This window comes from Sphingomonas changbaiensis NBRC 104936, from assembly GCF_000974765.1.
Taxonomy (GTDB): domain Bacteria; phylum Pseudomonadota; class Alphaproteobacteria; order Sphingomonadales; family Sphingomonadaceae; genus Sphingomonas_B; species Sphingomonas_B changbaiensis.
The window spans coordinates 1-56,068 of the sequence record NZ_BBWU01000053.1; the positions used below are offsets into that span (position 1 = coordinate 1).

General features: G+C 64.8%; 53 protein-coding genes and 1 pseudogene (1 of these 54 cut by a window edge). 25 read left to right on the plus strand and 29 right to left on the minus strand.

Annotation, left to right across the window (positions count from 1 at the left end; translation table 11 throughout):
* Positions 1-62 precede the first annotated feature (62 nt).
* The 8 genes from SCH01S_RS15320 to dmeF form a co-directional block, all read right to left on the minus strand.
* Positions 63-1,070 carry a fumarylacetoacetate hydrolase family protein gene (locus tag SCH01S_RS15320; RefSeq protein WP_046349715.1) on the minus strand — a complete coding sequence of 336 codons (1,008 nt, stop codon included), beginning with the start codon at positions 1,068-1,070 and terminating at the stop codon, positions 63-65.
* A 110-nt stretch (positions 1,071-1,180) separates the two neighbouring features.
* On the minus strand, positions 1,181-1,540 hold the full coding sequence (locus SCH01S_RS15325) for a cupin domain-containing protein (protein WP_046349716.1): 360 nt from the start codon (positions 1,538-1,540) through the stop codon (positions 1,181-1,183).
* Entirely contained in the window at positions 1,537-2,844 is a 1,308-nt protein-coding gene (hmgA, locus tag SCH01S_RS15330; protein WP_046349717.1) for a homogentisate 1,2-dioxygenase, read from the minus strand. Before hmgA ends, SCH01S_RS15325 begins: the two co-directional genes overlap by 4 nt.
* A gap of 91 nt (positions 2,845-2,935) precedes the next feature.
* A complete protein-coding gene (gene hppD / locus SCH01S_RS15335; RefSeq protein ID WP_046349718.1) occupies positions 2,936-3,985 on the minus strand; it encodes a 4-hydroxyphenylpyruvate dioxygenase in 1,050 nt (349 codons plus the stop codon).
* Between the two features lie 43 nt (positions 3,986-4,028).
* Positions 4,029-4,463: a MarR family winged helix-turn-helix transcriptional regulator gene (locus tag SCH01S_RS15340; RefSeq protein WP_046349719.1), complete on the minus strand. Its 435-nt coding sequence runs from the start codon at positions 4,461-4,463 to the stop codon at positions 4,029-4,031.
* 19 nt (positions 4,464-4,482) lie between these two features.
* Entirely contained in the window at positions 4,483-4,932 is a 450-nt protein-coding gene (locus SCH01S_RS15345; RefSeq protein ID WP_052733982.1) for a response regulator, read from the minus strand.
* Between the two features lie 58 nt (positions 4,933-4,990).
* Positions 4,991-6,382 carry an MATE family efflux transporter gene (locus SCH01S_RS15350; protein WP_046349720.1) on the minus strand — a complete coding sequence of 464 codons (1,392 nt, stop codon included), beginning with the start codon at positions 6,380-6,382 and terminating at the stop codon, positions 4,991-4,993.
* Positions 6,383-6,455: 73 nt separating this feature from the next.
* Positions 6,456-7,370, minus strand: coding sequence for a CDF family Co(II)/Ni(II) efflux transporter DmeF (gene dmeF / locus SCH01S_RS15355; protein WP_046349721.1), 915 nt, complete (start codon positions 7,368-7,370; stop codon positions 6,456-6,458).
* A gap of 122 nt (positions 7,371-7,492) precedes the next feature.
* Between dmeF and SCH01S_RS15360 the strand changes: the two genes are divergently transcribed.
* The 7 genes from SCH01S_RS15360 (at position 7,493) to SCH01S_RS15390 (ending at position 16,428) form a co-directional block, all read left to right on the plus strand.
* Positions 7,493-8,533, plus strand: coding sequence for an AI-2E family transporter (locus SCH01S_RS15360; protein ID WP_046349722.1), 1,041 nt, complete (start codon positions 7,493-7,495; stop codon positions 8,531-8,533).
* Between the two features lie 116 nt (positions 8,534-8,649).
* Entirely contained in the window at positions 8,650-8,961 is a 312-nt protein-coding gene (locus SCH01S_RS15365; RefSeq protein ID WP_046349723.1) for a PepSY domain-containing protein, read from the plus strand.
* Positions 8,961-9,632, plus strand: a complete 672-nt coding sequence (locus SCH01S_RS15370; protein WP_046349724.1) for a response regulator transcription factor — start codon at positions 8,961-8,963, stop codon at positions 9,630-9,632. Before SCH01S_RS15365 ends, SCH01S_RS15370 begins: the two co-directional genes overlap by 1 nt.
* A 4-nt stretch (positions 9,633-9,636) precedes the next feature.
* Complete coding sequence (locus tag SCH01S_RS15375) at positions 9,637-10,971, plus strand: HAMP domain-containing sensor histidine kinase (protein ID WP_046349725.1); 1,335 nt, start codon at positions 9,637-9,639, stop codon at positions 10,969-10,971.
* Entirely contained in the window at positions 10,968-12,308 is a 1,341-nt protein-coding gene (locus tag SCH01S_RS15380) for a TolC family protein (RefSeq protein ID WP_046349726.1), read from the plus strand. Before SCH01S_RS15375 ends, SCH01S_RS15380 begins: the two co-directional genes overlap by 4 nt.
* Positions 12,296-13,324 carry an efflux RND transporter periplasmic adaptor subunit gene (locus SCH01S_RS15385; protein WP_046349727.1) on the plus strand — a complete coding sequence of 343 codons (1,029 nt, stop codon included), beginning with the start codon at positions 12,296-12,298 and terminating at the stop codon, positions 13,322-13,324. The genes SCH01S_RS15380 and SCH01S_RS15385 overlap by 13 nt, the downstream gene beginning before the upstream one ends.
* Positions 13,321-16,428, plus strand: a complete 3,108-nt coding sequence (locus tag SCH01S_RS15390) for an efflux RND transporter permease subunit (protein ID WP_046349728.1) — start codon at positions 13,321-13,323, stop codon at positions 16,426-16,428. Before SCH01S_RS15385 ends, SCH01S_RS15390 begins: the two co-directional genes overlap by 4 nt.
* On the opposite strand, the gene SCH01S_RS15395 is transcribed toward SCH01S_RS15390, so the two are convergent.
* The gene (locus tag SCH01S_RS15395; RefSeq protein WP_046349758.1) at positions 16,425-17,114 is read right to left on the minus strand and encodes a protein-L-isoaspartate(D-aspartate) O-methyltransferase; all 690 of its coding nucleotides are present in this window, start codon (positions 17,112-17,114) and stop codon (positions 16,425-16,427) included. The genes SCH01S_RS15390 and SCH01S_RS15395 overlap by 4 nt on opposite strands.
* Positions 17,115-17,244: 130 nt before the next feature.
* Positions 17,245-18,249, minus strand: a complete 1,005-nt coding sequence (locus tag SCH01S_RS15400) for a YncE family protein (protein WP_046349729.1) — start codon at positions 18,247-18,249, stop codon at positions 17,245-17,247.
* Between the two features lie 160 nt (positions 18,250-18,409).
* On the opposite strand from SCH01S_RS15400, the gene SCH01S_RS15405 reads away from it, so the two are divergent.
* Positions 18,410-19,420: a sulfotransferase gene (locus SCH01S_RS15405; RefSeq protein ID WP_052733985.1), complete on the plus strand. Its 1,011-nt coding sequence runs from the start codon at positions 18,410-18,412 to the stop codon at positions 19,418-19,420.
* Here the strand turns inward: SCH01S_RS15405 and SCH01S_RS15410 are convergent.
* The 3 genes from SCH01S_RS15410 to SCH01S_RS15420 form a co-directional block, all read right to left on the minus strand.
* Complete coding sequence (locus tag SCH01S_RS15410) at positions 19,391-20,578, minus strand: CDP-glycerol glycerophosphotransferase family protein (RefSeq protein ID WP_046349730.1); 1,188 nt, start codon at positions 20,576-20,578, stop codon at positions 19,391-19,393. The genes SCH01S_RS15405 and SCH01S_RS15410 overlap by 30 nt on opposite strands.
* A 30-nt stretch (positions 20,579-20,608) precedes the next feature.
* Positions 20,609-21,403 carry a nucleotidyltransferase family protein gene (locus tag SCH01S_RS15415; RefSeq protein WP_046349731.1) on the minus strand — a complete coding sequence of 265 codons (795 nt, stop codon included), beginning with the start codon at positions 21,401-21,403 and terminating at the stop codon, positions 20,609-20,611.
* Positions 21,404-21,486: 83 nt separating this feature from the next.
* Positions 21,487-22,140, minus strand: coding sequence for an HAD family hydrolase (locus SCH01S_RS15420; RefSeq protein WP_052733986.1), 654 nt, complete (start codon positions 22,138-22,140; stop codon positions 21,487-21,489).
* A 285-nt stretch (positions 22,141-22,425) separates the two neighbouring features.
* On the opposite strand from SCH01S_RS15420, the gene SCH01S_RS15425 reads away from it, so the two are divergent.
* Positions 22,426-24,189, plus strand: a complete 1,764-nt coding sequence (locus SCH01S_RS15425; RefSeq protein WP_169746409.1) for an adenylate/guanylate cyclase domain-containing protein — start codon at positions 22,426-22,428, stop codon at positions 24,187-24,189.
* On the opposite strand, the gene SCH01S_RS17305 is transcribed toward SCH01S_RS15425, so the two are convergent.
* From SCH01S_RS17305 to SCH01S_RS15440, 3 genes are all read right to left on the minus strand, one after another.
* Complete coding sequence (locus SCH01S_RS17305) at positions 24,172-25,218, minus strand: PEPxxWA-CTERM sorting domain-containing protein (protein ID WP_046349733.1); 1,047 nt, start codon at positions 25,216-25,218, stop codon at positions 24,172-24,174. The two genes, SCH01S_RS15425 and SCH01S_RS17305, sit on opposite strands and share 18 nt — an antisense overlap.
* A gap of 133 nt (positions 25,219-25,351) precedes the next feature.
* Positions 25,352-27,199 (minus strand): tetratricopeptide repeat protein, encoded by a 1,848-nt coding sequence (locus SCH01S_RS15960; RefSeq protein WP_157033021.1) that lies wholly within the window; start codon positions 27,197-27,199, stop codon positions 25,352-25,354.
* Positions 27,200-27,370: 171 nt separating this feature from the next.
* Complete coding sequence (locus SCH01S_RS15440; RefSeq protein WP_217995443.1) at positions 27,371-28,027, minus strand: chemotaxis protein CheB; 657 nt, start codon at positions 28,025-28,027, stop codon at positions 27,371-27,373.
* A gap of 70 nt (positions 28,028-28,097) precedes the next feature.
* On the opposite strand from SCH01S_RS15440, the gene SCH01S_RS15445 reads away from it, so the two are divergent.
* The 5 genes from SCH01S_RS15445 to SCH01S_RS15465 all read left to right on the plus strand — a co-directional run bounded on the left by SCH01S_RS15445 (position 28,098) and on the right by SCH01S_RS15465 (position 34,717).
* A complete protein-coding gene (locus tag SCH01S_RS15445) occupies positions 28,098-28,808 on the plus strand; it encodes a Crp/Fnr family transcriptional regulator (protein ID WP_052733992.1) in 711 nt (236 codons plus the stop codon).
* Positions 28,809-28,870: 62 nt separating this feature from the next.
* A complete protein-coding gene (locus SCH01S_RS15450; RefSeq protein ID WP_046349735.1) occupies positions 28,871-29,881 on the plus strand; it encodes a chemotaxis protein CheB in 1,011 nt (336 codons plus the stop codon).
* Between the two features lie 67 nt (positions 29,882-29,948).
* Positions 29,949-33,545 (plus strand): CheR family methyltransferase, encoded by a 3,597-nt coding sequence (locus SCH01S_RS15455; protein WP_217995444.1) that lies wholly within the window; start codon positions 29,949-29,951, stop codon positions 33,543-33,545.
* A 1-nt stretch (position 33,546) separates the two neighbouring features.
* The gene (locus tag SCH01S_RS15460) at positions 33,547-33,921 is read left to right on the plus strand and encodes a response regulator (RefSeq protein ID WP_046349736.1); all 375 of its coding nucleotides are present in this window, start codon (positions 33,547-33,549) and stop codon (positions 33,919-33,921) included.
* A gap of 118 nt (positions 33,922-34,039) precedes the next feature.
* A complete protein-coding gene (locus SCH01S_RS15465) occupies positions 34,040-34,717 on the plus strand; it encodes an SURF1 family protein (protein ID WP_046349764.1) in 678 nt (225 codons plus the stop codon).
* On the opposite strand, the gene cyoD is transcribed toward SCH01S_RS15465, so the two are convergent.
* From cyoD to cyoA, 4 genes are read right to left on the minus strand one after another with little or no spacing between them, the layout of a single operon-like run.
* The gene (gene cyoD, locus SCH01S_RS15470; RefSeq protein ID WP_046349737.1) at positions 34,714-35,127 is read right to left on the minus strand and encodes a cytochrome o ubiquinol oxidase subunit IV; all 414 of its coding nucleotides are present in this window, start codon (positions 35,125-35,127) and stop codon (positions 34,714-34,716) included. The two genes, SCH01S_RS15465 and cyoD, sit on opposite strands and share 4 nt — an antisense overlap.
* Positions 35,124-35,819 carry a cytochrome (ubi)quinol oxidase subunit III gene (locus SCH01S_RS15475; protein ID WP_052733988.1) on the minus strand — a complete coding sequence of 232 codons (696 nt, stop codon included), beginning with the start codon at positions 35,817-35,819 and terminating at the stop codon, positions 35,124-35,126. The genes cyoD and SCH01S_RS15475 overlap by 4 nt, the downstream gene beginning before the upstream one ends.
* Positions 35,816-37,831 (minus strand): cbb3-type cytochrome c oxidase subunit I, encoded by a 2,016-nt coding sequence (locus tag SCH01S_RS15480; protein ID WP_046349738.1) that lies wholly within the window; start codon positions 37,829-37,831, stop codon positions 35,816-35,818. Before SCH01S_RS15480 ends, SCH01S_RS15475 begins: the two co-directional genes overlap by 4 nt.
* Before the next feature lie 3 nt (positions 37,832-37,834).
* Positions 37,835-38,761, minus strand: coding sequence for a ubiquinol oxidase subunit II (gene cyoA / locus SCH01S_RS15485; protein WP_084689620.1), 927 nt, complete (start codon positions 38,759-38,761; stop codon positions 37,835-37,837).
* Positions 38,762-39,429: 668 nt separating this feature from the next.
* Between cyoA and SCH01S_RS15490 the strand changes: the two genes are divergently transcribed.
* The 3 genes from SCH01S_RS15490 to SCH01S_RS15965 all read left to right on the plus strand — a co-directional run bounded on the left by SCH01S_RS15490 (position 39,430) and on the right by SCH01S_RS15965 (position 41,958).
* Positions 39,430-40,077, plus strand: a complete 648-nt coding sequence (locus SCH01S_RS15490; RefSeq protein ID WP_046349739.1) for a hypothetical protein — start codon at positions 39,430-39,432, stop codon at positions 40,075-40,077.
* 85 nt (positions 40,078-40,162) lie between these two features.
* Positions 40,163-41,485, plus strand: a complete 1,323-nt coding sequence (locus SCH01S_RS15495) for a site-specific DNA-methyltransferase (RefSeq protein WP_046349740.1) — start codon at positions 40,163-40,165, stop codon at positions 41,483-41,485.
* 2 nt (positions 41,486-41,487) lie between these two features.
* Positions 41,488-41,958, plus strand: a complete 471-nt coding sequence (locus SCH01S_RS15965; protein WP_157033022.1) for a DUF5681 domain-containing protein — start codon at positions 41,488-41,490, stop codon at positions 41,956-41,958.
* Positions 41,959-41,991: 33 nt separating this feature from the next.
* Here the strand turns inward: SCH01S_RS15965 and SCH01S_RS15505 are convergent, their stop codons facing one another.
* Complete coding sequence (locus SCH01S_RS15505) at positions 41,992-42,744, minus strand: restriction endonuclease (protein ID WP_052733990.1); 753 nt, start codon at positions 42,742-42,744, stop codon at positions 41,992-41,994.
* Positions 42,745-43,034: 290 nt separating this feature from the next.
* On the opposite strand from SCH01S_RS15505, the gene SCH01S_RS15510 reads away from it, so the two are divergent.
* Positions 43,035-43,238 (plus strand): helix-turn-helix transcriptional regulator, encoded by a 204-nt coding sequence (locus SCH01S_RS15510; protein ID WP_245612297.1) that lies wholly within the window; start codon positions 43,035-43,037, stop codon positions 43,236-43,238.
* A 274-nt stretch (positions 43,239-43,512) separates the two neighbouring features.
* Here SCH01S_RS15510 and SCH01S_RS15515 read toward each other — a convergent pair whose 3' ends face one another.
* Positions 43,513-43,821, minus strand: a complete 309-nt coding sequence (locus SCH01S_RS15515; RefSeq protein ID WP_046349742.1) for a hypothetical protein — start codon at positions 43,819-43,821, stop codon at positions 43,513-43,515.
* Between the two features lie 348 nt (positions 43,822-44,169).
* Positions 44,170-44,724: a type 1 glutamine amidotransferase domain-containing protein gene (locus SCH01S_RS15520; protein ID WP_046349743.1), complete on the minus strand. Its 555-nt coding sequence runs from the start codon at positions 44,722-44,724 to the stop codon at positions 44,170-44,172.
* A gap of 162 nt (positions 44,725-44,886) precedes the next feature.
* Here SCH01S_RS15520 and SCH01S_RS15525 point away from each other — a divergent pair, with 162 nt between their 5' ends.
* The 3 genes from SCH01S_RS15525 (at position 44,887) to SCH01S_RS16255 (ending at position 47,168) form a co-directional block, all read left to right on the plus strand.
* Positions 44,887-45,099: a hypothetical protein gene (locus tag SCH01S_RS15525; protein ID WP_245612298.1), complete on the plus strand. Its 213-nt coding sequence runs from the start codon at positions 44,887-44,889 to the stop codon at positions 45,097-45,099.
* A 1,209-nt stretch (positions 45,100-46,308) separates the two neighbouring features.
* On the plus strand, positions 46,309-46,515 hold the full coding sequence (locus SCH01S_RS15530; RefSeq protein ID WP_046349744.1) for a cold-shock protein: 207 nt from the start codon (positions 46,309-46,311) through the stop codon (positions 46,513-46,515).
* 320 nt (positions 46,516-46,835) lie between these two features.
* Positions 46,836-47,168: a DUF6481 family protein gene (locus tag SCH01S_RS16255; protein WP_084689622.1), complete on the plus strand. Its 333-nt coding sequence runs from the start codon at positions 46,836-46,838 to the stop codon at positions 47,166-47,168.
* A 29-nt stretch (positions 47,169-47,197) separates the two neighbouring features.
* On the opposite strand, the gene SCH01S_RS15535 is transcribed toward SCH01S_RS16255, so the two are convergent.
* The 4 genes from SCH01S_RS15535 to SCH01S_RS15555 form a co-directional block, all read right to left on the minus strand.
* Positions 47,198-47,902 carry a spermidine synthase family protein gene (locus tag SCH01S_RS15535; RefSeq protein ID WP_046349745.1) on the minus strand — a complete coding sequence of 235 codons (705 nt, stop codon included), beginning with the start codon at positions 47,900-47,902 and terminating at the stop codon, positions 47,198-47,200.
* Positions 47,903-48,104: 202 nt separating this feature from the next.
* A complete protein-coding gene (locus SCH01S_RS15540) occupies positions 48,105-48,323 on the minus strand; it encodes a hypothetical protein (protein ID WP_046349746.1) in 219 nt (72 codons plus the stop codon).
* A gap of 988 nt (positions 48,324-49,311) precedes the next feature.
* The gene (locus tag SCH01S_RS15550; protein ID WP_084689623.1) at positions 49,312-50,910 is read right to left on the minus strand and encodes a PAS domain-containing hybrid sensor histidine kinase/response regulator family protein; all 1,599 of its coding nucleotides are present in this window, start codon (positions 50,908-50,910) and stop codon (positions 49,312-49,314) included.
* 466 nt (positions 50,911-51,376) lie between these two features.
* Positions 51,377-51,577, minus strand: a complete 201-nt coding sequence (locus SCH01S_RS15555; RefSeq protein ID WP_046349748.1) for a hypothetical protein — start codon at positions 51,575-51,577, stop codon at positions 51,377-51,379.
* 529 nt (positions 51,578-52,106) lie between these two features.
* On the opposite strand from SCH01S_RS15555, the pseudogene SCH01S_RS16675 reads away from it, so the two are divergent.
* The 3 genes and pseudogenes from SCH01S_RS16675 to SCH01S_RS15570 all read left to right on the plus strand — a co-directional run.
* Positions 52,107-52,220, plus strand: a pseudogene (locus SCH01S_RS16675) (DUF188 domain-containing protein); the annotation flags it as partial.
* Between the two features lie 130 nt (positions 52,221-52,350).
* Complete coding sequence (locus SCH01S_RS15565) at positions 52,351-52,611, plus strand: hypothetical protein (protein WP_046349750.1); 261 nt, start codon at positions 52,351-52,353, stop codon at positions 52,609-52,611.
* A 701-nt stretch (positions 52,612-53,312) separates the two neighbouring features.
* Entirely contained in the window at positions 53,313-54,344 is a 1,032-nt protein-coding gene (locus SCH01S_RS15570; RefSeq protein WP_084689624.1) for an alpha/beta fold hydrolase, read from the plus strand.
* Between the two features lie 239 nt (positions 54,345-54,583).
* Here the strand turns inward: SCH01S_RS15570 and SCH01S_RS15575 are convergent, their stop codons facing one another.
* Entirely contained in the window at positions 54,584-54,961 is a 378-nt protein-coding gene (locus tag SCH01S_RS15575; protein WP_052733991.1) for a reverse transcriptase-like protein, read from the minus strand.
* A 16-nt stretch (positions 54,962-54,977) separates the two neighbouring features.
* Complete coding sequence (locus SCH01S_RS15580) at positions 54,978-55,235, minus strand: hypothetical protein (RefSeq protein ID WP_046349752.1); 258 nt, start codon at positions 55,233-55,235, stop codon at positions 54,978-54,980.
* A 321-nt stretch (positions 55,236-55,556) separates the two neighbouring features.
* On the opposite strand from SCH01S_RS15580, the gene SCH01S_RS15585 reads away from it, so the two are divergent.
* Positions 55,557-56,068, plus strand: partial view of a hypothetical protein gene (locus SCH01S_RS15585; RefSeq protein ID WP_217995445.1) — the beginning only. 631 nt of this gene lie beyond the right edge of the window; the window shows 512 of its 1,143 coding nt (coding positions 1-512); it begins with the start codon at positions 55,557-55,559; its stop codon lies off the right edge, out of view.

Consider the following 56,068-nt stretch of genomic DNA (forward strand, 5'->3'; position numbering starts at 1 on the left):
CGTCATGCGGAGCGGATTGTCAGGCCCTCCCCCGGCCCCTCCCGCAAGCGGGAGGGGAGAAGTCATGCGCTCACCACTTCCTGCTCGATCGCGCCGAAGATGCTGTGCCCGGCCTCGTCCTTCATCTCGATCCGCACCCGGTCGCCGTGGCGCAGGAACGGAGTCTTCGGCGCGCCCGACTGGATTGTCTCGATCATCCGGATTTCGGCGATGCAGCTATAGCCGAGCCCACCTTCGGCGACCGGCTTGCCGGGGCCGTCGTCGGTGCCCTTATTGGAGACAGTGCCCGATCCCACGATTGAGCCGGCGACGATGCTGCGCGTTTTCGCAACGTGCGCGATCAGGGTGCCGAAATCGAAGGTCATGTCGTCACCCGCATTGGCCCGGCCGAACGGATCGCCATTCAGCTCGACCAGCAGCGGCCGGTGCAGCTTGCCGCCCTGCCAGTCGGCGCCAAGCTCGTCGGGCGTCACCAGCACCGGCGACAGCGTCGAGGCGGGCTTGGACTGAAGAAAGCCGAAGCCCTTGGCGAGCTCGCCGGGAATGAGGTTCCGCAGCGACACGTCGTTGACGAGCCCGATCAGGAGGATTGCATTAAGCGCCTGCTCGCGCGTCGCACCCTGCGCCACGTCGCCGGTCACGACGCAGACTTCGCCTTCCATGTCGCAGCCCCAGGCTTCGTCCTTCAGCGGGATCGGATCGCGGGGGCTCAGGAAGCTGTCGGACGCGCCCTGATACATCAGCGGGTCGGTCCAGAAGCTCGCCGGCATCTCCGCCCCGCGCGCTTTCCGGACCAGCTCGACATGGTTCACATAGGCGGAGCCGTCCGCCCATTGGTAGGCGCGGGGCAGGGGGGCAGCGGCGTCGCGCTCATGGAAGCGCTCCCGCGGGATCGCCTCATGCTCCAGGTCGGTCGCCAACAGCTCCAGCTTCGGCGCGGCATGCTCCCAATCGTCGAGCGCGGCCTGCAGCGTCGGCGCGATGTGCGCGGCATCGGCGTACCAGTGCAGGTCGCGCGAGACGACGACGAGACGACCGTCGCGGCCCTGCTTCAAAGACGCAAGTTTCATCTGGGCTCCTAAACTCGGTTTGGCCTGAGCTTGTCGAAGGCCTCCCTTCCTTCTTTCAGCGCCGAAAGGAAAGGGAGGGCTTCGACAAGCTCAGCCCAAACCGGAAGGACTCAGATCGTGACGCCATGCGGCGCCGTGAACTCCGACTCCACCGCATCCCCCGTGTTCACCACCTCCGATGGCTCGAAGATCAGCACCTCGGCCTCTTCGTCGCTTGCCGTGCGGTGCTCGACCCCGCGCGGCACGACCAGCATTTCGCCGGGGCCGAGCGTCACGATCCGCTCGCGGAACTCGATGCGGAACGCGCCTTTCCAGCAGAGGAACGTCTCTTCCGCATCGGCGTGGCTGTGCCAGGGGAACACACCCTTGGTCTTGACCAGGCGGATGTCCTGCCCGTTCGCCTGGGCGACGATCTTCGGTCGCCAATGCTCGGCGAAGGCCGCGAATTTCTCGTCCAGCGCGACTTTCATGCGATCCGCGCCTTCGGGAATCCCTGCCAGCAGGCGTCATAGTCCGGCTGGGCATGGTCGACCGCGTGGGCGGTGAGGCGATAGGGCCAGCAGCTTTCGACCATGAACGCCATCGTGCCGTCGATCTTGTGCGGCTTCAGCTCCACCTCGCTCGCGCCCCGCCAACTCGCCACGTCGGGGCCGTGGCCGGACATCATGTTGTGCAGGGAAAGGCCGCCGGGACGGAAGCCTTCCGCCTTGGCATCATAAGCGCCGGCGATCAGCCCCATCGCTTCGGACATCACGTTGCGGTGGAACCAGGGCGGGCGGAATGTGTCCTCCGCGACCATCCAGCGCGGCGGGAAGATCACGAAATCGGCATTGGCGCGGCCCGGCACGTCGCTGGGCGAGGTCAGCACGGTGAAGATCGACGGATCGGGATGGTCGAAGCTGACCGTGTTCATCGTATTGAACCGCGACAGATCGTAGCGGCAGGGCGCGAGATTGCCGTGCCAGGCAACCACGTCGAGCGGCGAATGATCGAGCGTTGTCGTCCAGAGGCTGCCCAGATATTTCTGAACGAGCTCGAAGGGCTCGTCGCGGTCCTCGAACCAGGCGACCGGCGTCTCGAAATCGCGCGGGTTGGCGAGGCCGTTGGCGCCGATCGGCCCCAGCTCCGGCAGGCGGAACATCGCGCCATGATTCTCGGCGATATAGCCGCGCGCGCTTCCGTCCGGCAGCAAGGCGCGGAAGCGGACGCCGCGAGGGATCAGCGCGATCTGGCCGGGCGCGATCTCGATCCGGCCCATCTCGGTCAGCAGCTCGAGCCGGCCCTGCTGGGGGATGAAGATCATCTCGCCATCGGCATTGACGAAGGCGCGTGCCTCCATGTCGCGGTCGGTCGCATACATGTGCACCGCGACGCCCTCCAGGTCGGCGGGATCGCGGTTGGCGAGCATCGTCGTGATGCCGTCGATCAGGTCGGTGCCGGCCGGGCTGTCGGCGATCGGGTCCCAACGCAGCCGGTTGGGCGGCAGCGGCGCGTCGACCGTGCCGGGCGCGAAGCGGGTGGCGCCGTGGTAGCGGACATAGGCGGGATGCTCGGCAGATGGCCGGAGACGATAGAGCCAGGACCGCCGATTCTCGTGCCGCGGCGCAGTAAACGCGGTGCCGGAGAGCTGCTCGGCATAGAGGCCGAACGGCGGCTTCTGGGGCGAGTTGCGACCGATCGGGAGCGCGCCGGGGACGGCCTCGGTCGCGAAGTGGTTGGCGAAGCCGGGGATGTAGGGGGCCGTGGCGGCGGTGATCTGGCTCTGCAAGTTCATACAAACTCCGTTCGCTTCGAGCGAAGTCGAGAAGCGCAAGCTCCGGGCCGAACGTTTCTCGACTTCGCTCGAAACGAACGGGTTTGGGCGTTCACTCCGCCGGCTCGTCCACCTTGATCACGCCGCGCCGGATCTGGTCCAGCTCGATGCTTTCAAACAGCGCCTGGAAATTGCCGTTGCCGAAGCCTTCATTGCCCTTGCGCTGGATGATCTCGAAAAAGATCGGGCCGAACATGTTTTCAGTGAAGATCTGCAGCAGGATGCCTTCGTCGCCGACCTTGCCGTCGATCAGGATGCGGTTCTTCTTGAGCCGTTCCAGATCCTCGCCATGCCCGGGCACACGCTTGTCGACCAGCTCGTAATAGGTCTCGATCGTGTCCTGCAGCTTCACGCCGCGCGCCCGCAGCCGCTCGACCGTGTCGTAGATGTCAGGCGTGGTGAGGGCCAGGTGCTGGATGCCTTCGCCCTTATATTCGCGGATGAATTCCTCGATCTGGCTCTTGTCGTCCTGGCTTTCATTGAGCGGGATACGGATCGCCTTGTCGGGCGCGATCATCGCCTGGCTGAACAGCCCGGTCGCCTGGCCCTTGATGTCGAAATATTTCTGCTCCTCGAAGCCGAACAGCTCGCGGTAGAATTCGGACCAGACGCGCATTTGGCCGCGCTTCACATTGTGGGTCAGGTGGTCGAGCAGGTCCAGGCCGACATTGTTCCGCGCCTCGGCTTCGCGCCAGCCGGGAAACTCGGCCCAGCTCTCGTAGAGGTCGTGGCCGTCCTGGATGAAATAGAGGTACGAGCCGCCGATGCCCATAATGACGGTGTCGTCCTCGTCGGTCGGCTTGGCGCCGTGCGCGAGCGCCCATGTCATCGCGGCTGCGGGGTCGGCGACGCGGAACGCCATCGCGCTGGCCGACGGGCCGTGCTCGCCACGGAACGCGGCCACGCGGCCGGCTTCGTCGCGGTTCAGCATCAGGTTGATGCGGCCCTGTTTGTAGCGGGTGATGTTCTTGCGCGGGTGCCGGTGCGACGCGACGAAGCCGAGCTGCTCGAACTGGGCCGCCATCGCGTCCGGATCGGGCGAGGTGAACTCGACGAATTCGAATCCGTTCAGGCCCAGCGGATTGTCGGCGCTCATCGTCATTGCTCCTGGAATCGGGAGCCCAGATAGTAACAGCCGTTACGAATCAGCGCAACGCGTGAGAGGCCGATTTGAGCTTGGCGAGCGTCAATTTGAGCTGCGCGACCTCGCGGGTTCCAAGCTCTTCCAGCAGCGTCTGTTCCAGTTCGAGCGCCTTGGGCGCGATCTGCGCGTAGAGGGCGCGGCCGTCGTCGCTGAGCGCCAGCGCGTGGCTGCGCTTGTCGCTGCCATGGGGCACGCGCGTGACGAGGCCGCGCGTGACCAGCGCCTGGGCGGCGCGGCTGACCGTCATCTTGTCCATCTCGGTGCGCGCGACCAGCGCCTGCTGCGTCACGCCGTCCTGCTCGGCGAGCACGGCGATCAGCCGCCATTCGGGCACGCGCAGCCCGAACAGCACTTCGTAGGTACGCGCGATCGCGCTGCTCACCGCGTTCGACGTGACCGAGAGCTGGTAGGGCAGAAACTCGTCGAGGCGCAGCATGACGCGCCTTATGACGAAACTATTCGGCTGCGCGCAATGCCACCGCGGCCGCGACGGCAGCCACGTCCTCGCGGTCAAGCCGCGCCTGGCGATGGGCGGCGTCTTTCACCAGCCGAATCAGTTTGTCCCGTTCGCGCACGGCGTTGGCCTTGTTGAAGCACGCCGTAGCCCCCATCAGCAGCGCCTGCGCCCTAACTTCTTCACCGCGCACGGTGTAGCTCGACAGCATGATCACCGGCGTCTGCCGCTTGGCGCGAATCTCTTCGAGATAGTCGAGGCCGCTCCGGCCCGGCATCTCGATGTCCAATGTGATGACGTCGACCAGGTTTTCGTCGAGCATGCGATCGGCCGCATCGGCGCTGGCCGCGAGACCGGCGATGCGGATTTCGGGGTCGCTCTCCAGCACCTGCCGCATCATCGCGCGGATGGTGACCGAATCGTCGACGACAAGGACACGAACCAGACGCATGATCAAACCAGCCGAAACATCTGATTTGCCGATACTCTTGCGATCCTTACCGAGACGTTCACGCCGGTTGCGGTAAGAGCGTTAACCGCTCGCGCCTCAGCCACCGGCCGATCATCAGCACCGACACGATCGCGAGCCCCGCGGCCAGCCCGACCCAGATGCCGAATCCCTGCCAGCCGAGCCCGAAGCCGAGCCACACGGCCGTGCCCATGCCGACAATCCAATAGCCGAAGGCCGCAAAGATCATCGGCACGGTCGTATCCTGCAGGCCGCGCAGCATGCCGGCGCCGACCGACTGGGCGCCGTCGAACACCTGGAACACCGCCGCGACCGACAGGAATGAGACGGCGAGCGGCACGACGGCGCGGTTCTGCGGGATGGCTTCGTCGAGGAAGATGCCGACCAGCGCGTGCGGCACCGTGAACATCACGATCGCCATCCCGGCCATGAACGCCGTGCCCATCGCGAACGCGGTCCAACCGGCGCGGGCGATGCCGGTCCGGTCGCCGCGGCCATAGGCGAGGCCGACGCGCACCGTCACCGCCTGCGAAAGCCCAAGCGGCACCATGAAGGTCAGCGACGCAATCTGGATCGCGATCGCGTGCGCAGCCAGCGACGTCGCGCCGATCAGGCCCATCAGGAACACCGCCGCGTTGAACACGGTAACTTCCAGGCCCAGCGTCAGCGCGATCGGCAGCCCCAGCCGCCACACCTCCCGATAGCGCGGCCAGTCCGTGCGCCAGAAGCGGCCGAACAGCCGATAGCGACGAAAGCGGCGATGGTGCGTCACGACGACGGCCATGCCCAGGAACATTAGCGTTTGCGTGATCGTGCTGCCGAGCCCGGCGCCGAACAGGCCGAGGCGCGGCAATCCCCAGGCGCCGAAGATCAGCCCATAGTTCAACAGCGCATTCGAGATCACGCCGGCGACGCTCACCAGCGTCGCCCAGGCGGGCAGCTCGAGCGCGGCGACAAAGGCGCGCAGCACCAGATAGGCGAGCGCGGGCAGATAGCCGAACATCAGCGGCCGGACGAAACGCGCCGCGTCTGCGGCCAGGACCGGATCCTGCCCCAAAAGGCGCAGGATCGGCTCCGCATGCCACAGGATCAGCCAGACGGGGATCGCGATCGTGATCGCCGCCCAGATCGCCTGGCGGACGGTGCGGCGAGTCTCGCGCACGCTGTGCCGGCGCGCGCCCAGCTGCTTCGCCATGATCGGCGACGCCGCCATCACCAGGCCCATGCCGAAGATCAGGAAGGCAATGTAAAGGTTGATGCCGATCGATGAGGCCGCAAGCTCGCGCGCGCCGAGCCAGCCGAGCAGCACGACGTCAGTGGCGTTGATCGCCGACTGCGCCAGGTTCGTCAGGATAAGCGGCCCCGCCAGCTGCGCGGTGGCGGCAGCTTCATCGCGCCACGGATGGGCTTTCGAGGCGGCAGGGGCGTGCATGGCGAGCCGGCCGCCATAGTCGAATCGGGAGGGGAAAGGCACCCTCTCCGTGCCGCTCCGCCCCGGGGCCGGATTATTCCGCCGGATGCGTCTGCACGGTCAGGTGGGCGACCCCTCTCAAGCCCTGCAGCCGCTCGCGGATGCCGGCGGCGCAGGCCGGCTCCGCCACATCGACGATGACCGCAAGCGCGGCGGGCCCGACGCGCCAGACGTGCAGGTCCAGGATGCTCGCGTCGAGCTCGTCGACGACGGCGCGCACCTGGTCCGCGACATGGGCGTCGGTGGTATCAAGCAGGACGGCGGCGGACTCCTTCATCAACGCCCAGGCCCAGCGCGCGATCACCAGCGAGCCGATAATGCCCATGACGGGATCGAACCAGACAAGCCCAAGATAGCGGCCGGCCAGAAGCGCGCCGATCGCCAGCACCGACACCAGCGCATCGGATACGACGTGCAGGTAAACCGCGCGGAAATTATGGTCCTGGTGATCATGGTGGTGATCGTGATGGGCGTGATCATGTCCGTGATGGTGACCATGGTCTTTGTGCCCGTGCGACAGCAGGGCGGCGCTGATCAGGTTCACCACCAGCCCGATCATCGCGACCGGCAGGGCAGAGGCGAAATCGATGTGCGGCCGTTGCACGAGCCGGACGACCGATTCCGCCGCTATCCCGAGCGACGCGAGCGCCAGCACCAGCGACGAGGCGAAGCCGGCCAGGTCCCCCACCTTGCCCGTTCCGAAGCTGTAGCGCGGATTGGCGACATGGCGGCGCGCATAGCTGTAGGCAAAGGCCGCCACCCCGATCGCGGCTGCATCGGTCGCCATATGGAAGCCGTCGGCGAGCAGCGCCATCGACCCGGTCAGCCAGCCGGCGACGATCTCGCCGACCATCATCGCCGCGGTCAGCACGACGACCCAGCGGGTGCGGCGCGCATTCTCGTCATGCCTGGTGCCCAGGTAATCGTGCGGGAAATGGCCTTGGCTCATGCGCCGCGTTCATGCTGCGCCCGGCGCGACGTGTCGAGACCCGACGCACGGCTTTCGACGCGCCGGACCCGCTGCCGCGGTCGGGCGTCTAGAGGTCAGGCGAAACGAAAAGAGGCAGGCGGATGAATCGATTGCGGCCAGGGGAGGATGTCCGGCGCTTCATTTCGCGGCTGGTGCTGATCGCGGTGGCGATCGGCCTGGGCGTGGTCGTCTACCGGGCCGCGCACCTGATCCTGCTTTCGTTCGGCGCCGCCCTGGGCGCGATTCTGCTGTCGAGCATCGCTGCGGCGCTAACCCGCAGGATCCCCTTGTCGCGCCCGGTCGCGCTCACCGCGGCCGTGCTGCTGCTGTTGTTGACCATCATCCTGATGGGCTGGCTGTTCGGCGCGGAGACCGTTCGCCAGGCGGATCGCCTGGGCCAGCGGCTTCCGCAGGATTGGGCCAGGGTCGAAGCCGCGCTGGATGCCGGCCCGGTCGGCCATCTGCTGCTGGAGTCCGCCCGGCAAAGCGGCGTGAACGATTTCATCGCGCGCGCCGCCGCCGTGCTGGGGCTCGGCGCGGTGCAGGTGGTCGTCAATTTCCTGATCCTGTTCGTCGGCGCGATCTTCTTCGCGGCGCAGCCCCGGCTCTATGCCCGCGGCCTGGCGATGCTGGCGCCCCCCGCCTACCGCCCGCTTGCCGCCCACCTGATCGGCGATATCGCGCGGACGCTGCGCCTGTGGCTGCGCACGCAGATCATCTCGATGGTGCTGATGGGCGTGATGATCGGGCTGGGGCTCTGGTGGGCCGGGGTGGACGCGCCCGCCGCACTTGGCCTGCTGGGCGGCCTGTCGGAGTTCATTCCCTATGTCGGCCCCACGCTCGCGATGATCCCCGCGATCATTATGGCGCTGGCCGGATCGGGGTCGCTGGCGGGCGTGCTGCTTACCTATCTGATCGTGCGGATCGTGCAGGCGCACCTGATCACCCCGCTGATCACGCGCCGGCTCGTGTCGGTGCCGCCCGGGCTCTACCTCTTCCTGATCCTGCTGGCGGGCTATGTGTTCGGCACGTTCGGCCTGTTCTTTTCGGGCGCATTGGCGGTCACGGCCTACACCGCCGTCAAGGAACTCTACGCAAGGGAAACGCTGGGCGATCCCGTCGTGCTTCCCGGAGAAGATTAGACGCGGGCGATCCGTCCAGATTGGGGATTTGTATTTTTACGGCAAGCATGGGCGAACCTAAGGGCTTCTAGACGGAGTGGGCGTTCCCGTCGGGACGCGCTTACAAGGAAGTGCCCATGACCAGAATCAAGTCCCTCACCGTCCTTCTCCTCGCCGGCGCCGGCCTTGCCGGAGCGGCCCAGGCAGCCCCGCATGCGCCGGCTGCGAAGCTGACCATGGCCCAGGCGCGCGCGATCGCGCTCAAGGCCGCTCCCGGAAAGCTCATTTCCGGCGAATATGAGAATGAAGACGGCGGCTGGCGCTATTCGTTCGACATCCAGCAGCGTGGCCATATCCAAGAAATCGGCGTCGACGCCAATTCCGGCAAGATCGTCGAGAATAAGTCCGAAGGCCGCGTCGACAAGGACGCCGAGACAAAGGGGCGCTGATGCAGGTCCTCGTCGCCGAGGATGATATCGAAACGGCCGAGTTCGTCGCCCGCGGGCTGGGCGAACTCGGCCACAGCGTCATCCGGGCGGCGAACGGCCCGGATGCGCTGCATCTCGCCACGACCGAAACGCCGGAAGTGGTCGTGCTCGACCGGATGCTGCCGGGGCTCGACGGATTGTCGGTGCTACGCCGGATGCGGGCGGCGAGCATCGAGACGCCGGTGCTGCTGCTCACCGCGCTGGGGCAGATCGAGGACCGGGTCGAGGGTCTGGAAGCAGGCGCCGATGATTATCTCGTCAAGCCATTCGCCTTCTCCGAGCTGGCGGCCCGGATCAACGCCCTCGCGCGCCGGCGGCCGCTGAGCGAGACGCCGACCGAACTGGCGGTCGGGCCGCTGCACATGGACTTGCTGAAGCGCGAGGTCCGGCGCGACGGCCGTCCGATCCAGCTCCAGCCGCGCGAATTCCGCCTGCTCGAGGAACTGATGCGGGGTGCAGACCGCGTCGTCACCCGGACGATGCTGCTGGAACGGGTGTGGGGGTTCCATTTCGACCCGCAGACGAACATCGTCGAAACCCATATCAGCCGGCTGCGCGCAAAGCTGAACGAGGGCGGGGCTGACGATGTGATCGAGACGCTGCGCGGCGTCGGCTATCGGATGCGCGGCTAGGAGGATGCGCAGCGCCGCCTACCGGATCGCGTTCGTCTATTCGGCCGCGTTCGCGCTGGCGATCGCGATCCTTGGCGCCATCATCTTCTGGGCGATGCACGTCGCCTTCACCCGCCAGCTCGACACGATGATCCGGGACGAGGCGGCGGCGCTTGTATCCGAATACCGGGCCGACGGCGCATCGGAGCTGGCAGAGGCGATCGGCAAGCGCGAGGCGATCCCGTCGCACGACCGGCTGTTCTACGCGCTGTTCGACGCCCAGGGACGGCGCATAAGCGGCCGGCTGGTGACGCAAAGGCCCGCGCTTGGCCTGCACGACATCGTCTTCATCGATCCGCGTGAGGGGCCGGATGCCGGCCGCGGTTTCGCGGTCGACCTCGGCGATGGAGAGCGGCTGCTGGTCGCGGCCGATCGCGAGCGGGTCGAGCAGATCGACCGCACGGTGATTTCGGTCTTTCTTGCCGGTTTTGCCTTGGTGGTCCTGCTCGGAATCGCCGGCGCGTTGTTGCTCGGCGGCTATCTTCGCGACCGGCTCGGCGCGATAAGCGGCGCGGCCGAGGGCGTTGTCGCCGGCCATCTCGGCGCGCGCATGCCGGTCAGCGAACGCGGCGACGAGTTCGACCGGCTCGCCAGCTCGCTGAACGCGATGCTCGAGCGGATCGAAGGGCTGCTCGAGAACGTCCGGCAGGTTTCGAGTGATATCGCGCACGATTTGCGCACCCCGCTTGCGCGCCTCCGCAACCAGCTCGAACGGGGGCTGGGCGGCGACCCTGCGGCCCAGCACGCCGTCATTGAGGAAGGCATCCACCGCGTCGACGACGTGCTCGCGCTGTTCGCCGCGATCCTGCGCATTGCCGAGATCGAGAGCGGCAAGATCCGTCGCAATTTCGCAGCCGTCGACCTGAGCGCGCTCGTCGCCGAACTGGCGGAAAGCTACGCGCCGGCGGTGGCCGACGGCGGGCGCACGCTCGGATGGGACGTGGAGCCGGGCATCGCGATCACCGGCGACCGCGAGCTGCTCGCCCAAGCGCTCGTCAACCTGATCGAGAATGCCCAGCGCCACACGCCGGCGGGAACGGCGGTCCGCGTCGAGCTTGCGGCTCGCGGCGATGCGCGGCGTCTTTCGGTGTCCGATAACGGCCCGGGCGTGCCCGTCCAGGATCGCGAGCGGATCGTGCAGCGCTTCATCCGGCTCGAAGGCAGCCGGTCGACGCCGGGCCACGGCCTTGGCCTGAACCTGGTCGCGGCGGTGGCGCGGCTGCATCAGGCGCGGCTCAGCTTCGGCGACAACCGGCCGGGCCTGATCGTGACGATTGAGTTTCCGGAGGATCGAGTGTGAAAATAAGGGGAGCCGTCGCGTTGGCGCTGCTGCTGGCAGGCTGCGCGACGTATCGGCCGCTGCCGCTCGATGAAAACCCACCCATACTGTCGCCGCCGGTGCTGGCGGTGCTGGCGCAGGACGCGACGACGATCGACCGGCCGTTCCTGACGCCCGAGCGGATCGACTTCGCGCAGCCGCTCGACGCCAATGCGGTCGCGGTGCTCGCCGTGCTCGGCAATCCCGATCTTCAGGCCGCCCGGGTTCGCGCGGGCGTCGCCGATGCGCAGGTCTTTGCCGCGGGACTGCTGCCCGACCCGAGCTTCAGCGTCGGCCTCGATCCCCTTCTGTCCGGGCCGGACTCGATGCTGGGCATCGCCTCCAGCCTCGGCCTGGACCTGAATGCGCTGCGCACTCGCGGCGTCACGCGGCAGAAGGCGCGGGCCGATGCGCGCAAAGTGCGGCTCGATCTCGCCTGGAGCGAGTGGCAGACGTCCGGTCAGGCGCGACTCCAGGCGGCGCGGATCGTCGCGCTTGAAAATCAGGTCGCGCTCGACACCGCAAGCCGCGATTCGACCGCCTCGCTGCTCGACCGCACGCTTCGGGCGGCCGGGCGCGGCGACATTGCCGGGGATCAGGTGCAGGGCGCGCGGGTCGCGGCCTTCGACGCTGCCGAGCGGCTGCGCACCGACGAGAAGGATCTGGGCGCGGCGCGGCTGGAGCTGGCGAAGCTGATCGGCTTTCCGCCCGATCGCCCGATCCGCCTGGCCGCACCGCCGCTTCCGCCGCCACCGCCGGATCCGGCGGCACTGTTCGCGATTGCCCAGCAGCGGCGGACCGACCTTCAGGCGCTGCGTGCCGGCTATGCCTCGCAGGAGGCGGCGGTGCACAAGGCCGTGCTCGACCAATTCCCGGCGCTGGGTCTGACGATCAACGCCACGCGTGACACGGCCGGCAACCTCACTGTCGGGCCGGCAGTGTCGTTCACGCTGCCGGTATGGAACCGCAACCGCGGCGGGATCGCGGTCGAGCGCGCCACCCGCGCGGCGTTGAAGGCCGAATATGAAGCGCGGCTATTCCAGACCCGCGCCGAAATGGCCGCTGCCGCCCAGGGCGTGGCGATCGCGCGCCGGCAGCGCGAGGCCGTGCTTGCCACGCTGCCGGCGGCGCGGCGCTTCGCCGAGGCCAGCCGCCGCGCCGAGGCCCGGGGCGACATCTCGCTCGCAACTGCCGCGACGGCCGAACAGGCGTTGCGCGACAAGGAACTTCAGCTCGCCCAGGCGGAGCGGGACATCGCAGAACAGACCATCGCGCTCGAATTATTGACGGGCGCACCGCGGGAGGCATGGACGAAATGAAACAAGGCTTCTGCGCCTTGGCGCTGGCGCTCGCCGCCTGTTCCGGAGGGCAAAGTGCGGACGAGAATGCGACCGAGCCGGTCGCGCTGGTCAAGCTTGCCAAGGCCGAACCGGCGCAGCTCCAGTCGACGATCCGGCTTTACGGGACGGCCGAGGCCGGCGCCGCCGGCAGCGCGATCCTGAGCGCACCGGAAGAGGCGATCGTCGCGCGGATCGCGGCGCCGGTCGGAAGCGCGGTGTCGCGCGGCCAGCTGGTCGTCGGCCTGGCGGCGAGCCCGACGGCCCGGCTCGACGTGGCTAAGGCCGCGAGCGACGCGCGCGCCGCGCAGCAGGCCTATGCCCGGGCGCAGCGGCTGCGCGCCGACGGCCTGATGAGCAACGCCGACGTCGAAACGGCGCGCGCTGCCGCCCAGTCCGCCGCCGCGACTCGCGCAAGCCTGGCTGCGCGGACCGGCGCGCTCGACCTGCGCGCCCCCTTTGCCGGCCATGTCCAAGCCATTTCCGCCAGCCTCGGCAGCCTGGTTCCCGGCGGCACCGCCGTCGCGACGATCACCGGCGCGGGCGATCTGCGCGCCCGGTTCGGCCTCGATCCGATGCTGGTCCAGCGGGTCAGGCCCGGCACGTCGATCCGCATTGTGCCCTCGGCGGGAGGGACGGAGTTCACCGCGCCGGTTCTTTCGGTCGATCCGGTCGTCGATCCGCAGACCCGGCTGGCGTCGCTGTTCGCGCGCATCCCGGCTGCCACCGCGATCGGCGCGGGCGCGCCCCTGACCGCACAGCTGCCGCTGCCGAGCGGGGGCAGTGCGCCGGTGATCCCCTATGCGGCACTGCTCGACGACGCAGGCCAGCCCTATGTGTTCGTCGTCTCCGGCGGAAAGGCGCATCGCCGCGACGTCGCGACGGGCGCAAATGACGGGCAGCGGGTCGAGATCCAGCGCGGGTTGAAGCCCGGCGAAGCGGTGGTCGTGGAAGGCGGCACCGCGCTTGAAGACGGCATGAAGGTCCGCACGCGATGACGGGCACGTTGAAAGGCCACGCGCGCGCGATCGCGCTTGCTGCGATCCTGCTGGCGCTCGCCGGCATCGTTGCCGGCCTGAAGCTGCCGGTCAGCCTGTTCCCCCACATCAATTATCCGCGCGTGATCGTGTCGATCGAAGCCGGCGACCGCGAGCCGGCGCAGATGGCGGCGGAGATCACGCGCCCGATCGAGATCGCGTTGCGCGAAGTGCCGGGCGTCACCCGCATCCGCTCGACGACGAGCCGCGGCTCGGCCGAAGTCGGCCTCAACTTCGCCTGGGGCGACGATATGGTCGCGGCGACGCTCGCCACCCAGGCCGCGCTGGCGACCGCGCTCCCCGATCTGCCCTCCGGCACCCGCTTCAGCGTCCGCCGCTCGGACCCGACCATCTTCCCGGTGCTGGGCATCGCGCTCACCTCGAAGAGCCTCGATCCGGCCGCCCTTCGGCAGATTGCGGAGCTTCAGATCCGTCCCGCGCTCACCTCGGTACAGGGCGTGGCGGGCGTCGACGTGCTGGGCAGCGCGCCGCGCGAGATCGCGGTCGACGTCGATCCGGGCCGGCTGCAGGCGCTCGGAATCGGCCTGACCGACGTGGCGACCGCGATCGGCCATGCGAGCATGATCCGGGGCGTCGGCCGCGTCGAGGATCGCCACCGGCTTTATTTGGTGCTGGTCGAGAACCGGGCGACAACGATCGACGCGATCGCCCAGCTGCCGGTCAAGGCGGCGACGGCGCCGCCGACCGCCCCCAATGCTCTGCCCGGCCAGCCGACGCCTCCGCCGCCGGCCTCGGTCGTCACGCTGGGCCAGATCGCCTCGATCCACCCTGCGACGGCGCCGAACTTTACCCGCGTCACCTCGGGGGGACGCGACGCGGTGCTGGTCAACATCCGCCAGTCACCGACCGGAGACAGCGTCGCGATCGTGAAGGCGGTGAACGCCCGCCTGAAGGATATCCAGCTGCCGCCGACTGTTTCCGTCACGACCTTCTATGACCAATCGGAACTGGTGACGGGAGCCGCCAACGCCGTTCGCGACGCGATCCTGCTCGGCGCGCTGCTGGCGGGTCTGGTGCTGTTCCTGTTCCTGCGCTCGTTCCGGCTGATGGTGATTACCGGCATCGCGCTGCCCGCGGTGCTTGCGGCCACCTGCCTGATCCTGCTCGCGCTCCATATGGGCTTCAACATGATGACGCTGGGCGGCATGGCCGCCGCGGTCGGGCTGATCGTCGACGACGCGGTGGTGATGCTCGAACATATGATGCGGCGGATGCAGGAAGGCGCTGCGAAGGATCGCGACGGGCTGCTCGCCGCCGCGGCCGAAATGGGCAAGCCGCTTTACGGCTCCAGCTTGGCGACGATCATCATCTTCCTGCCCCTGGCGTTCGTCAGCGGCGTGACCGGCGGCTTCTTCAAGGCGCTTGCGCTGACGATGGCGGCAGCGCTGATCCTGTCGCTGCTCTATTCCCGCTTCGTGATCCCGTTGCTCGCCGCGTCATGGCTGCGCGACAAGGATGTCGAGGCGGCGGGGAAGGCGGACCGGCTGATGCACCGGCTGGAACGCGGCCATGAATGGGCCGAGCGCCGGACGCTGAACCGCCCCGCCATATTCGTCCTGATCACCGCAGTCGCGATGGCCGGCCTCGGCTATCTGGCCTGGAGCCATGTTCCCTCCGGGTTCATGCCGGCGATGGACGAAGGCGGCTTTGTTCTCGACTACAAGGCCCAGCCGGGCGCGGCGCTGTCGGATACCGACCGGCTGCTGCGGCAGGTCGAGCAGATCATCACCGCGACGCCCGAGGTGGCGAGCTATTCGCGGCGCACCGGTGTCCAGCTCGGCGGCGGGCTGACCGAGGCCGACGAGGGCGATTATTTCATTCGCCTGAAAGGCGGGTCGCGCCGCCCGATCGACGAGGTGATGACCGATATCCGCACCCAGATCGAAGCGAAGGTGCCTGGCCTCCAGATCGAGACGATCCAGCTGATGGAGGACCTGATCGGCGATTTGACGGCGGTGCCGCAGCCGATCGAGGTCAAATTGTTCAGCGACGACCCGGCCGCGCTGAACAAGGCCGCCCGGCAGGTCGGGGATGCGATCGGCAAAATCTCCGGCGTGGTCGAAGTGGTGAACGGCCTTCGGGTCGCAGGCGACGCGATCGACGTCCGCGTTCGCCCGGGCGCTCTGGCCCAGCAGGGCCTCGACGCCGATGCCTTCGCCTCCCAGATCGAGGGGCTGATCGGCGGGACCGACGCAGCCAGGATGCGTGCCGGCGAGCAATTGCTCTCGGTCCGGGTGCGCGCGCCCGCCGACCTGCGCCAGCGCGCCGCGCAGATCGCCCGGCTGCCGCTGGTCGCGCCGGATGGGCACGGCCTGACCGTCGGTCAGGTCGCCGACGTGACCGTGCAGGGCGGGCAGCAGCAGCTGACCCGCGAGGATCTGGCGCCGTTCGTCGCCGTCACCGCCCGGCTGGAAGGACGCGATCTTGGTTCCGGGATGAAGGACGTCCGCGCCACTGTCGCCGGGCTGCACCTGCCGAACAGCATCCGCGTCGATTATGGCGGCCTCTATGCGGAGCAGCAGAAGAGCTTCGCCGATCTCAGCATGGTGTTCGCATCGGCGCTGCTGCTGACCGCGCTGCTGCTGACGATCCTGTTCGAACGGATCGCCTGGACCCTTGCCGCGGTCCTGACGGTGCTGCTTTCGGCAGCGGCGGTGCTGATCGGCCTGTGGATCACCGGCATCGAACTCAACATCTCCGCTCTGATGGGGCTGACGATGGTGGTCGGCATGGTGACCGAGCTGGTCATCTTCTACCTGGCCGAAATCGACCCGGAGAAAGGCATCGAGGAAGAGTCGCTGCGGGAGGCCGGCCGCAAGCGGTTGCGGCCGATCCTGATGTCCGCCCTGATCGCGATCCTGACGCTCAGTCCGCTGGCGCTCGGCCTCAGCCGTGGCGCCGGCCTGCAGCAGCCGCTCGCCACAGCGATCATCTTCGGCCTCACCGCCGCGGTGCCGCTGGTGCTGCTGTTCCTCCCCGGCGCGCTGCTGCTCTTTTCCCGCAAAGACGCGCTCCGCCAACTCCGGCCTACGCGGGGAGGCTAGAAGCAGGCGGCCGTCGCGCGATTGTCGGGCTCGGCCGGGTTCCGGACCCGTTCGCCGCGGCCGGTCAGTGGGACGAACATGACCGGACCCATCGAGCAACGGTCGAGCGTGCCGTCCGCGGCCTTACGAACGACCAGAAGCTGCTCGAGAGGCCATTCCGGCCCGATCGGCATCACGAGCGTGCCGCCGGGTTTGAGCTGCGCGATGAGCGGCGGCGGAATTTCAGCTGCGCCGGCAGTCACGATGACGCCATCATAGGGCGCGGCCTCGGGCCAGCCCAGGAATCCGTCTCCTGCCCGGACGGTGACGTTCGTCATTCCCAGGCTCGCGAGCAGCGTCTTCGCGCGATCGGCGAGAGGGGCGACGATCTCGATCGAATGGACGGTGCCGGCAAGCCCGGACAGGACTGCCGCTTGATATCCTGACCCGGTGCCGACCTCGAGTACATGGGCGTGAGGCGGCAGGTTCAGCGCCGCGGTCATGACCGTGACGATATAGGCATCCGAGATGGTCTGGCCGTATCCGATCGGAAGCGGCGTGTCCTCATAGGCTTGGGCCCGATCGGACTCGGGCATGAACAGCTCGCGTCGCACGCCGCCGACGGCCCGCAATGCGTTGCGGAATGCAGGGGTGGCCGCTAGCTTTGGGTATTCCCGCCTCGCTGTTCGACGGATCCGCCCGACCATGGCGGCACGTGCGGCGGCGAAACCCTGCTTTGCTCTCGGTTCCGGAACGGTCGCGCACGATGCGAGCGCGACGGTTGCCAGCAGCGCGACGCCGTGCCGGTAGAGACGCGGTCCCGGCACCACCGGCCCGCTATTGCCGCGTCACGACCACCAGATGGGCCGTGCCGGGCACAGCCGTCGGGCGGCCGCCGGGCGTTGCGGGTGGATCGAAGCGTGCGGCTGCCAGATAGACGGCGCCGTCGCGCGGATCGAGCGCGCCGGTCCGCGCGCCGATTTCCGTCTTGACCTGATCGACGACCTTCGGGCCGCCCGGCGCATCGAGCGCGATCACGTCCAGCACACCGTCGCGCCCGCAGGGAATGAACGCCATCCGCCGCGCTTCGTCGACCATCGCGCCGTCGGGGCCCTTCCCGATTGCCAGCAGGGCGACCTCGCGGCCGGTGCGGGCATCGACGATCGCCGCTTTTCCGTTTGCACAGGCGCTGATCAACCGGCCGGATTTCGCATCATAGGCCAAGCCGGTCGGCCCTTCACATCCGGGCAATGCGATCACTGCTCCGGGCTTGCGTGTCCGCAGGTCGATGGATTCAATTTCGCTCGCCTCTTCGTTGTTGATGAAGAGGATGCGGTTCGGGGTAATCGCGGGCAGCTCGAGCCCGGGTCTCAGCTGGATCGTCGCTTCGACCCGCGCGGCATGGGGGTCGACGACCGACACAGTGCCGTCCTTCGCGTTCATCACGAATGCGCGGTTCGATGCCCGATCGTAGATCGCCGCGTCGGGATTGGCGCCGACGGGCACGCGGGCAATCTGCCGCCCGTCCTTCGTGTCGAACAGGTAGGCGCTGTTGTCCTTGCCGCTGGTCGCAAGGATTTCCGATGCGCCCGGAATGGGAATCGCGGCATGCCCGCGGTCCAGGTGACCGAGCGACCGGACCGCGCGGCCGTGCGCGAGGTCCACCGCGGTGATGTTTGCACTGCGCGCCAGGAACAGCTGCTGGGATGCGTCGTCGACGCTCGCCAGATCCCATCCGCCATCCGGAATCGCGACGGTTGCAGTCACGGCGTAATGGGACGGGGCCGCGCCTGCGGCGCTTGCGATCATCAAGGCAACGGCGAACGGCAACAATCTGGTCATGCGAGCGTCTCCGCGTTTGCGCAGTCTGGACCTGCAAGACCTTGCTAGGCCCGGATTCTCTGTGACGCGAGCGAAATGGCATCCAATGCGGGCTTCGTGAGTTGGTGACGTCTCGGGGCGGTCGTGCATTCTGTCACGGCAGGTGATTTGGGAGCCAAAGGTGGAGCGAGCTGCGCAGGATCGCCGCCCGATCTTTCATGTCGGCGTCCACAAGACCGCGACCAACTGGTTTCAGAAATGCTTTTACCCGCGAGTGCCGGGCTATCGTTACGTGGACCGGCGGCTGGTCCGGTCCACGCTGCTGGCGCACTCGCCGCTGGCGTTCGAGCCGGAACGGGTGCGGGAAGAGCTCGGGCTCGATGCCGACTGTCCCGCCATCATCTGCGAAGAAGACCTTTCGGGCGTTCTTCATAATGCAGGCCTGGCGTCAAATTACATCGCCAAGGAGATGGCGAACGAGCTGGCGGCACTCGCGCCCCAGGCGCAGATCGTCATCTTCGTGCGCAACCAGCAGGCGATGGCCGCTTCCTGCTATCATCAATATCTGCGCGAGGGTGGAACGGGTTCCGTCCACCGCTACCTCTTCCCCGAAGACTATATCCATCTCGGCAATGTGCGGCCGCTCAAGAATCCGCGCTTCGACTTCACTCAGTTCGAGTTCGACAGGCTCGTGGCCCATTATGATTCTCTGTTCGGCGAAGAGAATGTCCACGTCTTCGCCTACGAGCAGTTCGCACAGGACCCGGAAGCGTTCCTCGCCATGTTTGCCGAAGATCTCGGCCTGACCCGGCCGGAGTCGGTCAAGCAGCGGAAGTATAACAGGTCGTTCAGACGCGCTCTGGTCCCCGTCGCGCGCATGTTGAACCTGCTGACGCGCCGGTCGGTTGCCGACAAGCGGACGCTGGTGCACATCCCGTTCTGGTATCCGGTGCGGACGGTCCTGCTCGAGGGGCTGAACTTCGTTCCCCTTCTCGGCAAGCGCCCGTCGCCGCGCGATTTGCTCGGGGGCTCGATCTACGACTGGATCGGCCAGCGCTTTTGGGAGAGCAACCGGGCGCTGGAGGGGCGGATGGGCGTCGATCTGTCGGAATGGGGCTATACGACGGAAGAGCCCGCCGTTCCCGTCCCGCGGCCGAAGCGGTCAAGCCTGTTCGCGTTCGCGAAGCACTGACGGCTCTTTCCGGGCGTTCAGGAATGCGAGAATCGCGCGCGCCGCACGAACCCCAGCGGGTTCCGCGCCGATATCGAACGTATAGTCGAACAGCGCACGCTGGATCGGTTCGTAATGCGTCGCGTGCCGTGCGACCGCATCGTCCAGTGCCCGATCCAAATCGGCGGCCTGCTCAATCACCGGTCCGGCCCGCCAATGCGCGAAATTCCGGTCCTCTTCCCAGGCGGCTCCGCTCGCGTTGATGAAGACGGCGGGGCGCGGTCGCTTCAGGAATTCGTAAATCTGGCTGCTGGCGTCGCCGAGATAGATGTCCGCCGCATCGGTGTAGCTCATGTCGGTCGCGGACCGGCTGCCCAGGTCGACATGGATATTGGGCGCGGCGCGATATTTCGGGTCGAGCGCGCCCGGTCGCGCCGCGCGCAATTTGTCGATGCTGAGCGCCCAGCGACGCTCGAACAGCATCACATGCGGCGCGAAGATCAGGTTGTAGCGATCGCTCGCCAGAAAATAGTCCAGCACGTTTCGGCCGGCCGTGTACCAGGACGACAGATGCGGCGAAACGTGCGGGTTGTAGAGTACGGTCGTGCGGCCGTTGCCGGCAAAGGGCAAATGCGGGTCGTTTGCCCGCTTGAGATCGAATTTGGGGTAGCCGGTGATCGCGATCCGGTTGGGGTCGACGCCCGCGTCGGCGATCAGACGGTCCCGGATCTTCGGGCCCGCGGCAAGGATATAGTCGAACCGGCTGGTTTCCGCGCCGAACCCGATCGCCCGGTCGCCCGCACCGTGGTCGGCGAGGATGATCGGAAGGTCCAGGCCGTAGCGCGTCTTGAGCAAGAGCGAGGTGCGCTCGGTGACGGCCAGCGCGTCGAGGCTGCGGAAGAAATCCAGGTTGTCGCGATAGATGAGCAGCTTGCGCGCGGGCAGGACGCGTCCGAGCGCGCGCTGGAGGAGCGCCGAGCTGCCCGAGGACAGCGACAGGCGGATCGGCTCCACCTCCGGGTGGCCCGCGGCGGCGGCGAGCCGGCGGATTTCGTCCGCCAGTCTGTCGTTCGTCGCCGCCAGCACGACCTCGGCATCGGGCAGCAGCGCGAGTGCGATCGGAAGGCTGTGCGCGACCTGATGGATCTGGTCGTGGTTGAAAAGGAAACCGATTCGCATCGCGCTCAGATGACGGCTGGCCTTTGGCTGTCAATCTCGGCCGGCGACGATCCTCTCGACAAGGATGTGGTCGCTGACCTTGTCCACATCGATCGCGGCCTCCGGAATGCTCAGCTCGACTAGGCGCGCGTCGATGCCGAGCCGCTGTCCCGCCAGCGCGATGGCCTGGCGGAAGCCCACCAGGCGGAAGATGGCCCGGAACGCGAGCAGGGGGCCGAAATGCCAGAACAGCTTGAACGCGCGCTTGCGGTCGCGCTCGGCGCTGCTCCACAGGTCGAGCGCCCGCCGCGCGCGTTCGGTCCTGAGCGCGAACAGATTGGCGCCGGAATAGGCGCCGTCCGCGAATTTCAGCCAGGTCCGTACCGTATCCGGATAGCGGCTGAGGATCGTCCGGCGTTCGACGGCACCTACCGACAGATCGCCTTCACCCGCGCCGGCCAGGAATTCCTCGACCATCTCGGGCGTCAGCAGCGCATGGTCGGCGGTGGTGACGAGCACCGGCCAGTGCGGCGAAGGCGGGTTCAGCACGGCGGCAATGCTCGCGGCGATGCCGGACCCGCTGGCGACGGTGGCGATCCGCTCCTCCTGTCCGGGCCAGCCGCCTATACGCTGCATCACGGCCTGCGGGTCCTGCGCGAGAATGATGATCCTGCCGATCTGCGGCACCCGTAGCAGACAGCCGACGACGCGCTCGATCATCGGGACGCCGCCGACCGGCACCAGCGCCTTATACTGCTCGCCGAAATGGCCGGCGAGCGGATCGGGGCCGGGCCGCTGCCCCGCCAACACGATCGCCGTCCAGACTTGCGCTTGCGACGTCGTCATCGAACTTCCTTCCAGACGGCAAGCGTCGAACTGCACGCACCGAATTGCATTGGGCGCCCCTTTGCGCACGCGCGGCCGCCGTGTCAGCCCCAATCGAGGATCGGCCAGCCGCGCTCCGCTGCAAACGCTCGCAATGGGCCCGACGGATTGACGGCGATCGGCTCGTCGGCCCAGGCGAAGGTCGGCGCGTCGGAAAGATGGTCCGAAAAGAAGCGGACATGGATCGCCTCCCGCATCCAGCCCTGTTGGGCCGCGTAGGCCTCGATCATGTCGCGCTTTGCCACCCCGTAGCAATTCTGTCCGTCGATGTCGGGCAACAGGACATCGCCCCGCCACGTCGACTGCGTCGCCACGACATGGCCGATCTCCAGCAATCGCGCGATCGGGTCGAGGTAGATGCTGTTGGCAGCCGAGGCGACGACAACGACCCGTCCTTCGCTCCGCTCCTGTGCGATCCGTTGCCGCGCCTGGGGCGAGACCCAGGCCGATGCGACGAAGGCCGCGAACCGATCCGCTAGCGCGCGAATTTCGGAGCCGGGCAGCGATCGGCCGAGGAGCACGCGATGCTCGAGCTGCTTGAAGCGGGTGCGCGTGATCAGCCGCATCGCATAGGCCGCCATCAGCCCGACGACGAGCGGCAGCAGCGCCAGGCGGAGCGGCGACCGATGCCACGCCACGAAGACGAGGAACGCCGAATAGGTCGGCCGCCGGGTCAGCGTCCGATCGAGGTCGAACACAGAGATTTTGAGGTCGCCCGGAAGGGCCGGCTCGCTCCCGTGTCTCACGCCGTTCTTACCCGATGCTGCGGATTCCATCGACGCCCGGTAATGGGCAATTACGTTCGACCCAATAGGTCCTCGCATCTGCGCGGATCCGCCCGATCGGAGCGGGTGCGTCCCGGATCGAGGCAAAAAAGTGGGACGCAAACCTATATGAAGGCTCGCTTGCGCGACGGTGACGTGTAGTATCGGCGGCACCGGGCGTGACGGGCAGGGTGAATGTCTTCCGGAATATCGAACCCAGTGAGGGCCTGGACTCAGTCATCCTTGGTCGAGAGGGCGCGGGCGGCGATCGAGCGCGGCGACCTTCTCTCCGCCTATGATCTGGCACGGCAGGAAGGCGCGCTCGGCGCGTCGACCGAACTCTCGTACATCGCAGTCCTGGCGATGGCCCGGATGGGCGAAACCGAACAGGCGATGCGGCTGTATCAGCAGAGCGGCTTGTCGACAGCCGATGATGTCGACAGCCAATCGCTGGGCGCCCGGCTGCTCAAGGATCAAGCGCTCCAGAATGGCGCAAGCAACGCCGGCCTGAAGCGCGCCGCAGAAGCCTATGCAGAGGCGCATCAGCGCAGCCAGGATCCCTTTCCGGCGATCAACGCGGCGACCCTCAATTGCCTGGCAGGCGATCAGGAGCAGGCGAGTCATTTCGCGCAGGTGGCGCTCGCTGCGTCATCAGTCGCCATTCCCACCGACTATTACGGTGCAGCGACCAGGGCCGAAGCACTCGCGATTCTGGGCAGGGAGGACGAGGCGCTTGAGTCGATCGAGCTGGCCCTGAGCCTGCCCGGCGCCAATGTCGGAGCGCGGTCGACGACATTGCGCCAGTTCGAGCTGCTGGCGAAGCACCGGTCGACCGGCCACCGATTGCTTCCCATCATCAGCCGACTGACGCCGCCGGCCGTCGCGATGTTCAGCGGGCACATCTTCAGGGCGGACCCGAAATCGGAAGCGGCGCTCGCGACGGCGATCGACGCGCAGCTCGATGCGCTGAATATCGGCTTCGGCTATGGCGCGCTTGCCGCGGGCGCCGACATTCTGATCGCCGAGCGCCTTCTCGCCAGGGGCAGCACGCTCAATCTCGTCTTCCCGTTTCGGGAGGATGATTTCATCGCCAGTTCGGTGCTGCCGGCGGGCAATCAGTGGCTGAAACGCTATTACGCGGTGCGCGAACAGGCGGCCGGGATCAGCTTTGCGACGCTGGCCGATTATGTGCACGACCCGGCCCAGTTCGGATATGGCGCGACCGTTGCGATGGGCATGGCCAGGTTGCGGGCGCTTCATCTCGGCACGCGTGCGGTCCAGCTGGCGATCTGGGATGGAAAGCAGAAGAACGGCGCCGCGGGGACCAGCCACGACGTCGATCAGTGGCGTTCGACGGGCGGCACCACCTTCACGATCTCTGCGGACGGCCTCGATCGCTCGATCGCCTACACCGAAAGCGAAGAGGCGCCGCCGGATCGCTGCCTGAAGGCGTTTCTGTTCGCCGATTTTCCGGGCTTCACTCGAATCAGCGAGGGCAAGCTTCCGCTCTTTTGGTCGCGCGTGATGGTGGTCGCCGGCTCGGTGCTCGCCAGCCATAGCGGCGCTCTGGATTTCACGAACAGTTGGGGCGACGCTGTCTTCGCCGTCTTCAACACCGCCGAAGCGGCCGCCGAAGCCGGGCTCGCGCTCCAGGCCGCGCTGCTGAGCATTTCGCCGACCGAGCTTGGCCTGGACCGCCCGACGCAGATGCGCGTGAGCCTTCACTTCGGCCCGGTCTATTTCGGGAACGATCCGATCACCAACCGGGATGCCTTTTACGGCACCGAAATCTCGCGCGCGGCGCGGGTCGAGGCGCTGACGCCGCCGGGTAGCGTCTACGCAAGCGAACCGCTCGCGGCCGTGCTCGCCAACACGGCGCCCGACAAGTTCAGCGCCACCTATGTCGGCAAGATCGACCTGCCGAAGGGCTTCGGCCAGTATCCGCTTTATGCGCTCCGCAGACGCCTAAACGGCGCGCATTGAGGCATTCTCCAGAGCGGCAGAGCCGGCTTTGCGCCGCCGCATCGCGCCGCCGATCATCCCGAAGCCGCCGATCATCATTGCCCAGATTGCGGGTTCGGGAACGTCGGCGCGCGGGTTGAAGAGCGGCCCGTAGTTGAACGGTCCCAGCACCGGCGGCGTGCCCGGCAGCGGCGTGTCGATCGGCACGAATTGCGCTGTGATGAAGTGCGGGTCGTAATTCCGGCCGATCACCGGATAAATGGCGTCGTCACCCGCGCTGGGGGCAAAGGCGTCCACCGGACCCGACACGCTGCCACTGTTGCGCGGGTCGCCGAACACGACCTGCAGGCCCTCGCAGTTCCTGACATTCGCGCACTCGGCTCCTGCGGAGACCTGATAGGTGGCGGTGTAGGTCACCTGGGTCGTTGCTCCGCTCGCCAGAGTTGCCAGCGGGACGCTCAGATTCGTCGTGCTCCAATCGACGACTTTCCAGCGGCCGTTCGGATCAGTGGTCGTGTGCAAGCCGTTGAAGGTCAGGCCGCCTGTCGACAGGTTGATTCCGTCGGAATTGATCGTGCCTGTCGCCTGGTAAAGCGGCGGGATTACGGCGGCGTTGGTGGAGGGCGCCAGGGCCACCGGGCTCTGCCTGACGGTGAAATCGAATGATCCGTCCATCGGTGCCGAGCCGAAAATCTGCGCCAGATGACCGGGCGTGATCTGCGAGTCGAAGCGAAGATTGACCGGCGAATCGCCATTGTTGTGCAGCGTGAACGTGATGACGGTCTGGCTGAACGTCGCGCACGAGCCCACGCAGTAATTGTCGTGCAGGAAGAAGAAGCCGCCATTCTGGAGCGTGGCCGTATAGTTCAGTCCCACTTCCGATCGCGCGCCTGGAATCTTGGACGCGACATAATGGGTTTCCTTCGATCCGCCGGGTTGCGGTGTGAAGGACAATTCCGGGCCGACGGCGAAGCCGAACTGGTTCTGGATGAAGGACGATTCCGTGACTTCCGCGTTGAGCGGCGTTCCCCAGAAGATCGAAAGTGCCAACACTGGAGCACAACAGGCTGTCAGGTGGCGAGCGAAGATACGGCCGACAGGCGTGACGCGCATGACTCGAGTCCCCCTTACTGGAACGCGCCTTTTACTCTTAATCTCTTGTTCAGCATAGGATGGAGTCGACCTAGGAGGCGGTGCCGACCACGCAATCTTCTGCGGTCAGCCCGGGGCCGGACGGCTCCAGCTTGCGATGAAGGGCCGAAGCCGCAGCGCAGTCCCGCTCTGCGTCCGCTTTTCGTCCGCCCGCCGCCAGGATGCGCGAGCGAAGCGTCAGCAGCTCGACCTGGTCGGGATCGTCCGGCCCGTAATTCTCGTCGTAGATGAGCTTGGTCCGCGCCAGTCGCGCCAGGGCTGCGTCGGTTGCGCCGCGCTTCGCTTCGGCCTCGGCGGCGTAGAAGTCTGCGTCGCCGACCGCCGCATTGCGGGGGCCATAGAGCTTCGAATAGAGCGCCCGCGCCCGGTCCAGCGCGGCCAGCGCGCCGGCGGTATCGCCCTGCGCCGTCCGGATCCGGCCCATCAGGAGCAGCGCGGCCCCGATCGTCGGATGATTGCCTTCCAGCACACGATCGTAGATCGCGACTGCCTTCTTGATACCGGCGGCGGCGGCCGCGGTCTGACCGCGTTCGAAATCGGCCCATGCGCGGTTCTGGTACGCCGTCGCGGTCAGCAGATGATTGATGCCGAAGGTCGCGATGTAGCTTGCCAGTGCACGCCCGAACAAGGCGTCGGCCTCGTCGTACCGTTTGATCCGCACCAGCGACTGGGCCTCGAGCATCCAGACGCGGCCGAGCTCCACCGTGTGATCGCCGGAAAGCTGGCCATAACGCTGGGCCGCTTCCCCGAGCAGGCGCGCCGAGTCCGCGTAATGGCCGTCGATGATCTTGGCCCGGCCGCGCTGCTCCAGGACCTCGGCATCCAGTTCGGGCGCGTAGGACGCCCGCTTCGGATAGGAAGCGGCGGCCGCATCGATCCGCTTCCTGATTTCGTCGAGATCGCCGCGCTTGTACGCGATCGCCGCCAGCTTGAGCAGCGTGCGCGCGCGCTCCTCGCCTTTTTCCGGTTCGCGCATCAGCGCCGATTGCAGGTCACGTTCGGCTTCCTTGGGCAGCCCCAGGTTGAAGTAGATTTCCCCGGTCGCGCGCAGCAGCCGCGCGCTGACCGCCGGCTCCCCCTTCAGCTCGACGCCCGCGCGCCGGCTGGCGCGGTTGAGGATCGTCAGCGCGGTAATGGTGCGCGGATTTTCGGTCGCCGGGTTGGCGATCTCGAACGTGCCGATCAGGAAATCGAGGCTGCGATTGGCGAGAAGCTGCTGCTGGACCGCGACCCGGCGCTGGGTCTCCGCGTAGATGGCAAGGCCGATGGTGACCATCATGACCGCCAGCGACGCGCCCGTGATCCACATCAGACGCCGCTGGCGCCGGGCCGCATCCCGCCTGACCAGCGAGTCGAGCCGGACATCGGCAATGCCCGCGACCAGCTTCAGCAGCGCGAGGCGGCGGCCGTCCTTTCCCGGGCGAATGTCCGCCGCGATCGGCTCCGCCGGATCGTCGGACAGCGCGCCGTCCGGACCAAGGTGAAAGCGGAGCGCGGGCGGGAAGCACTCGCTGTCGCCGCCCGAATAGGGCTCGCCGGACACGATCAGGGCGAGAGTCCGCGCCTCGCCGTGGATCTGCTTGAAGGTGAGGATTTCCTCGTTGACCCATTTCGATTGCGCGGCGCGGGGGCTGCACAGCACGATCTGGAAGCGCGAATCGGCGAGCGCGTTGCGCAGCTTTTCGCCAAGATCGCCGCTCGCCGGGAGCTCATCGCGATCCCGAAAGACCGGCGGCAGCCGGCGCGGCACCGGGCCAAAGGCGGACGGCGTCCCGATCAGCGCGCGCGGAAGCCGATAGGTTTCAAGGGCTTGGTGCAACCAGCGCGCAACCGCCTGGTCCGAGTGACTATAGCTGATGAACGCAGCATATTTCGTCATGCCGCGAGCATATGCGATCACGCGAGGCAACCGCCAGCCTCACGTCAAAGGCATCGCGCTGACACCGGTCCGGCTGTGTCGCCCGAATGCAGCGGTCGCGGGTGACGCGGATTTGCGTGAGTACGGCTCTTGCGATGCGAAGGTCGGTTGGTGTGCTTGGGATTTTCGTACCTAAGCCGCCGCGGGCTTCTCGGCCAGCAATCCCGCCAAGACCTGCAGGGCTTCGGCGATTTTTGCCGGGGGTAGCACGATGTCGGCGCCGCCGATGTCGATGGCGCCGGCCGGCATCTCGAAATGATCGGAGCTTTGCTCGTCCTGGGCGATCGTGACGCCGCCGGCCTCGCGGATCGCGGCGATGCCGCGCGTGCCGTCCCACAGCGCGCCGCTCAGCACCACGCCGATCGCGCGCGGGCCGAGCGCTGCGGCGGCGCTTTCGAAGAGACGGTCGACCGCGGGCCGCCACCAGGCGACCGGATCGGCATTGCTGAGTGCCAGCCGGCCGTTCGATTGCAGCAACAGATGCCGGTCGCGCGGGGCGACATAGACGCGTCCAGGAACCGCGCGCTCGCCCCATCGTGCCCAGGCGACCGGCAACCGGGAGCGATAGCCCAGCACCTCCGCCAACCGCGAGTCCTGCGTGCGCGACAGGTGCAGCACGATCAGGATCGGCAGCGGAAAATCGGCCGGAAGCAGGGCCAGGATCTCGCCGAGAACGCGCACGCCTCCCGCGGACGCGCCGATCACCACCGCCCCGTAGCGCAGGGGGGCAGGAGCGGCGCTCATGCCGCGGCCGATCGAGGCTGAAAGAGGACCATATGTCAGCGACATGACATAGGTGATTGAACGGTCCCGGCGCAAGCGCGAAGCCGATTGCGAAATCGAGGTCCGCGCCATGCACATGCCGACGAAAGAACCGCAAATCAATCGCTTGCTCGGCGCGCTGCCACCCGAGGAGATGGAGATACTTCGGCCGCATCTGCAGCAGGTGCCGCTCATTTTCCGCGAGCGACTGTACGAGGCGGGAGAGCCGATCCGCCACGTCTGGTTCCCGAACTCGGGCGTCGTCTCGATGATCACCGAACTCGCAGAGGGCGACCCGGTCGAATTGGCGACAATTGGTCCCGAAGGCATGGTCGGCATCGCGCTGATCCTCGGCTCCGAACGCATGGAGAATGTCGCCTTCAACCAGATCGCAGGCGATGCGCTGCGAATGGACGCGGCGCAGTTCCGTTCGTCGCTCGAACGATGCCCGGCGCTGCATCGGCTGCTGCTCCGCTACACGGCTGCGCTGATGCAGCAGATCAGCCAGGGCGCCGCATGCAACCGGATGCACACCGTCGAGGAACGCTGCGCGCGCTGGCTGCTGATGACGCACGATCGGGTGTACACGCCCAATTTCCTGCTGACGCAGGAATTTCTCGGCCAGATGCTCGGCGTGCGCCGGCCGACCGTGTCGCTCGCGGCAGGCATGCTGCAGAAGGCCGGGCTGATCCATTATTCGCGCGGCGAGATCACGATTTGCGACCGCGAGGGGCTCGAGGCGGCCGCGTGCGAATGTTATGAAGTGATCCGCAAGGAATTCGAACGGCTGGTCGGCGCGCCCGGCTAATTCTGCGGCGGAACCTCCGGCATCCGGCGGTGTTGGCTTGCGGGGTTCTGCGAGGCACGCTCATGGCCAACAAGGACATCATCGCGATCGGCGGGTCCGCCGGCAGCGGCCCCGCGATCAAGCAGCTCCTCGCCGGTCTGCCGCCGGACCTGCCGGCCAGCCTGTTCGTCGCCACCCATGTTCCGTCGCGGTCGCCCGGCTATCTGGCCGAGACGCTGGAAGGGGCGGGGCCGCTTCCCGTCAGCCGTGCGGTTGACGGGCAGGCGATCGAGCGCGGCCATGTCTATGTCGCGGAGCCCGACCGGCACCTGCTGCTGATCGACGGCACCATCCGCCTGGGTGACGGCCCGCGCGAGAACATGGCGCGGCCGGCGATCGATCCGCTGTTCCGGTCGGCCGCCTTGTCTTACGGCTCGCGTGCAGTCGGCGTGGTGCTGAGCGGCATGCTGAACGACGGCGCGTCGGGCCTGTATGCGATCAAGTCGGTCGGCGGCACCGCAATCGTCCAGCATCCGCTCGACGCGCAGGCCGATCAGATGCCGCTCGCGGCACTGGAGGCGGTCGAGGCGGATTACGTCGCCGGCGCGGCCGAGCTTGGCGGGCTGCTCGCCGACATCGCCGGCAGTCCGGCCAATCCAACCCTGCCGCCGCCGGAAAGCCTGGCGCTGGAGGTTGAGATCGCTGCCGGCGACGGGGCGGGATCGGACGAGCTGCGCCGCTTCGCGACTCCGGCGGCGATCACGTGCCCCGAATGCCATGGCGTGCTGTCGGAGGTGAACGGGCAGCAGCCGCTCCGCTATCGCTGCCAGATCGGTCATGCGGTGACGGCGGAAACGATGGTGTCGCGCGCCCATGAGGTGGACGAGGCGATCCGGGTCGCGATGCGCGTGATGGAGGAGCGGCTGACCCTGGTCGAGCGCATGGCAAAGGACGCGCGGGACACCGGGCGCTTCGCCGTTGCCGAACTCTATGAGGAACGAGCCAAGGAATATCGCGGCTATGCCAGCACGTTGCGTGAAGCGGCCCTGATGGCGGTCCGGATGGGCCGCCCGATGCGGCAGCAGGAATTTTGACCGGAATGCGCTTTCGCCGACCCCGAACAGGGTTTAAACTGCGGTAAGTCTTGGACGAAAGCAGCACGTGGCCGATATCGACGAAGTACGGGAACGGCCGGCGCGGCGTCGGGGGCAGGATAAGCCCACCCAACCGCTCGCGGTCATCGGCATCGGCGTGTGCGCAGCATCGTTGCGCTCGCTCGAGCAGCTTTTCGCCAGCCTCGATGATCAACTCGACGCGGCCTATGTCGTGGCCGTCGGCCAGCAGAACGGCGTCAGCGTCGACTCCATCATGAAGGCGCTCTCCGGGCAAACCGATTTGCCGCTGAAGATCGCGGCGAACGGCGAGAAGCTGGAGCCCGGTCATATCTATGTGGGCGGCCCCGAAGACCTGATCACGTTCGAGGACGGGCACGTCCGCACCCGCGAATCGGAGGAGCCGGCGGGGCGTCGCGGGACCGTGGATTCGATGCTGATCTCGCTTGCGGAGCACATCCAGGACCGCTCGGTTGCGGTGATCCTGTCCGGGCTCGACGGCGACGGCACCGCCGGCGTGACCGCCACCAAGAAATTCGGTGGCCTGTCGATCGCCGAAGCGCGGGGCGGCGACGAGGATCCGTCGGCGCAGGGCGCGGTGACGCCGCTGGGGATTGTCGACCTGTTGCTGCCGATCGAGGAAATCCCCAAGCAGATCGCGCTTTACATCTCCAATCTTCATGTCGTCAGCGACGCCGACGGGCAGGAGCAGGCGATCGAGCAGGCGTCCGCCGAAATCGCCCAGATCGCGACGATCCTGCGCAACGTCACCGGAAACGATTTTCACGGCTACAAGCGCAACACCTTCTTCCGCCGGGTGCAGCGGCGGATGCAGGTCGTCCAGGTCGATACGATCGAGGACTATGTCGCGCGGCTGCGGGGCGACCGCGGCGAAGTGCAGCATCTGTTCCAGGACCTGCTGATCGGCGTCACCCAGTTCTTCCGCGACCCTTCGGAGTTCGAGACGCTGGCGGGCGAGCTGCCGCGCCTGTTCGACGGCAAGGGGCAGGACGACCAGCTGCGGGTCTGGGTGCTCGGCTGCGCGACCGGCGAGGAGGCCTATTCGATCGCGATCCTGCTGCGCGAGCATCTGGCGACGGTCGACGCGCCGCCCTTCGTGCAGATTTTCGCGACCGACCTCGACGCACGCGCTCTCTCGATCGCACGCAGCGGCCGTTATGCGGAATCGATCGCCGAGCACGTCTCGCCCGAGCGGCTGGCGCGCTGGTTCGTCAAGGAAGGCGAGACTTATTGCGTGTCCAAGGAGCTGCGCGAGATGTGCATCTTCTCGCCGCACAATCTCGTCAAGGACGCGCCCTTCTCACGCATCGACCTGCTGTCGTGCCGCAACCTGCTGATCTACCTGAACTCCGACCTGCAAAACCGCGTCATTCCGATTTTCCATTTTGCGCTGCGGCCGGGCGGCGTGCTGTTCCTCGGCTCGTCGGAAAACGTGACGCGGCACCAGAAATTGTTCGCGCCTGTCGACCGCAAGAAGAGGGTGTTCCGTCGGCTCGAAACGGCGACCCGGGTTCTCCCCGATTTCCCGCTGACGCCGCGCACGCCGCGCCATGCCGAAGAGCCGCACGCGCCCGCGACCCCGGTGCGGGCGGCCGGGCTCGCCGGCGTGGTCAGCCGCCGCGCCGAAGCGGTCGCCGAGCGCTATGCGCCGGCCTATGCCGTGGTCGACGATCAATATGACGTGCTGCATTTCTCCGCTCGCACCGGCCGTTATCTGGAGCCGGTCGCCGGCGCCGCGAGCCTGAACCTGCTGAATCTCGTCCATCGCGACCTGCGGCTCGATTTGCGGGCGGCGCTGCATAAGGCGGTCTCGGAAGGCGGCCGGATCGAGACGCCGCACGTGCCGCTGAGCCTGGACGGGCAGCCGCACGCCGTGAACCTGGTCGTCGAGCCGGTCGCGGGCGAGACCGACGTGTCGGCACTGGTCGTGCTGTTCCAGGATGCGGGGCCGCTGCTCGAAAGCGCGATGCCGAATGGCGATCGGATGGTCAGCGACGAGCATGTCCAGCGGCTCGAAAGCGATCTGCGCCTGACCAAGGAGCGGCTGCAGGCGACGATCGAGGAGCTCGAATCGACCAACGAGGAGCTGAAATCCTCGAACGAGGAATATCAGTCGATCAACGAAGAGCTGCAGTCGGCAAACGAGGAGCTGGAAACCTCGAAGGAGGAGCTGCAGTCGGTCAACGAGGAACTGCAGACGGTCAATGGCGAGCTGGCCTATCGCGTCGGCGAGCTGGCGCGGACCAATTCGGACCTGAAGAACCTGCTCGAATCGACGCAGATCGCGACCGTGTTCCTCGACAACGACCTGCGCGTGCGCAGCTTCACGCCCACTGCCACGGATATTTTTCGCCTGATCGAGACCGATGTCGGCCGGCCCATCGACCATATCGCGGCGCGGATCGTCTATCCCGATCTCCAGGGCGACATTCGGCGCGTGCTGAAGACGCTGGCCGTCATCGAGCGCGAAGTGTCCGGCACCGACGGCGATCGCAATTATGTCGTGCGTATCCTGCCCTATCGCAGCATCGACAATTTCATCGCCGGCGTGGTGCTGACTTTCCTCGACGTGACCACGGCCGTGCGCGCCGAGGCGGCGATGCGCGAGAGCGAGGCGCGGCTTCAGATCGCGATCGAGGTCGGCAGCCTCGCCACCTGGGACTGGAACCTCAAATCCGGCCAGGTGACATGGAACGAGATGCACTTCCGGATGCTGGGCTATGAGCCCGGCGAGATCGAGCCGAGCTATGAAGCCTGGGCAGGCCGGATCCATCCGGACGATCTGCCCGCCGCCGAGGCCGCGCTTAACGCCGCGCGCGAGGGCCGCAGCGATTACGAGCATCAATTCCGCACGCTGCTGCCGGACGGCACGATCCGCTGGTGCGCCGCGCGCGGGCGCTATTTCTACGACGCCGAAGGGCGCGACATGCGCATGATCGGCGTCATGGAAGACATGACGGAGCGCCGCCGGGCGGAGGAGACGCAGCGCGTCCTGGTCGGCGAACTCCAGCACCGCACCCGCAACCTGCTCGCGATCGCACGCTCGATCGCGCAGCAGACGATCCGGTCCAGCCCGTCGCTCGAAGAGTTCGGGCAGGTCTATTCGGATCGCTTGTCAGCGCTCAGCCGGGTCCAGGGACTGCTTTCCAAAGGCGACGGCTTCACCGTAACGCTCGGCGAGTTGATCCGCGGCGAGATCGAAGCGCATGGCGGTTCGCTCGGCAACGGCAAGGTGACGATCGACGGACCCGAACTGGCGCTGTCCTCGCGCGAGGTTCAGGTGCTGACGCTCGTGTTGCACGAACTCGCGACCAACGCGGTGAAGTACGGCGCGCTGGGCAAGCCGGACGGCAAGCTCTCGATCTCCTGGTCCGTCGCCAGGGCAAACGGGCAGGCTGCGGCCAACATCGAATGGGTCGAAACCGGGGTCGATCTGGACGTCCACGCCGCGAACGGAAAGCGGGGCTTTGGCCGCGACCTGATCGAACGGGCGGTGCCCTACGATCTCGGCGCGAAGACGTCGTTCGCGTTCCGCCAGGACGGCCTTTGGTGCGAATTGCGGGTACCGGTCAGATCCGGCGACGAAGGCCATCGGGGGCCGGCGGGGGAAACCGACGGAGGGTAAATTGCCCAAGCGTATCCTGATTGTCGAAGACGAGTATCTGATCGCGCAGGATCTGGCGGATGAAGTTCAGAGGCTCGGTTTCGAGGTTATCGGGCCCGTGGGCAGACTGGATCACGCCATCGACCTGATCGAGGCCGAACCGGACATCCACGGCGCGTTTCTCGACGTCAACCTGAACGGCGAACGCGTCTATCCCGTCGCAGACAGGCTGATCGCGCGCGATGTTCCCGTCATCCTGATGACGGGCTACGACGAAAGCACGATCCCGCACCAGTACGCTTCAGTCAGCAATTTCACCAAGCCGATCACGCACGCGATGCTTCGCGACGCACTCGCGTCGCTGATGTCGATTTTGACGGCCTCTGAGCCGGGATAGGCCGCCCACTGAGAGCGATCGGGATCCTTGGCCATTCCCTCAAGGCGCAGCTTAGCGCGTGCGCATGCCGGGTGAGCCCATAGTGAGTGGGCCAGGCAAGCCGCGCAGGCGCACGCTGATGATGCTGGTGCTCCTCGCAGGCACAATGCTCTTCATCGCGCTCGGGCTGTGGCAGGTGGAGCGGCGAAGCGAAAAGCTGGCCCTCATCGCCGCCGTCCAGGCGCGGGTGCATGCCGCACCCGTTGCTGCGCCGGGCCCTGCCGAGTGGGCGCGGATCAATGCTGCGACCGACGCCTATCGTCGCGTTCGTGTGCACGGCGCTTTTCTCAACGATTCCGAGATTTTGGTCCAAGCAGTGAGCCGCTACGGCCCGGGCTATTGGGTGCTGACGCCTCTCCGCACTGATCAGGCATGGACCGTGCTCGTCAACCGCGGCTTCGTTCCGCCCGAGCTTCGCAGCCGCGCCAGCCGCCATGCCGAGGAACTTAAGGGGCCAGTGGAGGTCACCGGCCTGCTGCGAGTGACCGAGCCGCACGGGGGCTTCCTGCACGCGAATGATCCTGCTCATGATCGCTGGTACTCGCGCGACGTCGCGGCGATCGGGCGGGCGCGGCACCTGTCGCACCTCGCCCCCTATTTCATCGACGCAGCGGCCGGCCCCAGCGAGAAGCGGCAGCCGGTCGGCGGCCTGACCGTCCTGTCCTTTCCCAACAACCACCTGCAATATGCGCTGACCTGGTTCGGGCTTGCCGTACTGGCCCTGCTCGGGGTCTGGCGCGTTCGACGCCGGCCCTAGGGCTGGTTCTGCATCAACTGGTCCATCGGCATCATGTTGTGGTTCAGGTGGGCCATGATCCAGATCGAGCCCGTCACGATCAGGAATACGACCAGGATCCCGAAGGCGAGAGCCAGCACGTTGTTGGTGTTGTCGGGACCGGTCGTGATGTGAAGGAAGAACACGAGGTGCACGCCCATCTGCGCGATGGCGAGCACCAGCAACGCGACCGGGATCGAGGGGCCATAGATCAGGTGCGTACTGGCGAGGACGAACGCCGCGACGGTTAGCAGGACCGAGAAGCCAAGGCCCAGATTGGCATTGCTGATCCAATGGCCGGCATCCTCGGCCGGCTCGTCGCCCGGCGCATGGTCTTCGCGGTCATCAAGCGAATCGGTGTAGCGGCGGGGATCGAAATCGAGCTCGCTCATGCGATCGCTCCCATCAGATAGACGATCGTGAAGATGCCGATCCACACGATGTCGAGCGCGTGCCAGAACAGGTTGAAGCAGATCAGCCGGTGCACGATTTCCGGCCGGAAGCCCTTCACCTGCACCTGCGCCATCATCGTCAGCAGCCACAAGCCGGCGATGGTCACGTGCAGGCCGTGAAGGCCGACCAGCCCGAAGAACGACGTCACGAAGCCGCTGCGTTGCGGCGTTATCCCTCGGCTCGCCAGGCTGATGAATTCCTGCAGCTCCATGCCGACGAAGGCGAGGCCGAGCAGGCCTGTTACGAGCAGAAACACCTGCGTCCACAGCAGGTTGCGGGCGTTCGTCGCGGCGAAGGACAGGCCGCAGGTATAGCTCGACAGCAGCAACGCCGCGGTCTCCAGCGCAACGCGCGGCATTTCGACCAGGTCGCGAATCCCGGGGCCGCCCGCCGTTGCGCCCCGCTGCACCGCGAAAGCCGCGAAGAAGCAGGAGAACATCACGATGTCGCTGAGCAGGAAAATCCAAAAGCCGTAGCCGACAATGACCCGCTTGCTCGCGGGACCGGTGACCCCTTGGCCGGTGCCTTCGATCGGTTCCCTTGGTCCATGCGGGCGGTGGCCCAGCCGGTACGGGTCCTCGCGGACGCGCCTGATCGTTTCTCGGGCGGCGGGGAGCGATGTGTCTGTCACGCGACCGCTCCCTCACGCGCAATCCGCTCGAGCAGCGCCTCGCGCGCGGCCCGGCGTTTCCGCTCGGCTTCGGCCAGCTTCTCGACGGGAACATGGAACTCGTGCACGTCGCGCCAGGCGAACACGACGAAGCCCGCAAACGCCCCCACCAGCCCAAGGCCGGCGAGCCACCAGATCTGCCAGATCAGGGCAAAGCCGGTCACGCTCGCGAACACCGCCGTGTAGAAGCCGACCGGCGAGTGCAAAGGCATCTCGATCGCCTCATATTGCGGCTCCGGCGCCAATTGCTGCGTCTCGACGGCGCGCAGCTTGATGCCCCAATAGGCCTCTTCCCCTTCGACGTTCGGCATGACCGCGAAGTTGAAGAAGGGCGGCGGCGACGGCGTCGCCCATTCGAGCGAGCGTCCGTCCCAGGGGTCACCACTGATGTCGCGCAGCTTCTCGCGGTCGCGGATCGAGACCACCAGCATGATGACCTGCGCGATGACGCCCAGGATCAACACGACGATGCCGACCACCGAGAGGTCGAGCATGCCGCGCCATTCGTCGATGTTCACGTGCTGCAGGCGCCGGGTCATGCCTTCAAGGCCCAGGATGTAGAGCGGCGTGAAGGTGATCCAGAAGCCGAAAAAGGCGAACCAGAAGGACGCCTTGCCCCAGCCCTCATGCAGGCGAAAGCCGAATGCCTTCGGGAACCAGAAATCGAGTCCCGCGAACACCGCGAAGACGACGCCGCCGACGATCACGTTATGGAAATGCGCGACCAGGAACATCGAGTTGTGGACCAGGAAATCCGCCGGCGGCACGGCGAGCAGCACGCCGGTCAGGCCGCCGATGATGAAGGTGAAAATAAAGCCGAGCGACCAGAGCATCGGCACCGTGAACCGCACGCGGCCGCCGTACATCGTGAAGATCCAGTTGTAGATCTTCACGCCCGTGCCGACCGCGATCACGCTGCTGGCAATGCCGAAGAAGGTGTTGACCGCCGGGCCTGCACCCATCGTGAAGAAATGGTGCAGCCACACCATCATCGACACGACGCAGATGAACAGTGTCGCCGCGACCATCGAGCGGTAGCCGAACAGCGGCTTGCCCGAGAAGGTCGAGAAGATTTCGGAGAAAATGCCGAACGAAGGCAGCACCAGGATGTACACTTCCGGGTGACCCCAGGCCCAGATAAGGTTCATGAACATCATCGGGTTTCCACCCGCGTCGTTCGTGAAATAATGCCAACCGAAGACGCGATCGAGGCTCAGCATCGCCAGCGTGGCGGTCAGGATCGGGAACACCGCGACGATCAGCAGGCTGGACGACAGCGTCGTCCAGCAGAACATCGGCATGCGCAGCAGGCTCATGCCGGGGCAGCGCATCTTCAGCACCGTCGTGACGAAATTTATCCCCGTCATCAGCGTGCCGATGCCCGATATCTGCACGGCCCAGAGGTAATAGTCGACGCCGACGCCGGGCGAGTAGGTCGCTTCGCTCAAAGGGGGATAGGGGAGCCACCCTGTGCGCGCGAACTCACCGATGAACAAAGAGATGTTGACCAGCAGTGCCCCCGACGCAGTCAGCCAGAAGCTGACCGAGTTCAACGTCGGGAACGCGACGTCGCGGACGCCCAGCTGCAGCGGCGTCAGGAAATTCATGAACCCGATCACCAGCGGCATCGCGCCGAAGAAGATCATGATCGTGCCGTGGGCGGAGAAGATCTGGTTATAATGTTCGGGCTCCAGATAGCCTTGCGCGCCCCCGACCGCGACCGCCTGCTGCGTCCGCATCATGATCGCGTCCGCAAAGCCGCGGATCAGCATCACCACCCCCAGGATGCAGTACATGATCCCGATGCGCTTATGATCGACGCTCGTGATCCATTCGTGCCAGAGATAGGGCCACCATTTCTTCGCCGTGATCAGGCCCAAAACGCCCGCCAGGATCAGCATCACCACGATCGAGGTGATCAGCGGGATCGGTTGGTTGAAGGGGATGGCGGACCAACTCAGCTTGCCGAACATCGATCAGTGCCTCCCTCCGGTCGAAACTTCACGCCCCGCATGTTCGGGGTTGGCCGGCTCGGGCCCCGGCGCCGGCGGAATCTTCTGGGCTGAAATGGCTTGGAACAGGCGCGGGTCGACGCCGCGGAATGTAAGCGGCGGCACGTTCTGGCTCTGCTGGGCAAGCTTTGCATAGGTGGGCAAGTCAAGCACGGGCCCGGAATTGCGGACGCCCTGCGCCCAGGCCGCAAATTGGGCCGGCGGCACGCTCTTCACCTCGAACTGCATATCGGAAAAGCCGTCCCCGCTGAAATGCGCCGACAGGCCGAACAGGTCGGCGGGCCGGTCCGCCTGCAGGTGCAGCTGCGAGATCATGCCCGGCATCGCGTAGATCATCGAACCGAGGCGCGGCACGAAGAATACGTTGAACACGCTCGCTGAGGTGATCGAGAAATGCACCGGCACGCCGGCGGGGACGACAAGCTGATTGACGGTGGCGATCCCCTGCTGGGGATAAATGAACAGCCATTTCCAGTCGAGCGCGACGACCTGCACTTCCAGTGGCGGCGTCGCGGACGGCAGCGGCCGGAACGGATCGATCCGGTAGGAGCCGATCCAGATGACCCCGCCCAGGAACATGATGGTGAGGATCGGGATTGACCAGACGACGGCCTCAATCCGGCCGGAGAAAGACCAATAGGGCAGATATTCGGCCTTGGTATTCGAAGCGCGATAGTGCCAGGCTATCCAGAAGGCGAGCACGATCGTGGGGATCACGATCGCCAGCATGATGATGGTCGCGTCGATCAGGATCTGGCTGTCGGCGGCTCCGACCGGCCCCACCGGATCGAGGACGCCCGTGCACCCGGACGCAAGCAGCGCAAGACCTGCACCGCAGCGGGCACGCAGGCGCGTTGGCCTCCGAACTCCAGATTTCGGGGAAGGACACATGCTCTCGGCCCCCCTGATATCGGCGATGCCGCAGTAACTCGGCCAGCGAGGGCAAAGTTCCGACTTGTTAAGGAGAAGCAGGGACGCTTCCTGTGTCAGGTACACCAAAGGACATTCCTCCATGGTTCCTGTCGCGTGTCGAAAGACATGCATGCGGGATTTCAACCGGGATCAAATTCCTGGCGCAGTCACGTGCCGATGCATCAGGAGGAGAGCCTTCTGCTCGGCATACCTTCTGAGCGCCAAGATTGTCGGCGCGCCCCGCTATGAGGAAGGGATGACTAGATCGCGCGGCTTAGGCCCGAAGCGGACTCGATCCGCGGTCTTGGTGCCGAGACCAGGCCGCTGGTGAACCAGACAGGCTGGCGCGGCCTCGTCTCATGGTCATTTTCCGGCAAAACGGGAATTTAACGGGAACTGCGGATCGGTGACACGGTGGAATTAGAATGCTAAGCATTTGCCGGACTACAAGAATCGCGGCCCCGCTTAGTCGAGCACCTCATTTTTCAATCGGGTATGGACACGCCCCTATTCGGGTAAGTAGCGGTGGCCATTACGGTTCTGGGCACGCGTCAATCGGGATCAACTGACACGGGAGTGGGATGCCGAGGAAACCAAGCGTACGCGCAAAACGTCGGCATGTTGCTCCAATCGGGTGCCGCCATGAGTTGCGCGATCACTCAGAGTTCACGTTCGACAGCATTGATCAACAGGCGCTCCTGGCTCCTCTCGTCATCGCCGATACGGACGGCGACGCGGCCATCGTACAGTGCTTGGAAGAACTGGCCCGGTCGTATTTGGGATGGCAGCGTCAGCCGCCGAGTTCCAGAAGCGAGGTGCGCTACTCTCTGCTCGTCCTTGCCGAAGAAGCTGGCAAGAGCACGGTCGATGCAGAGGCCGCGCGCAAGGCGCTCGCGGCGCGGCCAGATGAGGCGAGGAGTCGCCTTTGGGCTCAGCTGATTTCGTTAGGGATCGAGCCCACGCCTGCTAACTTGGAACAGTGGCTCTTCAGTCACGACGTCAACTGGTCACTTGTCGCTCGAGCTGCGGTACAGGCCGCCTCAGGTCTGAAGGGCGGCGACGTGCCAAACCTCGACCTGCAGCACGCGCTCACGGCTCTCGTCGATCTCTTCGAACGAGTCACCGGGGTGCCGGCTTCTATGTCCCGAGCCATCACTCGGCCGCGCGCAGCGGATTTTGCGTTGGCCTTCTTTAAATGCGTTGATCGAAAGCTCGACGAGAAAACCATTCTGAATTCGCTAGAAAAGCTGCTGACGGCCAGGCGGCGCAAGCGAGCTGCGGGCAGGGGAAGCTAACTGCGCAATCTTTCCGGCGCAGATTCGTCCTAAGCCGATTTCCTGCCAAATAGCTCAGCCCTCCACCACCATAGGAGGGAAATCAGTGACAGATGTTGCCGTTGCCGATCGTGAACTCATCGAGCTCCCGATCCGCCAAATCAGACCATATCCCGCCAATCCGCGCGAGCACCCCCAGCGGCAAATCGAGATGCTTGCGAAGAGCATTTCGAAATACGGGTTCAATGTGCCGGTACTCGTGGCCCCAGATCATGAGTTGATCGCCGGTCACGGGCGATTGGAAGCTGCGAAAGCACTCGGCTTCGATACGGTACCCGCAATCGTCCTGGCACATCTGACGGCCGCTCAGCGGCGTGCGTACCGGATCGCTGACAACGCGCTTTCGCTGAAGGGCAGCTGGTCGCTGGAGCTCCTCGCCACAGAGATGCAGGCGCTCGTGGAACTGGATGTCGAGTTCGACCCAGTCGACCTTGGTTTCGAGACCGCCGAATTCGACGGCGTCCTGAGCAACGCATCAGGTACTGCCCTATCTGACCAGCCGGTCCCCGAACCGGACCGCTGCCGTCCCGCAACTTCACGACCTGGCGACCTGTGGGTTATTGGAGGTGTGCATCGTGTCCTCTGCGGCGATGCACGAGATCCTGCCGCATACCAGCAGCTGCTCGGGAATGAGCGAGCCGCGGCAGTGGTGAGCGACATGCCCTACAATGTTCCCGTCGAGGGCCACGTCTGCGGGCTCGGCAAGGTTCATCACCGAGAGTTCGCGATGGCCAGCGGCGAGATGACTGTCGCCCAGTTCGAAGACTTCATGGATGTGGCCTTCGGCAACGCGGTCATGTTCAGCCGGCCGGGGTCGGTGCACTTCCAGTTTATCGACTGGCGCTCGGTTGCGCGCATGATCATGGTTGGCGAGCGCCGTTACGAGCAACTCCTTAACCTTTGCGTCTGGGTTAAACGCAACGCCGGCATGGGAGCGCTATGGCGGAGCCAGCACGAACTGGTGTGCGCCTTTCGAGCCCCGGGCGGCAAGCACATCAACAATGTGCAACTCGGAAAGCACGGCAGAAATCGTTCTAACATCTGGTCATACGATGGGGTAAACAGCTTTCGGGCGGGTCGACTGGAGGATCTGAAGGCCCACCCGACATGTAAGCCGATCGATCTGGTGGCTGATGCCATTCAGGATGTTACGAACCGGCGGGATCTGGTCCTGGACCCCTTCCTAGGATCTGGCACGACGCTGATAGCCGCCCATGCGACCGGCCGGCGCGGTGCCGGTTTGGAGATCGACCCTTATTTTGTCGATACTGCCGTCACGCGCATTGCAGAGCGATCCGGCCTCCCTGTTCAACATGAGGATGGCCGAAGCTTCGAGACTGTCCGCGACAGCCGAGAAGGGGAGGCATGACGATGGCCAAGAAGAAAGCGCCGAAATCGCCTACGTATCGCGCAGATAACGCGGGCGGCTACGGCAATCCGCCAGTCAAGAGCCAGTTCAGGCCCGGCAACTCAGGCGGGCCTGGCCGCCGGCGCGGCGCGAAGACGCTGGAAGAGTCGCTGCGGCGGCTGTTCCGGTCCAAGGTGCCGGTGACGCGCAATGGACAGACGAGAAACATGGACATGACGGAAGCCATGGCCGAGCGGCTGAAAAAGGAGATTTTGACCGGCAACTATAAGGCGCTCGAATTGGGCGTGAACTTGGCTCACCGGTACGGTCCCACAGGGGACGAGAACCAGGTCGAGATGTTCAACATCGCTGAGCTAACGAGCGAGCAGAAATGGGCCCTCCGGGCCTTTCTGATGACGATGTCGCGAGCGGATCGACATGAGGTGTTCAGCTTCGTCCGACAGCGCGATGCTCGGCGCCTGAGGCGGGACTAGGTCGCGCGGGTGGGCTGCAAGGCTGCCTGCTCTTCAGCCCGCCCTTTCGATCAGCCAGCGCACAAGGCCATGATCGGTGGCGAAGTCTGCAAGCCGGCCGATATCCCACAGGTGAAACGGCCGATCAGACGCCTCTGGGGGCCGTATAGCGGCCGCCGCGGTGTGGCAGACGAAAAAGCACCGTTCCGCATCCTGACGCTCTTGAAACGCTCTGTAGCACGCGTCGAGGACCGGCTGGCTGGTAGCGGACTTGACCTGAACGCAGGCGCGTTCGCCGGTCGCGGGCTGCTCGATGAGCATGTCGAAGTCCTTCATCCGACCCCCAAGCGCGGAGATGCGACGCCAGCCAGCGCGCGCAAACAGAAGGTCGACGAACAACTCGAAATCCGCCCAGTGGAGGTTCGCGATCAGCGGAGCGACGGCCTCAGCCATTCGATCGCATGCGGCCTGGGCGGCGGCAACAATAGGCTCCGGCTCGGCGTTGATGCGGCGAAGCAGATAAGCGGATTCACGCACCGAACAGATTGTCTGGCGATAGCCGGCGAGCTGGGTCAACCTGGTGCTGAGCCTTTCGACTTCGAGGCGGCCGCCCTTGATGTCAGTGCAGCGCCAAGGCCCCAGCGTGTGTCGATAGCTGGTGCTCTCGTTCGCCGCAGGGCTTTCCCGCAAAACGACCTTAGGGGCGGCGAACGCCCACCAGAGTGCGCCTCGCGCGAACGTGATCCACAAAGTGTCGGATCCTAGGGTGTAGAAGTCCTTCAGCTGCTGCAGGTAGCGCGTCGCCACTCCTGAGCGATGGCCCGCGTTCAAGTAGAATTCCCGCGCGGCCTGCCAGTCTTCTCGTGCTGCTAGTTCGTGCGGATCTGCATGGTCTCCCCAATCTATACGGCTAGCATCGAGTGAACTCGCCTCCCAGCTGCCGCCAGGGCCGAGCTTGATATAGCGAACAGCGGCTGGAGCAATTCTGGACGGGAGACGCTCCGTGCGATCCGCCGAAACAACACGATCAGATATCGAATACACACTATAGTTGATAAACCGGGGTCCGACGCGTCGCCAATGGTTTCTGCATGGACATGCGGAGGCTTGTTGGTCGGAACGCAGCGCGTATTCGACGCCAGAAAGGGCTGACGCAGGAGCAACTGGCCGAGCGATCTGGGCTGAGTCAGCAATACATAAGTGGTCTGGAACAGGGGCGAAGGAACCCGACGGTGGTGACCCTGTTCGAACTCGCGACCGCACTCGGCGTAAGTCACGTTGACCTGGTGCAGCCGGATTGACCCGGCCGCTCGATGAACACTCCTACCCAGTGGCGCTAGGGTGAATGATCAGCGTGCTTGCGAAGGTTGTCGTTTTTGCGAAAGGACTCCTTCCGAGCAGCATGGTACTATCAGCGGCTATGCGCGATTTTCAGCATTCGGCACGCTGGTCGGGATAGCAGATGTTCGCCAATACCACCGTTCAGCGTCTGCTTTCGACCCTTAACGGATAAGTCCTCATGCTGCGGCTGTCGCACAGCTGCTCTTTCTAAGTTCTTGAGCCGCGTCTGCATTTTCAGTCGTCCAGGTTGCGCCACTCCATCTCGCCAGCGATCAGGTTAATCAGCGGGCTCTCGATTTCCGCTCTGTGCCACTCGTCCAGCAACTCCTCATCGGTGAGCTGGCTCAATCGCTTCTCTGCGGCTTTAGTGCGCTTGGTCGCGTTCACGTCCCAAATCTGCTCCCAATCGCGGCAGAGGGAAAGATGTGCGCGTGTGGCCTTCTCGTAGTCGCCTTCGAAGCGCTCCGCGAGCCGATCCCATTCTTCAACAAGGAACCTGGCGCGGAAGCTGCCGACAGACCACAGTTCGACGATGTCGCCCATGTCATAGCGTCCTTTGGTGAGGGCGAAGCCGGGACCGGCAACAGGGGGATGTCCGATCAGCTTCGCCCTCTGGAGTGGGCCTGCCGATCGACGGGGGTCGATCTGCTCACCGGCGCCACTCCAATCCTCCACAGCGCTGTCGCCCAACCGACTGTCAAGTCGTCACCGTTACTGAGCAAGGCCGTTGGAATGAACAGGCCCCGCTCCGGGGGTGCAGAGCAGGGCCGATCAGGGAGTTTTCGCATTCACCAGCGGGGGGTCGGCCGCTGTTGGGATCAGCTTATCGCGGCGAACTGTCGCAGGGCTATGTCGAGGCCGGCAGAATTGTGTCGCGATGTGTCGCAAGGGTCAGGCCGGCATCGGCGTGCGCGCTCTCAGGGTTTCCAGCAGCGCGTCGTTGAATGCCGGTATATCCGCGGGTTTGCGGCTTGTGATCAGGTTCCGATCGATCACGACTTCCATGTCAACGACATCAGCGCCGGCATTTCGCAGGTCCGTGCGGATTGAAGGCCATGCTGTGACCGTGCGCCCGCGCAGCACATCGGCCTCGGCGAGAAGCCAAGGGCCATGGCAGATAGCGGCGACCGGGGCACCGCGATCCATAAAGTCGCATACGATCTTCACCGCATCTGGCTCCGTCCGCAGCTTGTCGGGATTGGCAACACCGCCGGGCAGCACGAGCATGTCGTATTCGGAAGCGTTGACCTCGCCCAGCAAGGCATCGGGGGTGATGGTCTCGCCCTTCTCATCGTGCTTCATGCCCTGGATCGGCTCGCGTTTGTTGGATGCGAGCGTCACGCTGTAGCCAGCGTCTCGTAGCGCCCGTCTGGGATCGAATAGCTCCGATTGTTCGAAGCCGTCGGTCGCCAGCATCAGCACCTTTGCGCGGTCGCCTTGCGCCATAGGACTCTCCATGTTTGAGATGCTGTGCCAACGATGCGGAGAAGCGCGGGTTCCTGTGTCAGTTCAAACGACGCGGCTATCTGCGCACTTTCTCCGTTCGACCACGGGCCTTTTCGCGGGTGTGGGTTTTCTGCCCAGCGTCGTCTTCACATCGGAGCACCGATGGCTCCGATCGGAGGGACAATGCTGCACAAGTTCGTGATCGCCGTCGCGCTGGCCGCCTTGGCCGGGTCACCCGCTCTTTCAGCGCCGTGTCGCGACGCGAAAGGCAAATTCGTCAAATGCCCCGAGAAGAGCGCGCCGGCACCCAAGCGCTGCAAGGATGCCAAGGGCAAGTTCGCGAAGTGCGGCACGCCCGGCGCAAGACCAGCTTAAGAAAGGATGGCTCCGCCGGCATGGTTGCCAGCGGAGCCTCCGCGCGCGTGACGTACGCGGGTCTGCACGGCAAAACAGGGGGAATTACCTTGCAGACCGCTGGAGACGTCACGGACCCTCCGAAACCGCACCAGCTTGGCCGGATCATCAGATTGTCTGGGCATCGCTTGGGACACTCGCTGCGGCAACTCAACGAAGTTCGGCCCGGCAGTTAAACCACCGGGCCGAGCGATCATCCCCCTGTTATACGACCCCTGGTCGCTGCGCTCGATTAGGCGGCAAGCGTTCACAGCTATAGGAGATTCTCGTCACGCCTTGATTCCCATCCCTGCCGTATCCGCTCCATAGCGAAAGCGCGCGAGCTGGCTCAAACTCGTCAGAGTCGCGGCGCTCGACGCGGGCAGCAAGCTCACCGTTTGATAGACTCGATTCAAGCCGGCCGAGAGAGCGGATTCTTGCTCGCGCTGTTGGGCTGATTAGGCCACTGCCATTTCGCGGCGACGGCGCAGAACCGCGCCTGTACAGCCAAACCCCAATAGCAGCATTCCCCACACTGCGATGCATCCATCGTCGCAGGACTGAGCCGCTCATTCCGAAATATGCGCAATTGCGCTCGACTTCGTTTGCCCATCGAGCATTGCTGTTGGTGTGAATCACGGTCGACATTGATCGGCTGCCGCCCCGACCAGGCGACTGACAGGGCTGTGGGTAGTGGGCCGGCAAGGGGCCGCAGCCGGACCAAGGACCACGCATAGGACGATCAAACCGACATTTGGATCATTCTGCTGAGCGCTGCCGCCGGATGCGAAGAGGGCAGTTTGCTGCGTGTGGCTGGAAGCCTGGCCGGAAAAGACGAGCTCGTGTGCGAGGCGACCGAGCAGCTGATCAAGGACAGCCTGGCTGCGGAAGCTGAGGTCGGCTATCGCGCAGTCCCGCGCCGCGGGGACGTTTACGTTGAATGCATTATCGGGGTCTCTGCCTGATTTCCTCGTGGTGAAAGATCGCCCCCTGCAACGTGTTGCTCCGAATCGTAACACCCGGCATGGCTGTCTTCAATTTCGCCGCGATGCTCCTTATATAGGTGGCGCTGACGTCGCATTGACGGATTTTGGGCCGCCTTGGCTCCTCCCTTAGTCCCTTTCTAGCCTCACGAAGCCGGGATGTGCCGCTGTTGGCGCATGCCCGTCACACAGGGATAAGGATATCCTGATGATCACCGGAACCGTCAAATTCTTCAATAATGACAAGGGCTATGGCTTCATCGCGCCGGAAGACGGCAGCGGCGATGCCTTTGTGCATATCTCGGCCGTCGAGCGCGCCGGCATGCGCACCCTCGATAAGGATCAGCGCGTCTCGTACGAACTCGAAACCGACCGTCGGGGCAAGACCTCGGCGGTGAATCTCCAGTCGGCGTAAGCGCACGAAAACAACTGGTGGGCGCTGCGAGAGTGGTGCCCACCTTCGTCCGGCAATCCAGAATCACGCGCCCCACGTCCGGAGACACAATGTCCAGAGCGATCAACATCGATGCCCCGCGAGCTCATGTTCTAGCGTCCTGCTCCAAACGAAAGCTCCCCATCAGCACGATCGAAGATCTCCGTTCTGGCGGAACTCGCGTTGTCATGAACAACGCTGCCGATGCCGCCGTGATCGCGACCCTCTATGGACGCAAGGTGATCACAGGGCTGGTGCAGCGGACCCCACTGCGGCTTGCAAGCCGCTGACAGGTTGACCCGATGGCCAGTTTCAAAGAACCGACATTCGCGGAACGCACTGCGGCTGCTGCTCGCGCAAGGGCTGCGGCGCTTGCCAAGCATCGTGCGAAACCACAGCTTGACGAAGCGACGTTAGCAACGCGCCTAGCGCGCAGCGAAGCACGTGCTGCAGCGGACGCGGAGAAACGCCGCGCGAAGGAAGACGCCAAGGCCGAAGTGGCGCTTATTCGACAGAGCAAAGCCGTCGCGGCTTCTGAGGCAGCAGCTGCCGCTTCTCGCGAAGCCGAACTCACGGCGGCCGAGAAGAAAGCTGCACGGGACGCCCGCTATGCCGCCCGCAAGGCGCGGAAGTAGCCTGCAGTTCAGGACAACAGGCGCGGCCCTCAGCTCTGCTTCGCCGCGAACCAAATCGTGTGTGGCGGCTCCTGCTCAGTCCCGTCGGAATCCACGAGTACTTCCTCTACGCTGAAGCCGGCCTGCTGAAGTCTGCCGGAGAAGGCCTGGTCAGGATAAGCCGACCAGACTGACAATATCCCGCCTGGTCGCAGAGCGCTGTGGGCCGCACGCAGACCCCAGCTGCAATAGAGTCGTTCGTTGGCGAGATTGACGAGCGCGTCGGGTCCATTATCGACATCGAGCAGAATGGCGTCGAAGCGGCCGGCTTTCTCTACAATGACGTCATGAACGTCGCGAAGCTCCAGCGACACTCGAGGGTCAGCCAGAGATTCGCCAAAGATGTGCGCGAGCGGGCCGTTAGCCCAGGACACTACCTTTGGTACGAGTTCGGCTACGACGACAGTCGCAGACATTGGTAGCGCGTTCCGGGCGGCGGCGAGAGTAAAGCCCATTCCCAAGCCTCCGATCAGGATGCTCGGCGAGACCTGGCCAAGCCGCTCGAAGGTGAGTGTCGCCAAGGCCTCTTCCGAGCGATACGCCCAGCTGCCCATCAGCTGCTCGTCGCCGAAGAGGATCTCGAAATCTCCGCCTTGGCGAACGAGGTGGAGTTGCCCTCCGCCTGGGATTTCGGCTGAGTCCACGAGCACCGCAGAGGATTCGTCGCTCGCGTGCGAGGGCGCTTCGAAAACCAACCTTGTTCTCCGGAAAGCTCTATAAGCGGTCGTGACTTCGAGGCGCATGCTTCGATTTGGCCGATGGTTCGCCGGGCCGATTAGGCCGACGGCAACAGCCTTGCGCCGGGCCAGCTCTCTTCGAGCTGGCCGCACAGCCACCTGCGCTCCAGCGCTAGCCGACCAATCGTGCGTGGCATCGGCCTCCGGCTCTCGCTGCTGGTTATCGTGCCACGGTTCGCAACGGGGTGCGCACCACGGCTCCTTCGATGACTTGCGGGTTGAGCGTCCGCCGCATGGCAGCCGCGTGGTCCGCGTTCGTGAGAACCACGCGCGTCCCGCTTGGAAACAGGGGTTCGATCGCGCTGATCACCGCCCCGTGCTTCAGTACAGCCGCGCGGACTTGATCGTGCGTCAGGTCGAGGTTGATTGCTCTGCTCATAATTTCTCCAGGTTCAGGTAATTAAAGCGCGTGAAGCGGCAGCATTAGTTCGGCGCACTTGAGCATGACGACCCCGCGCGGCCGCCCGAGACGAGCGGCGAGACTGCCAAGCGCCTCGCCACTTCGCACAAGTGTCCTGAGCACCACCAGATCGCCGTTGGTCCAACGTCGCTGCGAATGGGGTTGCCCGCTCATCGAGGTTGCGGAGCGCAAGAGCCCTTGGTTCCGCTCGCGCCGGAACCGAGGTGCAGCCGTTCCGCTGCGATGAGGGCCCGCAGCTCCGCGGCCTTTCCGAAGTGACGGGCAATCGCGACCGGATCCAGCGATCTCATGCCCAGCCGGCGCTCCTCTAGCTCACATTGCCTGTTGTAGGTTTCGGCCGGGCTCATAGCGCATAATCCCTCTTGATACGGAACTGGCGCGCGGCGGCCCGGGAGCGACCAAAATCCCAACCCAGCAGCCAATGCCGGCCTTCGAAGAACTCCGAGGGGAATGGACATTCCGACCTCGCCACACCTGCTGCGAAAGCTTCCGCGCCCAAAGCGAAGGGGTCGGAACGAGCCTGGGTCGGGCTCATGTCAGCAGCTCGAATGAGAGAGACTTGTGCGGATAGGTTGTCAGGCGCAGGCTCTTCGCGAGCCCGGCCGCGATGGCAACCTCCCGGTCGCGGGCTCCGGTTGCACGCGAGAACCGAGCGCGGAGCAATGACCTTTGCTCGCTCGCCAAAAGTGAATTGATATCCAGAACAGGCGCTCCCATGCGAAACGAGAACCGAAATGGCTCTCTGGCACGAGAAGCGCGCTACCAGCTGCAGGTGATATCCTCCTGTAGCACAGTCGCATCAAACGGCGGCATGAAATCGGTGCGATCGAAGGCCGATCGTTGAAAGTAATCTTCTCGATATCACAGCCGAGCTGAGAATGGTGCAAACGATGGTACGGAATGGCTTCAGATCTGCGCGGACGTGCCGCTGGCGCTCGGTCGATCCCTACTGCTCAATGATTTCACGAATACGGCTTGCGATCACGTCCATCTGAAATGGTTTGGTGAGGACATGCATGCCCCGTTCAAGGCGCCCGCGCCCGATTAGCGCATTCTCCGCGAAGCCGGTGATGAACAGCACCTTGAGATCCGGGCGATGCACGCGGGCGGCGTCAGCGACCTGCCGGCCGTTCATGCCACCGGGCAAACCTACATCAGTGATCAACAAATCGATCTTGGCATTCGACTCCAGGACCCGGAGGCCTGCGGGGCCGTCCGGAGCTTCGATGACCGCATACCCGGACTCCGCGAGAACTTCGGCGATCAACATTCGGATCGTGGGCTCGTCATCAATGACCAGGACGACTTCACCCTCACCTGTGTGTTCTGGAGAGGTCACGACCAGAACATCCTCCTCCGCCGACTCCTCCTCGTCATGGCGCGGCAGATAGAGGCACATCGTGGTCCCTTGCCCAAGTTCAGTATAAATTCTGACCTGCCCACCGGACTGACGGGCGAAGCCATAAATCATGGAGAGGCCTAGGCCAGTACCTTCTCCCAGTGGTTTCGTTGTGAAGAACGGATCGAAGGCTTTCGCCGCCACTTCCGGCGTCATGCCAGTCCCGGTGTCGGTGACGCAGACGGAAACATATTGGCCGACGGGCAAATCCTGGATTCTAGCGGCGCGCTCGTCGAGCCACCTGTTTGCGGTCTCGATCGTCAGTTTTCCACCACTCGGCATGGCGTCGCGAGCGTTGATGCATAGGTTGAGAACGGCGTTTTCTAGCTGGTTCGGATCAACCAGGATCGGCCACAAGCCGCTGGCTCCAACCACTTCGACTTCAATATCCGGCCCCATTGTGCGCCGAACGAGCTCCTCAAGGCCGTTGATGAGCCGATTTGCGTTCGTTGGTTGCGGATCGAGCGTCTGCCGGCGCGAGAAGGCGAGAAGGCGGTGGGTAAGAGCGGCGGCACGTTTGACCGCCCCTTGAGCCGCCATGAAGTATCGATCGAATTCGGCCGTGCGTCCTTGCGCCATGCGGATTTGCATCATCTCGAGGCTGCCGCTGATGCCGGTCAAAAGGTTGTTGAAGTCGTGGGCGAGGCCACCGGTCAGTTGCCCGACGGCTTCCATCTTCTGCGCCTGGCGCAGCTGCTCTTCGATTGCGCGCTTCTCGGTCAGATCGCGCGTGACCTTCGCGAATCCGGCTAGATTGCCGCTTTCATCCCGGATCGGGTCGATGATCACGCTGGCCCAGAAACGAGTACCATCCTTTCGAACTCGCCAGCCTTCCGCCTCGAAGCGGCCCTCGCGCTCGGCCGTCTCCAGGGCGGTGCGCGGAACCCCAGCTTCCCGGTCTTCATCCGTGTAGAAGCGGGAGAAGTGCTCTCCCATGATTTCGTCAGGGCTATAGCCTTTGAAGCGCTCTGCTCCGGGGTTCCAGCTGCTCACCCGGCCGTCCGGATCCAGCATGTAAATCGCGTAATCGGTGACGCTCTGCACCAGCAGGCGGAACCGCTCTTCGCTCTGACGAAGCTCTTCTGCGGCCGGCTTGCGATCCGTGTCCTCTCCAGTCACTGTTGCACGGCCACCGAAGCTGCGCACAGCGTGTGGGCTACGGAGTACGAGCCAAGGGTGACCTTACGCAACAGCCCTCCGACGGAGCTGAAAATCATCGCGCATTCTATTTTTCTCATAAGCTTATCGCATCGTAACGGCAGAAGCAGGACGCACAAAGAGTTGGACGCCAACGTTCCCGAACTCCGAAGACCACGGTGAGACGCAGCGCCTCCAGCATGGGCGAGCCACCCCGCCCCAGTGTTGAGCGAGGTGAACGGGCAATCATCCAAGATTGATCGCGAACGCGAATGCAAACGCTCCGACCAATATGGCGACCGTAACCAATCTCGACCAAGACATCTTTGGCATGGCCGCAAAACGACCGGCTCAGCGCGTGGTTGCCGAGCCCCTTCATATCAGAGCGAATTTGGTCCGCATTGCTGCGCACGCTTCGCTTAGAGATAGGAGCGAGACCGCCGCAGATCGGATCTCGCCAGCAGTGCGAGCGAACCTAATGCGTAAGGTCGCCCAGAAGTCGACAGGTCTCCCTGATTTCGTCGAGCAGCCGACGTTGCTCGTCCCGCGTCAGCATCACGCCACGCTCGCGCCACGCCGTCATGATGCGCGTTCGAAGCTCGACGATTTCGTGGAGCATCTCGTCCGCATCAAACGCGCCAAGTTGATAAATATTATTGCGGTCCAGGTCCGGCATAACACCTCCCACCAGAAGCGGGAGCGTGCCAAGACTCTCATGACGCGTGCTTCAAAGCGGAATGCGTCAACAAATCACTAATACATGTCTTACGCCGCCAAACCTAATTATTTTATGGAGTGTGAAAAAGGACACAGGCGGATCTATTTTTTTCCAGTATGTGGCACCGATCTATGACAAGACCGTTTCGTCACGACATGCCGCAGCAGCCGCTCCAGAAACTCAGTTCGGCCGCGCGGCCCTATCCGCCTGAGACTGGCGTGATCCAGCAAGGCTTATGCCGGGCATTCCCTCTCCAGCACGACAGCAGCTTCGACGAGCTTTTGATCGCGATCGACCTAGCTGACGAGCGGCACTGCTCCAAACCGCGAGCGGCGGCCAGGTCTGAATGACGTTTTGGACTGCGAGTCCTGCTTCGTCCTGACGCTTAGGGCCGAGCAGCACCCCCTTTGAGCAATTGGCGCCGCCGCTTGCGCTATGCCAGGCGCGCACGGAATCAAGCTCATCCACGAAGGATCGACAGCCAGCCGTGAGCAGCAAATCCCGGATTCTTGTCGACGCTGATGCCTGCCCGGTGAAGGACGAGATCTATCGTGTCGCGTTTAGGCACGAAGCGCCGGTCACGATCGTCAGCAATATTCCAGAACTCTCGAACCCGCGCCAACCGTGCAGCCTCTGACCTCCCAGGCGTGGTACCATCCTAGGCGCACACCATGTTGAGCGCCGCGTCCACTCGACAATTCGGCTTTCGACGGCACATTTCGGAGACTTGCATGACCGAGCGCGAACACGATTTGACGGCGCAACAAATGCTGGAGGCTCAGCAAGCTCTAGACGTAGCGGCATTCAATGGCATCTTGAGTCTCGCGATTGTCTTGAGGAAGCGAAACCTTCTCTCGAGCGCAGAGACGAGGAGCTTGCAAGATATCATGAGCAAGCCGCTGGCTTTGCCCGGCAATTCGGATAACCCAGTCGTTCAAGATGCCCAACAGAATCTCGATCAGCTTTTCGCGCTGCTCATAGATCGCCGCTAAGCCGAAGCTGCGTACCTGCACCATTGCAGGAGCCGCTGAAAAAGTCGGATGTCGGCAGTGGCTGCGGGAGGGCACCTTGGCGCCGAAGCCGGCCAGTTCGCGAGCAAAGAGCGCGAGTGGCTGAACTCCGACACTGGCCGGCGGCGGCCAGAGGGCGGCATTCGTTTTCGAGTCCCAGCACTAGGGCCTGAGCGCAATGGGCCGCCCATGGCGCTCGGCGTTTCACGAGAGGCCGCAGTAAGCGGGGTGGGGGAGGACACTTCGTCGGAGCTGAGCATCCTCATCGTCCTGAACTCACGTTTCTATAGCCACTAACCACTAGGCGGCGCCTGATGGCGGCTGTGCTATGCAGCTGCTGCAACGCAACCACATGCTCGGGCACGAGTTCGAGTATTGTCGATGGCAGCTGTGACAGGAGCACCTATGGCGAAGGGCCAGAAGAAATCTAACAAGGAAGTACGAAAGCCAAAGGCGGAGAAGCCACCAAAGCAGAACGCTTCCAATCCCAGCACCAAGGGCAAGCCCGTCGAAATGGCGACTCTGAAAAGCTGACTGCGGCGCTCTGCCGCGCCCTACCTCGGTGCGGCTGACAGCTTTCCGCCGCTACGCGGAAGGAGAGGGGCAGCTTCCCTGCAGGTGACCTGAGGGCTTCGCAGCATCCGCCATCTGAACTTTGTGCACTGCACAAGGGTTGGGTGCGGATGACACAGAAGCCCAACGACAAGAGCCGCGGCGGTCGCGGTGGAAAATCCGAAGCGCCCTCGGCTCCCAACTTTCTGCGGCGGCATCCAAAATGGACCGCCGCGGCCTTGCTGGCGGGAGCAGGACTTCTCGGCAGCGCGATCTTCAACCGGGCGGCCGCCCGCCGAGCCGAGGCAAGGACACCACCGGCAGGCAAGTTCATCCACGTCGATGGCACCAAGCTTCACTTCCTCGAGCGAGGCGAAGGCCAGCCGGTCGTGCTCCTTCACGGCAACGGTGTCCTGCTCCAGGACTTTGAAGCAAGCGGTGTGCTCGACCTGATCGCGAACAAGCACAGGGTCATCGCGTTCGATCGGCCTGGCTTCGGTTACAGTGACCGGCCTCAATCAACCATCTGGACACCTTCTGCTCAGGCCGACCTCATTGCGCGTGCAATGTCGCAGATGGGGGTGCGTGGCGCGGTGGTGGTCGGTCACAGTTGGGGAACTCTCGTTGCGCTTGCGATGGCCCTTGATCATCCAGACGCGGTGGCTGGCTTGGTGCTGCTATCGGGCTACTATTACGGCACGGCTCGGCCGGACGTCCTGCCCTTGTCCGCTCCCGCGATCCCGCTCATCGGCGACGTGATGGCGCACACCATCTCGCCTCTTGCCGGAGCGCTGATGGGCCCAGCAGCGGTGAAGGCCGCGTTTGCCCCCGCCGAAGTCGCCCAAAGGTTTGTCGATTTTCCCATCGCCATAACCCTGCGGCCTTCACAAGTACGCGCGACGGCTGCCGACACCGCGATGATGGTGCCCTCGGCAGTCGCTCTCAGCCGCAGGTACCGCGATCTGGGTGTGCCGACCATCATCCTGGCGGGCGAAGGCGATCTGATCGTGGGCGTTGAGAAACATTCTAAACGCCTTGCCGGGGAAGTTGAGGGCTCGGAGCTTCGCGTGCTGGCCGAGCAGGGGCACCTGTTCCACTACGCTGAGCCGAGCCATGTTGCGACGGCCGTTGATGATGTGCTGGAGAGGGTAGGATCAAGCTAACAGGCGGACTCACCGAAGGCACAGCCAAACCCTTAGCTACTCCCTTAGCTCGGCTTTCAGCGCACGGATCCGGTCATCCATTTCGGCAATCCGGTCCCGCTCCGGTGTCCCGGCCGCCAGACCCTTTCGCCGGGCTTCGGCCCAGAGCTTGTTCCGCTCGCTTAAGCGCTCGTAGCAGTTTTGCCGTCATATATCCTTCTCCCACTTGGAACACGGCCAAGCTGCCGAGCCCTTCGAGATTACCTCGGATGACGATTGGCAAGCGCGATCCCGGCGAGGTTCTGAGAACGTCTGATGTGGCGCACGCGAGCCCGTGCGCCGGCTACCTGCAAAGCACCAAACCGTTCGAGATGGCGCAGGGCAGATCCTCGGCATTTCACGGTGCCATTCGCCTTTGCAACAATATCAGCGGCATCGCCGATTAGCACGAAATCGGACAAGCCGAGCGCCAGAGCAACCCCAAGAGCGTGGGTCAACGCGAGCCACTCCGCATCCGTGCTGGAGCCCTGCCCAATGTTGGGGAGAATTATCGTCATCCCGGCGACAACGACGGCAATCTCCATTGTGCCCGGATCAGGGCGGCAGCCACCATCGAAGAAAACCTTCACGCGACGCATTTGGATTCCGCAAAGGCTAAAGCCCGGCGCGGTCGAGTGCTGACGCAATCTCTGCGTACGCTGAAACGCCATCTTTTGGCGTAAGACGGTTCATGACGGTCTGCACGCGACTTTGCGCTACCTGCAGCGTCTTGTGTCGTACGGCACGGGCCAAATTGGTTCGTCCCGAAGAGCTCGTGCCCAGCAACGCCGACCATTTCTCCTCCTCGGCAGCCAAAACCCCCAACGCCAGCCGCAGCCCGTCGCGCTGTCCGCGATCATAGTCGTCCGACATATTCTTCCTTCTGAATGGGCGTTTGCCGTCTTAGTCCTGTTCTGGAGCCCGCAAAACGGGGACCTCACAATCGCTGGTGCCCAATCGCAAGACGATCGCTAAACCGGACCAGGTGAATGTCCGCTAAGGGTGGAAACCGGTCGTTAGTGGTTGGAAATCCAAGTGGCCGCAGCGAAAGCAAAACCACCGATTGCCATCCCCCCATAGCAGCCCATCAACGTCCAATATGTTTTGGGGTGCGTAGCGCGAGGAAAATGGCGGAAATTCACATTGATCGCCGCCTCCCCGTCCCGAAGGCACCATACAAAGAGGGTCGCGCCCATGACCCCGCACATGATGCTCAACACTAGATCGCTCACGCCGCCTTCTCGCACCTACTACATTCGGGAGACTGTCGTCGTTGCCGCTAAAGTCCGCAATGAGAATGGCCGCGCTTTCTCTAATGGCAGGAAAGGGTCGATTGCGACCCTCAGGCCGGCCGCTGCATCGAAAGTTCGTAACGGATGGAAAGCAGACGCTCGCTCGCTTCTTGTGAAGTTGGTCGCCGTTGCTGTAGCGACCAGCCAAAGCCATTTACACGCGCCGCGCCGCGGGGTTTGTGATAGCCAAGGTCAGGAGCTGAAACAGCAGGGGGAAACTATGGCTACAGTTGCGGGAGAACTTCCGGTCGGCGGGCGTCGCGATGACCATTTGTCAGGAACGCCGCGGGCGCACTCGGCCGACCGCTGGATCTTCGTTGCCATGGCAATGTGGTTCATAGGCATCGTGCTAGTCGGCTTCATTCCGGATTCGATGATGAAGGTGGGCATGGTTCGAGCAGGGGCGAGAGCCCC

What these genes read in the sequence shown, in the direction of transcription:
- SCH01S_RS15320 (WP_046349715.1), bottom strand. Translation starts at nt 1,070, where the DNA reads ATGAAACTTGCGTCTTTGAAGCAGGGCCGCGACGGTCGTCTCGTCGTC.
- SCH01S_RS15325 (WP_046349716.1), bottom strand. Translation starts at nt 1,540, where the DNA reads ATGAAAGTCGCGCTGGACGAGAAATTCGCGGCCTTCGCCGAGCATTGG.
- hmgA (WP_046349717.1), bottom strand. Translation starts at nt 2,844, where the DNA reads ATGAACTTGCAGAGCCAGATCACCGCCGCCACGGCCCCCTACATCCCC.
- hppD (WP_046349718.1), bottom strand. Translation starts at nt 3,985, where the DNA reads ATGACGATGAGCGCCGACAATCCGCTGGGCCTGAACGGATTCGAATTC.
- SCH01S_RS15340 (WP_046349719.1), bottom strand. Translation starts at nt 4,463, where the DNA reads ATGCTGCGCCTCGACGAGTTTCTGCCCTACCAGCTCTCGGTCACGTCG.
- SCH01S_RS15345 (WP_052733982.1), bottom strand. Translation starts at nt 4,932, where the DNA reads ATGCGTCTGGTTCGTGTCCTTGTCGTCGACGATTCGGTCACCATCCGC.
- SCH01S_RS15350 (WP_046349720.1), bottom strand. Translation starts at nt 6,382, where the DNA reads ATGCACGCCCCTGCCGCCTCGAAAGCCCATCCGTGGCGCGATGAAGCT.
- dmeF (WP_046349721.1), bottom strand. Translation starts at nt 7,370, where the DNA reads ATGAGCCAAGGCCATTTCCCGCACGATTACCTGGGCACCAGGCATGAC.
- SCH01S_RS15360 (WP_046349722.1), top strand. Translation starts at nt 7,493, where the DNA reads ATGAATCGATTGCGGCCAGGGGAGGATGTCCGGCGCTTCATTTCGCGG.
- SCH01S_RS15365 (WP_046349723.1), top strand. Translation starts at nt 8,650, where the DNA reads ATGACCAGAATCAAGTCCCTCACCGTCCTTCTCCTCGCCGGCGCCGGC.
- SCH01S_RS15370 (WP_046349724.1), top strand. Translation starts at nt 8,961, where the DNA reads ATGCAGGTCCTCGTCGCCGAGGATGATATCGAAACGGCCGAGTTCGTC.
- SCH01S_RS15375 (WP_046349725.1), top strand. Translation starts at nt 9,637, where the DNA reads ATGCGCAGCGCCGCCTACCGGATCGCGTTCGTCTATTCGGCCGCGTTC.
- SCH01S_RS15385 (WP_046349727.1), top strand. Translation starts at nt 12,296, where the DNA reads ATGGACGAAATGAAACAAGGCTTCTGCGCCTTGGCGCTGGCGCTCGCC.
- SCH01S_RS15390 (WP_046349728.1), top strand. Translation starts at nt 13,321, where the DNA reads ATGACGGGCACGTTGAAAGGCCACGCGCGCGCGATCGCGCTTGCTGCG.
- SCH01S_RS15395 (WP_046349758.1), bottom strand. Translation starts at nt 17,114, where the DNA reads ATGGTCGGGCGGATCCGTCGAACAGCGAGGCGGGAATACCCAAAGCTA.
- SCH01S_RS15400 (WP_046349729.1), bottom strand. Translation starts at nt 18,249, where the DNA reads ATGACCAGATTGTTGCCGTTCGCCGTTGCCTTGATGATCGCAAGCGCC.
- SCH01S_RS15410 (WP_046349730.1), bottom strand. Translation starts at nt 20,578, where the DNA reads ATGCGAATCGGTTTCCTTTTCAACCACGACCAGATCCATCAGGTCGCG.
- SCH01S_RS15415 (WP_046349731.1), bottom strand. Translation starts at nt 21,403, where the DNA reads ATGACGACGTCGCAAGCGCAAGTCTGGACGGCGATCGTGTTGGCGGGG.
- SCH01S_RS15960 (WP_157033021.1), bottom strand. Translation starts at nt 27,199, where the DNA reads ATGACGAAATATGCTGCGTTCATCAGCTATAGTCACTCGGACCAGGCG.
- SCH01S_RS15440 (WP_217995443.1), bottom strand. Translation starts at nt 28,027, where the DNA reads ATGTCGCTGACATATGGTCCTCTTTCAGCCTCGATCGGCCGCGGCATG.
- SCH01S_RS15445 (WP_052733992.1), top strand. Translation starts at nt 28,098, where the DNA reads ATGCCGACGAAAGAACCGCAAATCAATCGCTTGCTCGGCGCGCTGCCA.
- SCH01S_RS15450 (WP_046349735.1), top strand. Translation starts at nt 28,871, where the DNA reads ATGGCCAACAAGGACATCATCGCGATCGGCGGGTCCGCCGGCAGCGGC.
- SCH01S_RS15465 (WP_046349764.1), top strand. Translation starts at nt 34,040, where the DNA reads ATGATGCTGGTGCTCCTCGCAGGCACAATGCTCTTCATCGCGCTCGGG.
- cyoD (WP_046349737.1), bottom strand. Translation starts at nt 35,127, where the DNA reads ATGAGCGAGCTCGATTTCGATCCCCGCCGCTACACCGATTCGCTTGAT.
- SCH01S_RS15480 (WP_046349738.1), bottom strand. Translation starts at nt 37,831, where the DNA reads ATGTTCGGCAAGCTGAGTTGGTCCGCCATCCCCTTCAACCAACCGATC.
- cyoA (WP_084689620.1), bottom strand. Translation starts at nt 38,761, where the DNA reads ATGTGTCCTTCCCCGAAATCTGGAGTTCGGAGGCCAACGCGCCTGCGT.
- SCH01S_RS15965 (WP_157033022.1), top strand. Translation starts at nt 41,488, where the DNA reads ATGGCCAAGAAGAAAGCGCCGAAATCGCCTACGTATCGCGCAGATAAC.
- SCH01S_RS15510 (WP_245612297.1), top strand. Translation starts at nt 43,035, where the DNA reads ATGCGGAGGCTTGTTGGTCGGAACGCAGCGCGTATTCGACGCCAGAAA.
- SCH01S_RS15515 (WP_046349742.1), bottom strand. Translation starts at nt 43,821, where the DNA reads ATGGGCGACATCGTCGAACTGTGGTCTGTCGGCAGCTTCCGCGCCAGG.
- SCH01S_RS15520 (WP_046349743.1), bottom strand. Translation starts at nt 44,724, where the DNA reads ATGGCGCAAGGCGACCGCGCAAAGGTGCTGATGCTGGCGACCGACGGC.
- SCH01S_RS15525 (WP_245612298.1), top strand. Translation starts at nt 44,887, where the DNA reads ATGGCTCCGATCGGAGGGACAATGCTGCACAAGTTCGTGATCGCCGTC.
- SCH01S_RS15530 (WP_046349744.1), top strand. Translation starts at nt 46,309, where the DNA reads ATGATCACCGGAACCGTCAAATTCTTCAATAATGACAAGGGCTATGGC.
- SCH01S_RS16255 (WP_084689622.1), top strand. Translation starts at nt 46,836, where the DNA reads ATGGCCAGTTTCAAAGAACCGACATTCGCGGAACGCACTGCGGCTGCT.
- SCH01S_RS15540 (WP_046349746.1), bottom strand. Translation starts at nt 48,323, where the DNA reads ATGAGCAGAGCAATCAACCTCGACCTGACGCACGATCAAGTCCGCGCG.
- SCH01S_RS15555 (WP_046349748.1), bottom strand. Translation starts at nt 51,577, where the DNA reads ATGCCGGACCTGGACCGCAATAATATTTATCAACTTGGCGCGTTTGAT.
- SCH01S_RS15565 (WP_046349750.1), top strand. Translation starts at nt 52,351, where the DNA reads ATGACCGAGCGCGAACACGATTTGACGGCGCAACAAATGCTGGAGGCT.
- SCH01S_RS15570 (WP_084689624.1), top strand. Translation starts at nt 53,313, where the DNA reads ATGACACAGAAGCCCAACGACAAGAGCCGCGGCGGTCGCGGTGGAAAA.
- SCH01S_RS15575 (WP_052733991.1), bottom strand. Translation starts at nt 54,961, where the DNA reads ATGCGTCGCGTGAAGGTTTTCTTCGATGGTGGCTGCCGCCCTGATCCG.
- SCH01S_RS15580 (WP_046349752.1), bottom strand. Translation starts at nt 55,235, where the DNA reads ATGTCGGACGACTATGATCGCGGACAGCGCGACGGGCTGCGGCTGGCG.